This is a genomic window from Aquimarina algiphila, from assembly GCF_007489275.1.
Taxonomy (GTDB): Bacteria; Bacteroidota; Bacteroidia; order Flavobacteriales; family Flavobacteriaceae; genus Aquimarina; species Aquimarina algiphila.
Window position 1 is genome coordinate 57,672 of sequence record NZ_VLNR01000006.1, and the last position, 57,671, is coordinate 115,342.

The following is a 57,671-nucleotide window of genomic DNA, read 5'->3' on the forward strand; positions in this document are numbered from 1 at the left end:
ATTCAAAATCATCAGAATTCAGTTCTGAAAGTCCGTTACCATAATCTGTGGGAAGATCTGCTTGATCAGTAGAATTTCCTCCAACTCCAAAAATGCGATTGTTTACAGGTATCCCATCCAAAATAAACAAAGGTTCATTGCTATTTAGATTTAAAGAATTCTCTCCTCTTATCACCACCCTTGCAGAACTTCCTAAACCATTACTTGCTCCTGTCACCTGTAAACCCGGAACCTTACCAGACAGCGTATTGATAACATTAGTCGCTTTAACTCTATTAATATCTTCAGATTTCAATTCACTAACTGCATACCCTAAAGCCTTTTTTTCTTTTCGAATACCTAAAGAAGTTACTACGACTTCTTCTAATAAATCAGCCCCTTCTTGTAATGAAATATTGATGACCGTTTGATTCTTTATCATTATTGTTTGAGTCTCATATCCCAAAACAGAAAATTCTAAAATTTCTCCTTCGTTAACTTCTAAAGTATAATTTCCATCAAAATCTGTTGCAGTACCTCTTGTTGTATTTTGTATTATTACATTTACTCCCGGAACAGGTGTCCCCGCAGGATCTACTACAACACCCGTAATTTGTTTTTGAGCAAAAAGGGAAGTAGAAAAAATGAGGAATAAAATAATCAGGTTCTTGTTCATTTTCACAAGTTTTTAGTGTTATTTAATAATTGATTTAGATTGCCTATTTGGGTGTAACTTTTACCCAGGTATTAATAGTTTGATTTTTAGTTTTCAAAACAATTTTTATATACTTTGTACCGGTAGGAGGTTTTATTTTGGTAGTAAATTCTTTTTTTTGAATATCAACTTCTCCCAAAAGAGTGAAGTTATCTTTCTCTCCTTTTTTATAATTATCGGTATAGCTTATATATACTTTTCCTATTTCATTTCCCTTATGTTCTGTTAACCACTGCAGATGTAAAAATTCATTATGTATACACACTCCTTCTAACTTAGATACATCTACTTTTTTCATTAGAGAAATTCCATCTAACTCTAATGATGTCTCTTCTGGAACAGTAATACTCAGATAATCGCAGATAGTAGGGAATATATCTACGATAGCTACTTTATTATTTTTAAAGTAAGTATTATCAATAGGCTTACTAAGTGCTATCCAAGTACTTCGCTCTCTATAGGATTGTTGACCATGGTGTTTTCCATCAGTGGGCATTCTTCCATGATCAGTGGTGACTATGATAAGCCAATCTTCTCCAGTTTTTTGTTCTCTTAATTTGACTGCATCCCAAATAAGCCCAAGTAGCGAATCTTCAAAAGACACTGCATTAAAATATGTAGGGCTTTCTCCAAAAATATGTCCCATATCATCACTATGTTCCAGATATATCCAGGACAAATCTGGTCCTGTTTCAAATATGTGATTGGCTGCTTCTCTAGCAACCTCTGCATCTATTCGTTTTAGATATTTCTTTAATTTATCATGTGGAAATTTTTCTTCATTTAACTCTAAACCATCAAAAGAATAATCCATTTTTATTGCGCTTGTCTCCTTTAATCCTTCTCCTACAAGTTTGGTTCTGTTATCCAACCATGACGAATAAATAGCAATTTTCTTATCAGGATATGTATCTTTAAATACTCTAAATATCGATGGGTAATTATAATTGGGGTTTACAATAGAATTTCCATAAACATTATGTTTATTAACCCAGGTGCCTGTCAGTAAACTATTATAACCTACCGCGGATATTGTTGGTGTTTCTGAGTATTTTCCTTTTTCTCCTCCAACATATGCTTCAGAAAAAGCGCCTTCTTTAGACATTGTATCTATAAAGGGAGTATTAGATTTATAAAATAAATCTGTTGAAATACCATCAATAATAACGAATACTACTTTTTTAACACCTTCTGTACTAGTCTTTTTAGAAGCCTTATCCTGACCATTAACAGAACATCCAATCAGTATAATTACTGCGTATAAAAAAAATCTCATAAGAGTTATTAATTAGTTAAAACAAGATTAATCATCAGGGAGAAAGATTAAATTATTACTGTTTTCCCGTTGCAAATCTACAGCGAAGTAAAAATAGATTGAACAACCAGTCAATTAAAAAAAGTTTACTGTATGGTTAAACTAATGTTAGAGATTTTCTATTTAAGTTAATTAAATTGTTTTTAGCAATTTTAATAGATCAACACCTATACATAAGGCAAAACATCCTATTACTAAAGCATTTCCAGATGTTATAGTATCTAAACCTGTGTTGATTTTAATTCCTTTTAACAGCATAATTTTGTTAGTTTAAACGTATGTATGTTTTGAATTCTAAAACAAGTGGAGATTTAATAAATCAAGTTTAAAGCTATATTTTTGACAAAAATTAATAGTTTAATGGGTAGAAAAAACTTAAGTGAAATACGACAAAAAGAAATTATAATTGCTTTTTATACTGTAGCCAAAAAAATTGGCTTAGAAAATACTTCCATCGCAAAGGTTGCAGAGGAAATGGGAATTAGTAAAGGTTTAGTAATGCACTATTTTGCAACAAAAGAGAGTCTTCTAGTTGCTTTAAAAGATTATATTCTCGAAAAATACTTAAGTTTTATTGATTCAGAAAAACTTAAATCCATAGATAGTAAAGAAAAATTAGAAGAATTTATTATGCTATTATTTTCCAGAAAATGGAATGATTACGTGGATGACGGACTCTTTTATAGCTTTTATGCTCAAGTATATAGAAATAAAGATTTCAATAAAAGTTTTAAATCATTTTTAGAAACACTACATAACGTTTTAAAAAACAGACTACTGGATGCAAGAAACAACGGAATCATAGTGAATACAAATATAGATGAGCTTACAGAAATTATTTTTGCTCTAATTGATGGGGCTTATTATTATCTGGGAACTTTTACAGATAACAGAAAAGAGTATGAAAAGCAAGTCACGATATATATGAATCATGTAAAACAATTAATTGAATATAAAACATCTTAAATATCTTCATATTGAATTAATTGATTAATTTTCTTTTCAAAACAATTCTAATTATTGATATTATACCGATAAGACCCCAAACTACATTTACAACAATTGTAGGGTAATCCTCTACTGGCAATGCATTAATAACTAAACATAGAGCTCCAAAAGTATTTACACCGTGAAACACTTCTTTATCAGATTTTAAAATTTCTAAACTTAGCAACAAATAAGCTAGTACATAAGCAATAGCTCCTAGCCAACCAATAATTTGAGGTATAGTCATTCTTATACAATTTTACATCAAATTAACTGCTATTTTCAAGAAACCTATATACATGTCTGACATTATTTACCTTTTCATAACATTACATCTATACCTGGCATCTTTACACATAACATGATTAGATTTTACAATGCTATCAAAACTTGAACATCATAACTGATCAGTGATAGTACTAAAAACAAGTCCATTCTGGAGATACCTACATTTCATCCTCTAAAAATAACAACTCAGTATTTTACTTTATAAAAGACTCCTGGTTTTATAGACTTTTGAATCATCAAAAAACAATAACTATAAAACTTTAATCATATGAAAACTCTAGCTTTAATCGTAGCCCTTCTAATTTCCAATTTTTTCACAAACGCACAAGAAAACATCAATGGAATAACCATTACAGTAACTGTCCCTAATGCTACAAGCTCAGAAGGTGAAGTTCTTTTTGGACTATATGACGAAAATACCTTTATGAAAGCTGCCCCTATAAAAGGTGAAAAAAGTATAATCACTGATGGTGTAGCAAAAATCACTTTTACCAATGTTCCTGCAGGAGTATATGCCATCTCATGTTTTCATGATATAAATGGAAATAACAGAATGGATTTTGAACCTAATGGAATGCCAAAAGAAAATTATGGAGTATCCAACAATAGTATGAGTTACGGACCACCAATGTGGGGTGAAGCAAAATTTGAAGTGACTTCAGAAAACCTAGAACTTGAAATTAGAATGTAAATATATAAATACAAGTATTCATCAATCAAAAAAAGAATTGCACTAATGAAGTGCAATTCTTTTTTGTGATCAGCACATAGACAAAACAAATTTTTAGTAATTTTTTAATAAATAATATCGATAGCTTTCATATTTTTGTTGCCCAAAATATAACCTATGACCATTACACAATTGAAATATGTTTTAGCAGTTGCCGAAAACAAGAATTTTACCAAAGCTGCAGAAAAAACTTTTGTTACTCAGCCTACCTTAAGTATGCAAATTCAAAAGCTCGAAGAAGAACTCGATATTCTAATTTTTGATCGAAGTAAAAAACCTATTGAGCTTACAGAAGTTGGCAGCAAACTTGTACAGCAAGCTAGAAATATTGTAAATGAAAGTGAACGTATTCAGGATATTGTAGATCAACAAAAAGGGTTTATTGGAGGAGAATTTAAGATTGGGGTTATCCCGACAATAATGCCTACTCTATTACCAATGTTTTTAAATAATTTTATAAAAAAATACCCAAAAGTAAAGTTAAAAATTGAAGAGTTAAATACCGAAGCAATAGTTGAACGTCTTCTAGATGGTCATCTCGATGCTGCTATTGCTGCAACTCCGTTAGAAGACGAAAATATAAAAGAAAGGGTATTGTATTATGAACCTTTTGTTGGGTATATCCCTTCTAATCACAGGTTAAATCAGAAGAAAAAAATAGATACTGCAGATCTTGACATTGATGATATGCTACTGTTAGAAGATGGTCATTGTTTTAGAGATGGCATTATTAATCTGTGTAAAACCAAAAAGAGTTATGAAGAAGACCATTTTCAATTAGAAAGCGGAAGTTTTGAAACATTAATAAAACTTGCTAATGAAGGTTTAGGAATGACTTTATTACCTTATTTACATACTTTGGATATCAAAAATAATGAAAAGAGTAACTTGCATTACTTTAATGAACCTTCTCCTGCCAGAGAAGTAAGTCTGATTTTTAATAAAAGTGAATTAAAAATGCAAATCATTGAAGCCTTGCATTCTACTATAGCTGGTATTGTAAAAGGAGCCATTGCTTTCCAAAACGTGCAGATTATCAGCCCTCTGTCAAAAATAAAAAGCGACTAAAAGTCGCTTTTTATATTATGATTTTAAATAAATTAAACAAGATTGTAATTCTGGTTGCTTTACTGTTAGTGATTGAATCCAAATTTTTAATTCTTCAATCTCATGTGGAAGTAGTCTGTTTAGTGCTTTCAGGACTTCCTTTGTAAAAAGATTAACATCAAAACTTACTTTCTTAAGTACAGTCTTAGTGTAATCAAACATCGCTCTGGCCATAAATTAATAGGGGTTTAAATATTAGGTTTAAACAAGTAATTGTAGGAATAAGCTTACTGTTTTTAAAGTTGTTCATGCTAATATATGCAAATAAAACCAAAAAAATAGTCATTTAGCGCTTATTTAACATTGTTAAAAATTGTTATCGCCATCTAAAAGATCTCCTAATCCTCCCAATATACTTCCTTCTCCCTTACTTTTACCTCCTCCTCTAGGAGCTAAAGCCAATACTCTATTAGCTAGCCTACTAAAAGGTAGTGATTGGACATACACCACGCCAGGTCCTATTAGTGTAGCAAAGAAGAGCCCTTCTCCTCCAAAAATTGTGTTTTTAATTCCTCCTACAAACTCTATATCATAATTTACATTTTTAGAAAATCCAATAATACAACCTGTATCAATTTTTAATTTTTCTCCTGGTTGTAGTTCTTTTCGTGCTGTAGTTCCTCCTGCATGAACAAAAGCCATACCATCGCCTTCTAACTTTTGCATAATAAAACCTTCTCCTCCAAATAAACCTCTACCTAATTTTTTGGAAAACTCTATTCCAATAGAAACTCCTTTGGCTGCACATAGAAAAGCATCTTTTTGGCAAATAAATTTATTCCCGTATTTGGTTAGGTCTATCGGAATAATTTTTCCCGGATATGGCGAAGCAAAACTTACTTTCTTTTTTCCTCCAACCTGGTTATAAAAAGCAGTCATAAATAAACTTTCACCAGTTAACAATCGTTTACCCGCTCCAAAAATTTTACCAAAAACTCCTTTATCTTTCTCTGATCCATCTCCAAAGATGGTATCCATTTTTATACCATCATCCATCATCATAAAACTTCCTGCTTCTGCAATTACTCCTTCTTGTGGATCAAGTTCTATTTCTACATATTGCATTTCTTCACCTATGATTTCATAATCGATTTCGTGTGCTGTCATATTTTTAAATGTTTAAAATATTTTGATTAATGAATAACTACTTTATGAGTAAACATTTTTTTAAATATGTTACATCATATTATTCGTACAGAAACGTATTTAAAAAAATCACATTAATATTGATCAGAAAAACTGCCTTTACACTCCCTATAAATTATTTATCTTACTGATACGGTATCAATACTAAGATAATCGCTAACAGTTGGATCAATAAAAAATTTCTGACCTGTCTTTGCATTTTCGATAATTACAAAATCATGATCTTTAAAAAATGGAGATTCGATATAATTATGAATATTAATACCAAAAAAATACAATTCCCCAATTCTGGTCGTAGCTTTCCAGTCTTTTAAAAGAGGATTCTTTTTGATCATATAATTGCAAATAGTTTCAAAAAAGAGTGCATATCCAATACAATGAGTATATTCACTAGTGATCAACTTATTCGGATCAATATCACATTTAGATGAAGTAAAATGTAACTTTTCATTAGTAAGTACTCTCGATTTTTTTAGTATTGATTCAATATCTATAAGATCATCTTCTATTAATTCTTTTTCAATAAAATTGATTAAATTTTCATCTTTTACCTCATAGCCTTTTCTTGAACCAACAACTTCATACTTAATAATAGCTCTGTAAATAGAAGCTTTAAATATAAATAACAACACTATAAGGCTACTAAGAATATATATTTTTTTGAATTTCATCTTGTAAAACAGAAATCTGAAACACAATATACTTAAAAGGTGATCGGATAAATGTTATATTTCTTTCCTTATACCTTTTTAACTTTAACAGTCCACTCAAAATTAAATGTAGACACTTCTACTCCATCTGTATTGGTTCCAATAGATTTCATCCAAACCGTTTGCCCTTCTCCTGTTTCTATTGTTTTTTTAATTGCATCTTCTACCAGATTACCATCATTACATACAAAAGTAATTCTTCCTGTAGCCTTCTTTGTAAACGTAGCATTGTTGTTTGCAACCAACATAGAGATTTTTTTACCACTGTCTCTTATATATCCTGTTACCATAGCTCCTGTAGTAAGTTCAGCAGCCATTCCTTGTACAGCCCAGAACATAGAATTAAATGGATTTTGATTTATCCATCTGTGCTTTACACTTACCGTACAACTAGTTCTATCGATACTTTTTACCCGTACCCCACACAACCATGCAGAAGGTAATTTAAACAATAAGAAGGTATTAAGCTTACCCGGAGTAATATTCATGATTTTCATTTTTAGTATACACAATATAAGTAAAAAGAAACAGCATGCAAAAGACTTTAAAATATTAAATTTATGTTAAATTATGGTACTATGTTTTGCATAATACCTTTTTTTAACCATATATTTGCATAAGAAACTATTATATACTTTTAAAATGTCAATCAAAAATCACAAAAATATCGCAACGTTTATGCATCTCGGTGCATTCTCAAAATACTTTATTCCTTTTGGGAATTATATTGTTCCAATTCTATTATGGACAACGAACAAAGACAAATCAGAATTCATTGATGATCATGGTAAAGAAGCTATCAATTTTCAACTAAGTATATTATTATATACTATTATCCTTGGAATATTTTCATTTCCGTTTTTCATTTTTAATGTTTTTGGAGATGCTACAATATCAGATTTATTTCATTTTAATGACATATCCATCAATTTCTCTGATGCAGGAGGGTTTAGAACTCTTATTGGAGCTTCCTTTGTAGGTGTTATCGCTTTAATCGGTTTTTTTCTGGAAATAATCTTTACAATTAGCGCAGCAATGAAAGCAAATAAGGGTGAAAAATACAGATATCCATTATCTATACGATTTATAAAATAATGAAGGCAGTAATAAACATAAAATATATTCTAATAATGACTCTTGCAGTTGTACTGTCCTTTTTCTTTCATGAATTAGCACATTTACTTACAGGAAAGCTATTAGGATATCCCATGCAAATGACACTTAATTCTGCTTTCTTGGTAGAAGGAGAATATAAAACAGTATGGCATGAGCACATTGTAAGTGCTGCCGGACCGCTCTTTACAGTACTAACAGCATTTGTATTTTTTTATGTTATTAGAAAGACAAAAAATATGTATTGGTATCCTTTTTTGTTTTTTGCTTTTGCTTTTAGACTAATGGCAATGATTGTATCGATTTTTAATCCAAATGATGAAGCTCGAATTAGTCAATGGTTGGGATTAGGGTATTGGATACTTCCATTATTAGTATGCTTTACATTATTGTTCTTATTAATAAAAACATCAAAGGAACAGGAATACACTATAAAGTTTAACCTAATCAATTATCTTTTAACATCTGTTTTTATAGCTGGTGTAGTATTTACTGATCAATATTTTTTAAAGTAACCATCAATCAAACATCAATCAAACATCAATCAAAAAATGAACAGTTTAACATTTAAAAATTAGTTTTATGAAGATCGAAAACACAAAAGCGCAAATGCGCAAAGGTGTTCTGGAATATTGCATACTTTCTATCCTTAAGGACGATGATGCTTATGTTGCTGAAATTTTGGGAACCCTTAAAGACGCAAAAATGCTTGTGGTAGAAGGTACAATATATCCCCTGTTAACAAGACTCAAAAATGCAGGATTATTAAGCTATCGCTGGGAAGAGTCAACGTCAGGACCACCTCGTAAATATTATGGACTCACCGAAACAGGAAAACTGTTTCTCAAAGAATTAAATACCACTTGGGAAGAATTACAAAATGCTGTAAATCTGGTAACCAAACAAAAAAAGAAGTAAAATGAACAAGACAGTTAATATAAATTTAGCAGGCATATTTTTTCATATAGACGAAGACGCTTATCTAAAACTGCAACGTTATCTAAGTGCTATAAAACGCTCTTTCACTGATTCGCAAGGGAGAGATGAGATCATAGCAGATATCGAAGCTCGTATTGCAGAGTTGTTTAGTGAAAAAATAAAGGATGAACGACAGGTTATTGGAAATCAAGAGGTAGAAGAAGTAATCACTGTAATGGGACAACCCGAAGATTACAGATTAGACGAAGAAATCTTTGAAGATGAGCCTAAAACATCAAATCAAAAATCAAAAACATCAAGACACCTATTTAGAGATACAACAAATTCTTATGTAGGCGGAGTAAGCTCTGGATTAGGTCACTACCTAGGAATAGAAGCAATTTGGATTCGATTAGCATGGATATTATTTACAATTTTCTCTAGTGGAGCCTTTGTTCTTATCTATATAGCTTTCTGGATTTTTGTTCAGGAAGCTAAAACTACAGCCGATTTTCTTGCTATGAGAGGAGAAGCTGTAAATATCAGTAATATAGAAAAGAAAATTAAAGAAGGATTTGATGGTGTTGCTGACACCGTAAAAAATGTAGATTACCAAAAATACAGTAGTAAAGTAAAAAATAGTTCTACTACTTTCTTTGATGCTTTGGGAGATGTACTTTTATTCTTACTAAAGATTTTTGTAAAGTTTATAGGTGTTCTACTTATTATCATTGCCGGTGTAACTTTAATCAGTCTTTTTATAGGCCTGTTTACTTTGGGAACATTTGGATTTATGGATACCCCATGGGTTGAATACATAGAAGTTGGCAGTCATCCCGAAGTACCACTATGGTTAATTTCTTTATTATCCTTTTTTGCAGTAGGAATACCATTCTTCTTCTTATTCATTCTTGGATTGAAAATTATGATTAAAAACCTAAAATCTATAGGTACCCCGGCAAAACTTGGTTTATTAGGAGTTTGGATGCTTTCATTAATAGGGTTAGGAATTGTCGGTATCAGACAGGCAACTCTAGAAGCTTATGATGCGCAAGTAATCACAGAAAAAGAAATACTTCCTATAACCAGTAAGGACACACTAACTATAAAAATGGAAGGTAACAATAGATACGTTAGACATTTAAGACATAGACACGATTATAAGATCAAACGTGACGAACAAGGCAACAGAGTAATTGTTATTCAGGATGTTGAAGTATACCTTAAGGCTTCAAAGAAAGATTCTACTTTAGGAATTTCTATCGAAAAGAAAGCTCAGGGAAGATCTTATGAAGAAGCTTCAAAAAGAGCCGAAGAGCTTAAATATGCATACGAACTTGATGGTGATACTTTACTATTAAACGGTTATGCCATTACTGAATATACTAACAAATACAGAGATCAAGAAATAAAAGTGATCTTAACACTACCCGAGGGAATTACAATATTTGCTGATGATAATACATCAGGGTATAATAATTCCTGGAAATATGATGACTATATCACCGTAGATGGAAAAGAAGGAAACTATGTAAAGTTAGTAAATGGAAAATTTGAATGCGATACATGTATCGAAGATCAAGATGAATGGGAATACCAAGAATCTCAAAATGATGATGACAGTATTAAGATCAATATTAACACTGATGATGAAGATTTTAAATTAAAAATTGATGAAGATGGAGTAGAACTAAATAATGAACCCGTAAAATTAAAAATCGACGAGAACGGAATAGAAATTAAAACCGAAAATTAAATCAAATCAAAAAACGAACAGTTTAAATTCATTAAAACATAAAATTATGACAGCACTAGCCAAATTTTTAGTAATTCTTTCATTATCATTAGCCTGTTGCTCATGCAATGTAGCTTTCAATGGAGTTAGAGGAAAAGGAGAAGTAGTAGAAAAAGAAAGAACCATTAACTCTGATTTTGATGCTATTAAAGCCAGTAGAGGCTTAGATGTAATCCTTGTTAATAGTCCCAACAAAAAAGTAATAGTCGAAGCCAATAAAAATCTACATGATCACATTGAAATCTATGTCGAAGGTAATACACTACGTGTAACCTCTGATGAGAATATATATTCTGCAGACGAAAAAAAAGTATATGTTTCTTATACCAAATTAAACAAGGTACATGTTAATAGTGGCGCGAGTGTTTCATCAGATCAAGAAGTGGTTCAAAAAGATCTTGACCTAAGTGCAACAAGTGGTGCAGATATAAATTTAGAAATAAAGGCAGAAACCGTTACTACTTCCGTAACAAGCGGTGCTATGATGAATCTCTCAGGAAAAGTAAATCATCATCAAGCAAGAGCCACTAGTGGAGCCGATATACGTGCTCAAGACCTTTTGAGTTTATCGACTGAAGCAAAAGCTACGAGTGGAGCATCTATAAGAATTCATGCCAAAAATGAATTTACAGGAAAAGCAACAAGTGGTGCAGATGTAGTCTACTATGGAAAACCAGAAAAAGTATCAGAAACAGATAATTCTGGAGGAAATGTTAGAAGACATTAAACCTTATAAATCCTAAATAACAACCTAACTAATTATTTAATCAACCAAAATAAGCTGTCTGAGAAGCAAAACTAACCAACCATTAGCTTTTCGGGCAGTTTTTTAAATCCATAAATTTAAAGTTATTCATTTAAATCGTTAATTTTATCCTTAATAGTACCGCGCTCTCCTAGCCTAACAATCATCAATACTATTTGAACAATAAAACCCGGCTTAATTACGATTCTTGCCTTTTCTGCCACTTTAACATCTCGTTCTCTTATGAGCTCTGTAATCATATTACCAGGAGAACTTGAAAGCTCTTTTGCAAATTCCCATGCTCCATCCCTAGCAAGTTTCATACTAAAGTCGACTAAAAAATCGTCTACTTTTCGAGTCCATTTCAAGATTTTTTTTAATGTGGGCCAAATCTCAGCCAGATCATTCTCTACCTCTTTGACCAAAGATGATAAAACTTCATTTATCTTATCAAAATCTCCTTTAAGATTTTCAATATCCTCACCTTTTGCAACTTCTGCAGCCGCAATACCCAAATCCAGATTAATATGAGCATTTATACCAATCAACAGATGTTGTAATACAATAGGCCAATATTTATTAGATAAATTAAATGCTTTTTCCCAGGATTTGGTAACAGTTTTATTTTCCTGAAATGTGAAATAAGCATCAAGATATCTATTCGCAAATATCACATCTAGTTTTTCCATTCTTGGGCCATCATCAAAAAAATCATTATCAACCCCCTCTTTTACTTTAATAGTTACCTTTCTATATAAAGTTGCAAAATATCCTAATGGATTATTATTGGTCTTTGATTCGAGTATGATATTTCCCAAAGTGATAATAACATCATCTATAGTATGTACAGGTTTCAAGGTTCTGGTTTGTTTTTAGGTTCTAAAAGATATGAAATATACGTTCTTAAATTCTATTTTTTTAGTTTACTCATGTAACTCTTATTTAATCTATGAGTCTATTTATATTTGTAAATAAGTTTTATATAGAATGCTATACTTAAACTTAAAAAAAACTGTTTTATTAGCATATAAATTTCACACAAATATGAGAACTCCACTGCTATTACTATTTGCTCTTCTAGTATTTGCAAATACATTTGGACAAAAAGAAAAGGTAAAAGGAAACAAAATTGTTAGTACCGAGGAATTCAATACAGAAGCATTTCATACTATAGAAATATATGAAAGCTTTGAGGTCACGCTAGATGAAAGTAGTGACAATCAAGTTAAAATTGAAGCTGATAGTAATCTTCAGGAATTAATACAAGTCACTGTTCAGGATAGTGTTTTGATTATTAAATCTGATAAAGACTTAAGGCGCGCAAAAGCTTTAAACCTTAGTATTTCTTATGCTACCGAATTAAAAAAAATTAAGGTTTATGATAAAGTCAACGCAAAATCATTATCACCTATAACTTCTGGAGAGTTATCGGTAGAAGTAAATGATAATGCAGAAATGTTTTTAACTATAGATGCTGGTAAAATAAATTATGTAGGAAGCGGAAAGTCCAATACAGAATTGCATGCTACAGCCAGAGAAATTGTATATCAGATTAATGATAATTCTGAGTTAAAAGGCATCGCGACTACAGACAGTCTTACAGTAGATTTATATCAAAAGGGGGTTGCTAAACTTGAAGGAGAAGTCAAATCGATGCTAGTTAGAGTAGATAACGATACCGATTTTTATGGTGAAAAGTTAAGTGCTACAAAAACTACTTTGATAGCAGAAGGGACAAGTGATTGTTTCCTATTGACTAATGAAGAACTTCATATTGACGCCAAGGACAAAACTGAAATATACCTGCTCGGTGAGCCCAAAATTAGTATAAAAACATTTGCAAATGAAGCAACTTTATATAAGAAAAATATAGACTACGTTCCTAGTAAATTTAGACTGAAATAAAATAAACGTTTAACATATTTTAAGTAAAAAACCCGTCAAATAGCGGGTTTTTTAATGCTTTATCTTATCAAACAATTATGATGCAGAAACTTCTTCATTAGTTTCAACCGTCGCCAAGTATCGTTCTGCATCTAATGCTGCCATACATCCAGTTCCGGCAGCGGTAACTGCTTGTCTATATTCTTTATCCTGTACATCTCCTGAAGCAAATACTCCTGGGATATTCGTTTTTGTGGATTTACCTTCGGTAATAAGATATCCTGTATCATCCATATCTAACTGTCCTTTAAATATATCAGTATTAGGTTTATGACCAATAGCAATAAATAAACCGGTGATTGAAATATCTTCTTTCTCTCCAGTTTGGTTATTCACCATTCGTAATCCTTCTACTACCTGATCCCCTAATACTTCATCTACCTCTGTATTATATAATACTTTAAGGTTTGGTGTATTATTAACTCTATGTTGCATCGCTTTAGAAGCTCTCATATAATCCTTACGAACTAACATGGTTACACTAGAGCAGATATTCGCCAGATACGTAGCTTCTTCTGCAGCGGTATCCCCTGCTCCAACAATAGCAACATCCTGTCCTTTATAGAAAAAACCATCACAAACTGCACATGCAGATACTCCACCACCTCTAAGCTTTTGCTCACTTGGTAGTCCAAGATATTTTGCAGTAGCTCCAGTAGAAATAATTACTGTTTCTGCTTCTATTTGAGTAGAATTATCAACAGTAACCTTATGAATTCCTCCTTGTTCCTTACTAAATTCTACAGAAGTAACCATTCCAATACGTACTTCTGTACCAAAACGTTCTGCTTGTTGTTGTAGCTGTACCATCATGGTTGGTCCATCTATTCCTTCAGGATATCCGGGGAAATTATCTACTTCTGTAGTGGTAGTTAATTGTCCTCCTGGTTCCATACCAGTATACATAATTGGTTTAAGATCAGCTCTTGCTGCGTATATCGCTGCTGTATATCCCGCAGGTCCAGAACCTATAATAAGACATTTTATTCTTTCTATTGTATCAGACATATTCTTTTCATTTTGTTATGATGTAAAAGTAGCAATTTGATCAGAAACCTTACATTAAAGTTATTAAGAATTGTTATTAACCTATAAAGTTCAATTATTGAATTTTTTCTTCATACTCAATACTATTACATTTACATTCTATAAAATTCCCTGATAAGATTATGACTTTTTTTGATGTATTAGATATTTTAGGAACTGTTGCATTTGCAATATCTGGAGCGCTAAGTGCTATGAATCGAAGATTTGACCTTTTTGGTATTTTTATTATTGCCTTTGTAACGGCAATTGGAGGAGGTACAATTCGTGATATACTTATCGGAAATACACCAGTTTCATGGATGCAAAATATTACCACTATGTATTTGATAAGTGGAATAACCATATTTTCTATTATTTTTAGAAATAAACTGGATTATCTTAAAGGATCACTTTTTTTATTCGATACTATTGGATTAGGAATTTTTACCATTACAGGAGTAGAAACAGGAATCAACGCAGGATTAGAACCAATTGTATCTATTGCTCTAGGAGCCACAACCGGCTGTTTTGGAGGGGTAATTCGTGATATTTTATGTAATGAAATCCCTGTGATTTTCAGAAAAGAAATATATGCAACAGCATCTATAGCAGGTGGGATATGTTTTATGGTTCTATATTCATTAGATTTGGATCAAAACATAACATATATTTCTACCGCCCTTTTAATCATTATAATTAGATTACTGGTAGTAAAATATAGAGTATCCTTACCTTTATTTACTATTGCAGACAGAAATACTATTGAATGAATTTATAGTACCTTTTATATATTAATTTTATAACACATCTTATCTGTTAATAATGAAATTCGAACCTAAATCAGATCATTATCATAAAAAAGTAAGAGAGAGTTTTGAGCGTCAGAAATTTATGAAGCTAATAAATGCAAAATTAATAGATGTTCAACCTGGATATTGTGAAATCCATGTCCCATATGATTCTAATCTCACACAACAACATGGTTTTTTTCATGCAGGAGTAATTAGTACGATAGCAGATAATACTGCTGGTTATGCAGGTTTTTCATTAATGGAGAAAGATTCTTCTGTATTAACTGTAGAATTTAAGATCAATTTAATGGCTCCAGGAGATGGCGAATTGCTTATTGGGAAATCAACCGTTTTAAAAAATGGTAGAACATTAACGATATGTAGATCTGAAATATTTATTGTTAAAAATGGGAAAGAAAAACTATGTGCTGCCGCGCAAATAACATTAATTGAACTCAAAAACAGCACCGATGGCAGTACTTAAGATCAATTTAAAAATAAAAAAGCGTCGTTTATAACGACGCTTTTAACAGAAAAACCAAATTAATACCTTACTTAGGCATTACCACATCACTAATAATATGGATTACTCCATTATTAGCCATCACATCTGTTTTTACGATCTGACTGTATTTTCCATTTTGATCTTTCAACCAAATCTTACCATCCTTTTTTATAACATTAATTTTGGCACCACTTAAAGTAGTTAGTTCTACTTTTCCTTTTCCCTTTTTCAGGGCATTTACAACATCCTCTGCTGCAAGTTTTCCACTTACTACATGATAGGTAAGAATCGAAGTTAATTTTTGTTTGTTTGCAGGCTCTAACAGAGAATTCAATGTTTTTGCATCTATTTTAGCAAAAGCATCATTAGTTGGAGCAAAAACGGTAAAAGGACCATCTCCTTTTAATGCTTTCACTAGATCTGCAGCTTTTAAGGCAGTAACTAATGTAGAAAAATCATCTACAGATACCGCTACATCAACAATATCCTTGTTTGATTGTTGTGCAGATAGAGATTGTACGAATAAAAATAAAATAAGTGTTGAAATAACAAAAGCTAATTTTTTCATGATTTTTGTTTTAATAGTTAAACTTTTTTTGTGCTTTACATTATCATATACACATGTTTTATAGTTTTGGATGAGGTTGGGTTGTTTTTTTATTAAATTTGAATAATCTCACTCCACATGCAAGATGATTTAGAGCTTATAAAACGATTACAGAAAAAAGATCCGAAAGCGTTGTCTACAATATATGACAGGTATTCTGGCGCTTTGTACGGTGTAATTCTTCGTATCTGTAAAGATGAAACTCAAGCTCAGGACTTATTACAAGAAACATTTTTGAAAATTTGGGAAAAATCAAATTCTTACGACTTTAAAAAGGGAAAATTCTTTACATGGTCATATCGAATTGCAAAAAACAGTACTTTAAATGCATTACGAAATCCTTCTAGACTCATCCAAAATGAGGATTTGAGTGTATATAAAAATAAAGAAACTTTTGAGCCCGAATTAGATACAATGCAATTGAATGGTTCATTGAAGAAACTTGAGCCTCATCATCAAAGGGCAATAGAATTAGTTTACTTTAATGGACTTACACATCGAGAAGCTCATGAAGAAATGAATGTACCATTAGGAACTTTTAAGTCTTATATTAGACAAGCATTAAAAAAATTAAGAGAAGAATATGAGAAGGGATTGATTATAGTATGGATGATTATAGAAAAGATGATATGATGGATAGAAATTCTATAAAAAATACAGGGATATTAGAACAATATTTGTTGGGAGAACTCTCGGAAGATCAATGTATCAAAATCGAGAACATGCTTAATGAAGATGAAGAGTTACGTGAATATTTTAATAAAATAGAAGATGACTTTGAAAAATTAGCTTTCGAAAATGCTATTGCACCTCCACCTGAGATAAAAGTATCTTTAATGGATACTATTGAAAATGCAAATGCTTTAGAAGATAAAAAAACAATCCCGATCAATAACAAAAATAAAACTCGTATTTATCTTAATATAGCGGCAAGCATAGCTGTTCTTTGTATGTTAGGTTCTGGTTGGCTGTATATGCAATGGCAGGATTCCAAAAAAAATCTAGAAATTGTAGAAAATGAGACTTCCAATTTACAAAATCGCATAACAATTCTAGAAGAGAACCTAAATGAAATTAGTACCTGGTATGGTGCAATTAATAACCCGAATACAATACAATTGGTATTAAAAGGAAATGAGATTTCTCCAAGTTCTAATGCGATCACATATGTCAATCACAATGAAAAAATTGTGATTCTAAATCCCGAAGGACTAGCTAAACTAAAGGATAATGAAACATACCAAATGTGGGCAGATGTAGACGGCGAAATGATTGATATGGGTATCATCCCTAGAGATAAAAAAATGATTGCTATGAAATATATAGATGATGCTTCATCTATTAATATTACTATAGAACCAGCAGGAGGAAATGACCATCCAACCGTAGAGCGTTTAATTTCTAATGTATTATTATAAGTGATAAAATTTAGAGAAGCAACTCAAGAAGATCTTTCGACAATCATACACATGATTGCAAATGACGATCTCGGCAAAACCAGAGAAAACTTTCAAACCCCATTACCCAAAGAATATGTCGATGCTTTTGTTGCTATACATCGTGATCCCAATCAGGAATTAATAGTGGTAGAAAATGTTAATTCTCAAATTGTAGGAACACTTCAGCTCACTTTTATTCAATATCTCACGTATCAAGGTGGAATACGAGCTCAAATTGAAGCCGTTAGAATTCGAGATGATCAAAGAGGCAAAGGAATAGGTCAAGAAATGTTTGCATGGGCTATAGAGCGCGCCAAACAAAGAGGTGCTCACGTATTACAACTTACAACAGATAAAAAAAGACCCGAAGCAATCAAGTTTTATAAAAAACTTGGATTTAAAGATTCTCATGAAGGTATGAAACTTCATTTTTCTGTTTAACATATTAGATTAAGTAGTCAAAAAATGGATACTAAAACAATAGGTATTTTAGGCATAGGAGCAATTGGATCTGTAATTGCATCTTTGATAAATCCTCAATACCTGCCAAATACATATCACTATAACAGGTCACCAAGAGAAACGATTAAAATAAAAAGAAATAATATAAAAATTGAGTTCTCAATACGTTGTGATATTTACATTGATAAAAAACAACATTTAGATTGGTTGATTATTTGTCTAAAAGAATATCAATTCGAGAATGCAAAAGAATGGTTATCCAAACTCATTGGTCCTTCAACAAAAATTGTGGTAATTCGTAATGGTTTGCAACTAAAAGAACCTATCCTAGAATTTACTTCAGAAAATTATATTATAGAATGTATGATCGATTGTCCTGTGCAACCGGGCTCTGATGGATTTTATGAACAGTTAAGAAAACCAACTATTACAATTTCTAAAAAAGAAGCACTAAAAGAGTTCTCTGATTTATTTAATAAAAAAGAACTTTGTATCAAAACTACTTCTGACTTTAAAACCGAAAGCTGGAAAAAAGTATGTGAAAGCTCAACTTTAGGAGCCATTCTATGCTTAACAGGAGAAACATGCTGGGTTTTCAAAGATCCAAAAATGCAAGAGCTCTATAAGAGCTTGCTTATCGAAGGTATTAATGTTGCAAAAGCTGATGGAGCCAATATTAATGATTCTTTTATTGATGAAATGTTTGACAAACTCATCAAATACCCGGACACAAAAGGAAGTTCTATGCTAACCGATAGACGCAATGGTAATCCAATTGAATTAGGAGCCAAAAATGGTGTAATCAAAAAAAAAGGAGCTTTCTATCATATTAACACTCCTTTTACTAATTTGATTTGCAATATCCTAAGTAAAATAAATCGCTCTCCAAAATAGCGTTATATAATAATTACTGCAGTGTTATTTTTTACCAAAATCTTACGTTTTTTTAAGATATAATAATAATTCTAATTTGTACTTTTGCAGCAAATTTAACGTGTATTGATGAGAATATTTTTCTCCATACTTTTATTTGCTTCTTTTGCCATACGGCCCATGATACAAATCAGTACCGTTCTATATTATCAGCTTAACATTGATACTATAGTAGAAAAGTATTGTGTCAATAAAGAACGGCCAAGGCTAAATTGTAACGGAAAATGTTATTTAATGAGTCAGATGAAAGCCAAAACGCAACCATCTTCAGAGGATTCTTCTGGCACCATTGTAATTACCGAAGCTTTTATTCCGCTTTTTTTTCAGGATCATACAGTACAGATAAAAAATACAAATCCTTTCATTTCTGAGTATACTCAAAACTGGAAAGTAAAATATTTACATACAAAAGCAATTTCCAAAGATATCGACCACCCTCCTGAGCATATCCTTTCATAATTATTCTAACATACTTTTGAATTTACTTTTGAATACGAATCAATTCCTATTCAGCATGTATTAATGCAAAAAATTCAAACCTTTTAAATATCATAACAATGATGACTCCTCTGTATACCTAAAAGTAAACAGTTGGAGAGCATCGTAATAATTCATTCTATAAGATGAAAAAACACATCTATGCCCTACTCTTAGCGGCTACTCAAATAATATTTGCTCAAGAAGAAAATAAATGGTCAGGGGCACGTCCAGATGGCCATGCCCCCATCTCTGTAATGGGAGATCATACCCATGGAAAGGGAGAAGTAATGTTCTCCTACCGATATATGTATATGAACATGGATGAACTTAATAGAGGAAGCGAAAATGTCCCCTTCTCTAATGCATTACGTCCCAATGACATTTATATGGTTACTCCAACTAGTATGCCTATGAATATGCATATGCTGGGGGCTATGTATGCACCAAGTGATAAAATCACTTTAGTAGGAATGGTTAATTATCTATCAAGTGAAATGGATCATGTGACCGCTATGGGAGGATCATTTACTACTCAGTCTTCTGGTTTTGGTGACACAAAAGTTTCTGCACTTTATAAGTTTTTTAACAAAAACACTCAACAATTACATGCACAAGTTGGTCTATCAATTCCTACTGGTAGTATTGATGAAGAAGATGTTACTCCTGCATCTTCTCCTAATGAAGTAATCCTCCCCTATCCTATGCAAATAGGAAGTGGAACATGGGATGCCGAGCTAGCTTTAACCTATCTAAAACAATGGGGAACTCTTTCTTTTGGATCACAAGCCAGAACTACACTACGTACAGGAAAAAATGACAATAACTATCGTCTGGGAAACAAATACAGCATCAATAATTGGGTAGCAGTGAAAGCTCTGGATTGGTTAAGTTTTTCGGGAAGAATAGAATTAGGTGCAATTGATAAAATCGAAGGTATTAATCCTGTGCTTAATCCAATGATGGTTATTACAGCCGATACTGCTAATTCAGGAATGACATATGCAAATGCTGGTCTTGGCTTTAATTTGTATGCTTTTAAAGGAAACCTGAAAGATCTTCGATTAGGTTTTGAAGCTGCATTACCGGTATTTCAAAACATGAACGGAGTACAGCTTAGGACCAAAGAAACATTGACATTAGGGTTGCAATACGCTTTATAGAACATAAAAATCATAAAAAATTAAACATGGTTTATTGATTTCAAAAAAGCATGTTAAGAGAATATAAAAAATGAAAAACACATTAGTTTTTATAATTACCCTATGTTTAGGGATACATAGTTATGCCCAACAATCATACGAAGGAAAAATAGTTGATCAATCTAACAACCCTTTACTTGGCGCTACTATCATAGCATCAGAGAATAATGCCAACGGAGTGATGAGTAATGAAGAGGGAGTATTTAAAATTACTCTTGAAAATTCTGCTGATGTTACTGTTAGCTTTTTAGGATACAATACTAAAAAAGTATCCTTAACAAGTACTTTTAATGTGATTAGATTAACTACAGACAATGTAACTTTAGAGGAAGTTCTAGTAACTTCGGCAAGTAGAGAAATTCAAAAACGTTCTGAGGTTCCGGGATCCATTGCTACCATCAACGCAAGAGTAATGAAAGAAACCAAAGCATTTGGTATCGATCAATTGGTCAATCAAATTCCTGGAGTGTTCATGTCCACATCAAGAGCAGCTAGTAATGAACAGCATTTTATGGCCGTTCGCTCTCCCATCTCAACCAAAGCATTGTTTTTATATCTTGAAGACGGTCTGCAAATTCGTCCAACTTCAGTCTTTAATCACAATGCATTATTAGAAATGAATGATATTGCTTTTGGTCGAGTTGAAGTTCTAAAAGGACCAGCATCCAGTATTTATGGTAGCGAAGCTATAGGAGGAAGTTTTAATTTTATTACTAAAAACCCAACCGAAGATCTAAGCGGTAGTGTTGGTTTTCAGACTAACGATTTGGGATTAACCCGATATGATTTTGAAGTATCGGATCAAGCAAGTAAAAAATTTGGTTTTTATCTTGGAGGACAATATGTACAACGTGAAGACGGTCCAATAGAGCATAGTAATTATGAAAAAACGGCAGTTACCTTTAAAACAGTGTATGATATTAATCAGACAACAAAATGGACTACCGTTTTTGATATTGTAGATTATAGATCCGATATGACAGGCTCTTTAAGTGAAGCTGATTATAATGGAGGAAACTATGAAAGTGATCAAACGTTTACCGAACGGGAAGCTCTTTCTTTTAGAGTTAGAACTACATTAGACAAACACTGGAATGATAATAATAAAACCTCATTCAATACTATAGTGCGAAACAATCGAATGGATCAAAATCCATCATATAGAGTTCGACAATTTAGAAACCAAGGACAATTGACTGGTTCTGGATCTGGAGAAATTAATTCTAATCAATTTAAAAGTTATGTAGGGTTGATTCAACATAAAATTGATTTTAGTTTTGCCAATTCATCTTTAATTTTAGGAGGTACAGTAGACTACTCGCCACAAGATTATATAGCAGAAACTATTAACGTAACTGTAGATCCTGAAACAGGAAGAAATTTGGATTTCAGCATTAATTCAGGAGATTTTATCCTTAATTATGAAGCTAATATTTTTAATTATGCTGGGTTTTTCCAATATGAAATTTCGCCTATCAAGGCGTTAAAGGTTACCGCTGCTCTTCGGTATGATGGCTTTGAGTATGATTATGATAATCTGGCTGATGGAATTGTTGGAGTAGATGATGCTGTAGATAATTTTAATAACCTAACTCCAAAACTTGGTTTTAATTATAATGTAAATTCAAAAACCGGACTATATGCAAACTATTCTCAAGGGTTTGCGCCACCACAAGTATCTACCTTATATCGAAACAGGAATGAACTTCGAGGAATAAAGCCCAGTCGTTATAATAACTATGAGGTTGGGGGTTATTTCACCATACCTGCAAAACTAAAATTAGATGCAGCTATTTACCTTCTTGAAGGTAATAATACTCTAATTACTCTTAGAGATGAAAACGATCAGTTTTTTAACACCAATGCAGGAAAAACAAGATCATATGGTATTGAGTATGGCATCACATGGTTTCCCATAAAAGAATTATCTATATCTCATAATGGTAGTTATGCACAGCACAGATATGTCGAATTTTTTGACGGAGGTATCGATTATTCTGACACAGATAGAGAAACTGCTCCTAACCTATTAGGATCTTCCTTAATTACCTATAGAAAAAATCTCGAAAACAACCTCGGATTTAGTATTAGTGCAGAATACGAATTAGTCGGTGAATATAACACTAGTTTTGAAGGACAAGTGAATAATCAGGATGGCACTTTTGGCACCGAAACATACAAGGGACATTCTGTTTTTAATCTTAGAGCTACTATCAACTATAAAGGTTTTGAAGTTTGGGGTCATGCACTTAATGTCTTTGATGAACTCTATGCTGCAAGAGCATCTTTTAATAGGTTTAGAGGAGAAAATAGCTTTACAATTGGAAACCCGAGAGCTTTTCATCTTGGTGCACGATATAATTTCTAACAACCAATCCAACCAGCCTTCCTGGATTATTTATATCTGGGAGGGCTAATCTTAATTGAGAAATGAAAAAAAATGAAAAACTAAATACATGGCTCTGGAAATGGCATTTTATCGCCGGATTAATCTCCCTTCCATTTATTCTTATACTTTCTATAACAGGAGGAATATATCTTTTTAAAGCAGATTATGAAAAGCCAAGGCAAAAGAATATCAAAGAAGTAGCTGTAGCAATAGATCGTATTTCATTAGATCAACAATGGCAAATTGCCAATAAAAATGCTGTGAAAAAACCAAACGCTTTACTATTACCAACTTCAAAACATCATGCTACCGAATTTATCTCTGGTCGTTTTAGTGGACAAAGTAGCGTGTTTGTAAACCCATATACAGGAGAAATCTCTGGGGAGATTGTGACAAAAGAAACCGACATGTATACCATTAGAAAATTACATGGCGAATTACTCATGGGCAAATTTGGCACCAAAATAGTAGAACTTATTGCTAGTTGGATGCTGGTTCTAATCCTTACAGGTTTATACGTTTGGTGGCCAGGAAGAGGCTGGAAACTCAAAGGTTTTTTCATTCCGAGAATTGGCGAAGGCAAAAGAACATTTTTCAGGGATATGCATTCGATATCTGGGTTTTGGATTTCTGGTTTATTAATCCTCATTTTGGCTGGAGCTTTCCCATGGACCGATGTTGTTGGAGGGAACTTTAAAAAATTACAGGAAATGACAAATACCGGTTACCCCGATAGTTGGAAAGGTCACCAATTACAATCTCAACACAAAGCAGAGCCTATAACATTAGATCAAATTGCTATCAAAGCTGAAGCACTCCATCTTACAGGAACGGTAAAAATCCATTTTCCAAAAGGTCCTCAAGGAGTTTTTAGCGTATCTAACAATAACCCATCTGATTTGAACTCTCAAAAAAAGATTCATTTTGATCAATACTCTGGAAAACAGATTTTATCTAATGATTGGCAAGATGTAGGAGTATTAATGCGAGGGCGAATGTGGGTGATGGCTTTTCATCAAGGAGAATTTGGAGTTTGGAATTGGTGGTTAATGTTTTTTACGGCAATAGCCTTGACTATAATGAGTGGCTCGGCTCTGATTTCTTACATACTTAGAAAACGTAAAGGATCATGGGGAATACCAAAAGTACCCATCACTTTTAAAATTGGATATGGAATTATAATAATTATAGGAATTCTAGGTTTAGTATTCCCATTATTTGGCGCAAGTATAATCATTCTTTTAATTGTTGAGTATATCAGAACCATAAAGAAAAAGAGAAAGACAATACTTTCTGCTTAATAAAAAATTATAGAGAATGAAGAAAAGTAAAGTAGTACGTTTAACTCGTAAATGGCATCGTTACCTTGGTATCATCCTTGGAATTCAATTTTTACTTTGGACCGTAGGCGGACTCTATTTTAGTTAGACGAATATTGATGAAATAAGAGGGGATCATTTAAAAAAGAACGCTCCAATATTGCCAAAGGATATCAATTACGTTTCTCCAAAAGATTTTTTAGATCAACATCTTGTAAAGAATGATAGTGTAGTATCATTAGAACTTACAACGATACTGATGGACCCAATATATCGTATTGAGATCACTAATAAAGGGGAGAGAAAAGTAGTATTAATAAATGCTGAAAATGGAAATCTGAGAAAACCACTTCAGGAAAACGAAGCTATCCAACTTTCTAAAAATAAGTTGAATATAAAAGCTCCAGTAACAGAAGTTGAATATCTCACCTCAACAGGAAATCATCACGAATACCGTAATCGGCCATTACCGGCCTATGCTATTTCATTTAGTGAACCAGCAAATACTACGATATATGTATCGGTAACATACGGAAATGTTCAAACGTTTAGAAACAATAAATGGCGAATCTTTGATTTTTTATGGATGTTGCATACCATGGACTATCAGGAACGTGATGACTTTAATAACCTCTTACTTAGAGCATTTTCTTTTTTTGGCATCTTCACCATTCTTTCTGGATTCACACTTTATATTTTGACTTCAAAGACATTCAATCGTAAAAAAACTAATAAACTTTAAAATTTAATATATGCTAACTTATATTTTAATTACAGTAATTTCATTTTGTGTTTTTCAAATTATTCTTCAATTACGTAAAATGAATGATATAGGAAACCAATACTATGAAGCAAAACTTAAACGTGAAGAGGAAAAATAATATCTTTGAAAAAAACAAACATCCTTTATTAAGGTTGCCTTTTAATACAAAATGAAATAAAAATCACATAAAAAAATTATACTTATGAAATCATCGTTTATATACTCAGCCTTACTACTATTATTAGTATGCACATCCTGTAATCAACTTTCTAAAGAAGAACAAGAATTTGATATTCTGATGCAAAAAATAATTGATGTGCATGATGAAGTCATGCCCAAAATGGGGGAAATGAGTAGTCTAATTAAAGAATTAGAAACCAAAGTAGATACCACAGCACAAGGACAATCCTATGCAAAAGCACAACAAGATGTAAAAGATGCATATGATTTTATGATGAGTTGGATGAGTGAATTTAGTGATACTTTTCCGCATCAAGAAGAAGATCAAAAAGTAGATAAAGAAAAGATGTCTTCTCAGATGAAATTACTGCAAGAAGAAGAGGTTAAAGTAAATAAACTTAAAGACCAAATTAACGCTAGTATTGAAAATGCAAAACAAATCTTGAAAAAGTCATAAAGGTCACTTGCTTTGTTATTTATAAAAATGTTTTACTTTAGCAGTTGCAACAAATCATATTAAAACCAATGAGAAAAATTATTGTATTTGCATCTGTACTGTTTATTTCAGTTTCATCCATGCAAGCTCAGAAAAAAAAGGATCTTCTTGATGAAATAACCAAATTAAGGAATGAGCTAAAAACCACAAAAGGTGAGTTGAATGATTCTCGCAACAAAGAGAAAGCGACCTTAACTCAGGTTGCTACTATGGAAGCTCAGGTAAAAGATCTTAAAGACACCAATGCTTCTCTTTTGAGCAACATGAGTAATTTTACACAGTTATCAAATCAAAAAGCTAAAAACTTAGAAACATCTCTTAAAAGTCTTCAGGAAAAAGATAGACAACTTAAGTTAATAAATGATGCTATTGGGAAAAACGATTCTCTTAAGCTAGCTACATTAACAGTGTTTAAAAATGCTTTAGGAGGAGAAGGAAATATCGGAGTACAAAATGGCATGGTATTAATTGTATTGTCTAATGCCACATTATTTGGGAATGATGATAGTCATAAAGTAGACGATAAAGGTAAAGGTGTTTTAGGAAAGATTGCTAATGCATTAAAAGCTAAACCAGGTTTAAAAATAATCGTTGAAGGAAATAGTAATGCTATTAGTTTCAAAGATAAAAGCATCAGTGACAACTGGGATCTTAGTGCAAAACAAGCAGCTGCCATTGTCAGAGCTTTGCAAATTGACCATAAAGTAGATCCTAAAAGAATGGAAGTGCTTGCAAAAAGTGAATACGGATCTGAAAGTATAGAGACCGCTACAAGAATTATAATTGATCCTAAGTTTGATGAGTTTTATAGCCTTGTAAAAGAAAATATGAAAAACGGTCCAAAAGAATAAATTATTCTAATGATATATATAAAAATCCGGTCCTTTTGACCGGATTTTTTATATATGTACTTAAGAGTTGTATCCTAATTATATACATTCATCAATACCAATTTCATTTTCTTAAAATAATGTCTATTCGAGTTTTAATTTTGAAAAAATAAAATATATCCATATTTTTACGTAATCAGTTACGTAAATAGTTATGAAAACAGATTTTTTTAATAATGTTGGTATTATGGCAATTGGCACCAGGCTAAGAATGCTAAGTGAACAAATGGCAAAAGACGCTGATAAAATTTATGAACTGTATCATGTAGATTTAAAACCAAAATGGTTTCCTGTATTTTATGTAGTATCTGAAAACGGAGAAAAATCAATTACAGAAATAGCAATAGAGATCGGTCACTCACACCCTTCTGTAAGCAAAACTGTTCGTGAGATGGTAAAAGAAAAGATTCTATTAGAAAAGAAAGATAAAAACGACGCAAGAAAAAATAATGTAGCATTAGGTCCTAAAGGGAAACAAATGGCAAATCAAATTCGAGATCAATACATTGATGTAAGAAAAGCTGTAGAGGAAACACTAGACCAAAGTACCTACAATATGTGGCATGCTATTGAAGAATTTGAACTTTTATTGGATCAAAAATCAATGTTTCAAAGAGTTAAGGAAGAGAAAAAACATCGAGAAGCAGCAAATATTAAGATTATATCCTATGAACCTAAATATAGAATACCATTTAAAGAACTTAATGAAGAATGGATTACTAATTTTTTCACTATGGAGGAAGCCGACCATAGAGCTTTGGATAATCCAGAAGAATATATATTAGATCGTGGGGGTGAGATTTTAATTGCGCTGTATAAAGATGAACCTGTTGGTGTGTGTGCTTTGATAAAAATGGATCATCCAAATTATGATTTTGAATTGGCAAAAATGGCAGTTTCTCCAAAGGCAAAAGGCAAAGGTATTGGATTTCTTTTAGGTGAAGCTATACTTAAAAAAGCAAAATCTTTGGGAGCTCAAAATATATATTTAGAAAGCAATACTGTACTAAAACCGGCTATTAATTTATACTACAAACTAGGATTTAAAAAAGTAATTGGTATACCTACCCCATACCAACGATGTAATATTCAAATGGAATTTAAACTACACTAAGATGTAGCTATAATTTCGGCGCTAAAAAAGAGTTGAATTATAAAATCCTTCATAATGGATTTGTTTACATGTTTTACCTCAACTCTCTGCGCCGAATTATAGCTTACTAATATAAAAAAGTTTTTTAAGTCTAATTAGAATATATGTTCTATGGATTGAAAAAAAACAGAAGAACGTTCGAAACATGATGTACAAAAGATTCTAATATTAGCTCTTAAAAACACATGGTATTACCGTATTCTTTTTAAGGTTTTTGTATTGTATTTTCTTAATTATTTTTATTTTAGTAATTCTAGAGACCCATTCACACAGGATACACTAACTTTATGAGGCTAAATTACAGAATTTTAACACTGCTGATTGCAGTAAGTTCCTTTCTCTTCGGGGTAAAGGCACAAAATGATCTTGCACAATTAGAACTAAAAGGATCAGTAAAATCTTTAAAAGAAATAACTTCTCACGCTACTCTAGACCAAAAAAATAATATCATACAAAAAGATAGTTTTAATCAGGCGGTTGAATTGGTCTTTATTCAAAGTGGGCGTTTATTAAAAAAAAGCCACTGGTTTGATACCAAAAAAAATATGGGTTCAAAACATACCTATACATATGATACTTTGGGGTTTCTAAACAAGATATATAATTACTCTCTTGATGATCATCAAGAATCTGAAACAGTTTACACTTATAACTCACAAGGAGAAAAGATACGAACTCAAGAATTTATCGATGGTAAATTAAGTCAGGATTTCTCATATAAATACAATTCTAAAGGTCAGGTTATAGAATTCATCGAACATAGTATCAATGGAAAGTTTATCATTGAGAAAACTATATTTATCTATAGTGGCCCTAACGTTTTTGAAAAAAAGATTTATAATCTTGCCAACCAGTTAGAGTCTGTGCAGACTTGTACATATGATAGTAATGGAAATAATTTTATCGATGAACATAGAAATGGTGTTGGTGAAGTAGATTTACGAGTACATTATACGTATGAGAATAATAAATTGCATGAAACCAATGAATATTGGTTTAATAAATCAAAAACCACACATTATAAAATGACTTATAATGAGCATGGTGACCAAATTGAAAGTCATATGTACTACTCTGATGCAACACCTACCGAGTACAACAGTACGACATATGAATATGACAACAATAACAATTGGATTAAAAAAATAGTGTATAAAAATGAAATTCCAATGCTCGTATGTGAACGAGAGATTGCTTATTATGAATAATCAAGTAATTAACTTAGAGTCTGGCTTCATACTTTTCTAATGTTTTCCAGATGTCTATAAATTCATTTATCCCTTCCTTTTTTAGATCTGTATTTACGATAAGAATTTTCCCTATTTTGGTTTTAGTATTAAAAAACATGTATGATGCTACTCCAGGATCTCCCCCTGTATGTCCCATTTGCCCCTGAGCAGAAATCCCCATAAATATCCCCATATTATATTCATCATTGTAAGGGCCTTCATTTCGCTCTTCAAAATTTTCGTCCGTTAGTTGTGCTTTGAACAACTCTTTATAACTCTCTTTCTTTAGTATATTTCCCTCTCCATTATAACCTGCAATCAATTCTATGAGGTATTTCCCTAAATTCTCAGAAGAAGTAATTAAGCTCCCATCGGGGTAATTTATCAATTGGTAAAATGCCAATTCTTTTTCTGTAGTCGAATATAATTTAGAATGTTTTGAGAAATCCACTTCACTAGAAAACCATCCCGTTTCAGACATCTGTAAAGGCTTAAAAATATGAGTCTTTGTAAATTCATTAAATGGTTCGTTTGTTGCTTTTTCGATAATAAAAGCAGCTAATCCTGCAGCAACATTCGAGTATTTAAATTTTTCTCCAGGTTTATTCTTTAAAAAATTATTCTTCTTGTACCAGTCCCCTTTTTTACTTAAAATTTTTCTCAAAAATGCTTCTTGAGTCATCATTTCATCAGGAGACCGAAAATTGGTATTTACTGTAGCTCCACCATTTTCCTTTTCTTTTAGAATGTATCCATTCTTCTCATATCGCGGAGAATCTTTTATAGTAGATGTATGTGTTGCTAACTGTCGTATCGTTATAGATGTATTTGGAAAATAAGGATTCGTCACTTCAAATGGTAGGTACTCATTTATTGGGTCATCCAACTTAAGTTTACCTAATTCCTGAGCCTTAAGTAAAGCTATACCAATAAATGTCTTAGAAACTGAAGCAATACTCTGAATAGAGTTTTTTGAGTATTCCTGATGTTCTTTCTTATTAGAATATCCATATCCTTTTGTAAATAGAATATCATTTTGATTCACAATTGCAACAGAAAATCCAGTTATATAACCACGTGAATAAATTTGTTCTAATTCTTCAATAAGCTTATTCTGTATTGAATCATTCACTTGACTATATGCTGAATACATCAAAATGGTCACGACTAGAATACTAATTCTTTTTTTCATTTAGCTTTACGGTATATTTTGCTCTAATTTAGAAATAGGTTTTATAATTTGATGATAACGAATCTAATCCTCTAATTCTTATATCTTTAAAATGAATCTCGGCTGCTTCACTTTGTAACTGAATCTTTCCTGCTGTTAAAGGAACCATTTCTCCTTGTGAATTTAGATATCTGGAATTCTTAAGAATCATCACTACATTTCCATTAACAATATGAAGACTTTTATCTTTATAACAAATCAAATCTAGAGTATTCCATTCTCCATGAAGCTTCTCATAATCATTACTCCTAAGACAATAGTTTTTATAAGGTCCTCCTTCACCAATATGTAAATAGTCCTGATGCTCATTAGCCATTGGATTCATTATATATTCTGGGGTATATGCTCGTATATCGATTGCCGACGTAGCCTGATTCCAATAATCTCCTGTATGTCCCTGCATGATTTGAAATTCCTGAGACAGCATCCACGTTCTCCAATGCTCAGCTCCAACTGGTCCAATAGAATGATATAATATTCCTGAATCTTTAAGTAATGATTCTCGTGGAGTCCATTTTTTATCTCCCCATTTGAACTTCAACTGTAAATGATAATCCTTATATTCTTCTTTAGAAATCAAACATCCATAATATTCTCCACTTACTTTAATGATTTCATCCTCTCCTTCCTTAACAGTAGTAAATACTTTATATTCTGACTTGTTCATTCCTATCGGATCTATCAAAGTTCCATCTTCATTTTTTGGTGCAGAACCATCATAACCCTTTTGATGTTTAAAACTTAAGTAGGTATCCCAATTCGATAATTCCTCATCTATTAAATATTTCCATTGTACTTCTTTGGTAATATTCTGTTGCTCATCTTTAGGAAAGTCAGAACAAGAAATGATAATCGATAGAATACATACACACAATACTCGTATTTGAATGTTATTCATTATTGCAAGTGTTATATTAATTCATATTTTTTTCTATTTAGTCTTGCTACACGTTAAATATATAGTAAGTATGATAGAAAACAAACGATTATTATGGATAGAATCTCAAAATCAATCTTTTCTGTAGGTTAATTCGGAAACTGTTTTTAATTCAATACATACCAGAATTAGGATTACCATAATTTCAAACAAAAAATACATTAAGCCCAAATTTGTTAGTTTTTGATAATAACAAATCACTAAACCAGTGGTCAAACAACAATATATCAGATTTGCACTAATTATACCTATCAGGTATGGTCTCCAGTTTTTGGTAAGTTGTAAATGACAGTAAAATGAATACAAGGCAAACATGCAAGCAATAAAAGACAGACCATACAGCACTTTTGGAGGCATTCCAAAAATAGGTTCCAATCTTGCTAATACCAAGCCTAAGAATATAGCAGTTATCAATGCTCCTATACTATCCATAAAAAAAATCTTTTTTGGTTTCAAAGTTATTTTATTTAAGAAATTCGTAAGAATCATCAGTATGTTTTTCAGTTCCTTAATGTTTTATTTCTATTCATTAATTTAAGCTTAAATGGGTTTTAATTTACAATAATCACCTTTTAGTAACTAGGTTTGTTTTCTTTTCTTCAATAATCAAAACATTCATAATGTCAATGTAGGTCAAAATTTGAATAAAAAACGACTATTTTAATTTTCTTGCCCATTCTTTCCAGTTAGATAATTCCCCTTTCCTGGTTTGACCACCCTGTGAAAAAAATTTATCTACTCTATCATCAAATTCAGTTGTTTTTACAAGTTCAGCAAACCATTGATTTGAGATAATAAACTCTTGTTCCCTATCTTTTTCAAATAAATTTACGGTAGCTTTGTTATAAGCAATTGCCTTTGCTGGGTACGTAGCGATTCTATACGCTAGGTCTTCTACAAAAGAATCGATCTCATCATCTGGGATCGCTCTATTAATATATCCATATTTTTCGGCCTCCAATGCATCAAAATCTCCTCCTCCCAAACAGATTTCCATGGCTCTGGATCTTCCTACTTTTCTGGCAAGATATTGTGCTGCTCCACCTCCAGGAAGAATCCCTATTATAATTTCCATCTGAGATAATAACGCAGAATTCATAGCTCCAAAACTCATATCCATAGCCATAATAAATTCTGCACCACCACCACGAGCACGGCCTTGTATTTTTGCAATTGTAGCTTTTGGCATGATCCTAAATTTTTCTAGTAAACCCGAATACAATGGCATTTCATCACTATCATATACTCCTTGATCTCTAAAATTCTGAAGTAATTTAAAATCTGCATGTGAAAGAAAATAATCCGGATTAGCACTTTGAAAGACAATTACCTTTATCGATTCATCAACCTCAAGCATTTTAGCTAGTTTATCTAACTCTGTAACCAAGGTTATATCCAGAATATTAGTCTCTCCATAGTCAAAAGTAACAAACGCCACTCCTTTGTCTATTACAACGGTAAAACTCTGAAAGACATAATTCATAAGATTTGTTGTATTTTGATTCTGTATTGAATCACTATGCTCTAGTTCCATCTATTTTATATTTAGAATTTATAGAAACAAAAATCAAGAACTTGTCTTCAGAAAACATTGACTCTAGTCAACGTTTTTTCAACCTACTCAATGTTTCGGGATTCATTCTTAAGTATGATGCAATATATTTATTAGGAATTTCCTGAAAAACATGAGGACTTCTTTTTAATAAACGGTCGTATCGTTCTATAGGTGTACGAATAGATATGTCTAATTCTCGTTCTAGTTGTTGAATTGCAAACTCTTCAAGCATTTTTGTCCAAAGTGCTTGATTTTCTTTTGTTGAAGCTATAAAATCAAAAAAATCATCTCTATCAATTTGAAGTAAATGACATTCTTTTATAGCTTGTATATTATATAAGGAGGGAGTTCTACTCAAAAAAGAAGGAAAAGAAGTCATCCAGGAACCACGATAACCAAACCTTAATGTAATTTCCTCGGATTCTCTATTTACAAATATTCTTAAAGAACCCCGCTCAACGATGTACATGCTATTTTCGATACGACCTTCTCTAATAAGGTATTCTTTCCTTTTTAAAACAATGGGTGAATTGCCTTTTTCTTGTATATGTGCTATTATTTTCTTTTTTAAAACATCAGAAGAACTTACTTTTTCATTTATCATGATCTTGTCGTATCGTTTAATTGAATACTATAACTTGACAATGTTTCTTATAAAACATACCTTTCAAAAAGATCTTCTAATTCTTTTTCTGGGTCACTACATAAACCAGGATGTGTTTTTGAACTTTGAATAACAGTACTTCTTGAGGCTGCCAACCAACGAAATCTATCGGCTAGTTCAAATTCTCCAATAGCTCCTCCAGAGGGTTGACCTTTGCAGATTAACTTCCAGGATTTTAAATATTCCTCTAGCAGCTTTAATTCAAAGTCATTTGAAAAAGCTTCAAACTTGCTTTTATTAACGTGATATTTTACACCAAGAAATTTTTTGCGCTTACAGAACAATATTACACCAATATTAAAGAACTCTTCTCGTTCAACCTTTGGAACAAATCGAATAACAGCAAATTCAAATGTAACCTTATCTTGCATCTTCTGCTTCTTTAACTAGTGAATCTATCTTAGAAAGTTTAGTACATATAAATTCAATATATGCCGCTCTCATTTGATCAGGCGTTAAAAACTCTGATTCATCCTCTAACCAATCTTTAGGTATTTTTGATACAATTTCTATGATTTTATCCTTATTAATCAATCGTTGGATTTCTTTTGAAGCATCATTTAAATGATTCGCTCGCTCCAAAAGAACATGATCTTTTATTGCAGGAAATGTTCTAGTAAGATGATTTTTCCATCTTTCCCAATTATGATGAAAATAAAAACTGGCTCCATGATCGATCAACCATAATTCGTTATTCCAGTTTAATAGATTTGTGTTTTTAAAAGTTCTATCAATATTACTAATCATACTATCCAGTAATACCACCTTGGATGCTGTCATACTATCAGCAATAGAAACCAAAGGATCGTATGTAATTGCTCCGGATAAAAAATGTAAGCCCAGGTTAAGACCTACACTAAATTTAAGTAAGTCTTGGATTTCTTCGTCAGGTTCGGTTTTGCTAAAAGAGTCATCAAGATTCATGAATACCAATTCGGGCACATGTAATCCAATCGCCCTTGCCAGTTCTCCACCAATAAGTTCTGAAATAAGTACTTTTTTCCCTTGGCCAGCTCCCCGAAATTTTAAAACATAAAGAAAATCATCATCAGCTTTAACTATTGCAGGAAGAGATCCTCCTTCTCGTAAAGGTTTTATATATTGAACAACATCTACAGTCCGAATTTCAATTGTATTCATAGCTTCGAATATAGTAAAAAGTTCATTGTTTTTTTATGAACGGATTACAAATCCATGAGATTTCAGGGATTTCATGGTTTTCTAATATTAGGTGAAATTTTGCTTATAAAATGTGACGCTACATAGGTTATCGTTATAATTATTCAGTAATCAAAACTCCTGTAACCAAACTTATATCAAATCCTATATTAACTTCTTTATCCTCTTCATTTACCCATGGATTATAATAATCAAAATCAGATCCTAAGCTAAGTTCTTCTTCATCATTGTCATCATTTATATTATTAAGAAGCAGAATATGTCCAAAATCGTAGAGTAAATGAACTTTCTTTTCATCATAATATGATGTACTAGAAGCTCCATGTAATGCTTTTTGTCGGTTATCTTTGAGATTTATTTTTTTATTGGTCTCAAACTCTGAGATCGGCATTGTTTTATCAACTTTAAATGAATTTGCATTACATGAAGAAAAGTTATATTCATTTTTAAGAACCTCTTTATTAAGTTCATTTAATTGTTCCTCATTGATCTCTGACTTAAATATGTCGTCCCAATACTTCAATTGTTCATAATATGCTTCATTATCCTCAAGGACTTTACCTCTAAATTGAATAATGGTATCTTTAGAAAGAATACAAAACCCATATTCGACTCTCATGGGACTATACCCACCCATTTGATTTTTTGTGAAACGAGTTTTACACAATATCTCTCCATTTTCATTAATCGAAATGGGATTAATTTCTGATGCAATTGAAGAAGGTCCTGTTAGATTCATCATAGAACTAAACAGAAATACTGTCATTATTAAAAGGATATTGATTTCTATAAATTTTCGCATTCGAATAGTTTTTCCCTAGGAGTATCAAACAACATGAAGTTAATTTTTTGCGTTGTGACATAGCTAATTCCTGTATACTAACTATGCGCTATATTCCTTATTACATACTAGTTTTTCTTTTTCTATTAATTCACAAATTGCATCCCATAATGAAATTCTTTTTTCTAAAGATTGTTTTGCTATGGTAAGTGATTCAGACCATTTTACCTCATCGGTTCCACATAATTCTGATATCATTTGAAGAGAGAGAGGACCATGTTCGTCCCCATCAAGTTCTATATGTCTTTCGAGATAATACGTGAGTTTGTCATAACGTCTATTTTCAGAATCTGCACTTTTTAAAATTTCGATAAACATATCTGGTATAACGTCTTCTCTACCAAATGTAAATGCCGAGGCAATCAAATGAGACTTATTGGTGTCAATAATAGCAAATGAAAAGTTCACAAAATCAGCCACTCTTTTATCAATACTAATTTCATTCAATGCCGAATTAACAGAATGTCCAGAGTCAATACATCCAATTAAAGTATTGATTTCTTTAGTATTTGCTCCAATTTGCGCCATTGCATCTAAGTACATTTCAAAATGACTTTTGGGTTCTCCTAATTCATTAATATCACTTTCTTCTCCATGGACAATTTCATTGATAAATCTTGAAAGCGTTGCATTTTTTCTTGGGGTCCAGGGTATTTCTACTTTTGTAAGTTGTAATTGTAGCGCTTTCAAAAGAGACATAAAATCCCATACGGCATATATGTGATTCTCCATAAAAACTTTAATGTCTGACACATCACTTAATACTTTGTAAAGCTTATGGTCTCTTAGTTGATTTCTTAACTCAGAAATTTCATTTTCTATATGTTCTATTCTATTCATATTGCAACTTGCGTATAACAATTGTACATATCCAATAGGTTAATGTTTTCTTATATTTTGTAAAGCGAATCTACCGTAAGATTTATTATAATCCTAATCAAAAACTACAATCCAATTATCTTGTTTTTTAATTAAAATCTTATTAAAGATAATTATTCTTTAACTATGATATAAGTAGTTGGATGATCATAATCATATATTTCTGGTTTAACATCGAGTAAATAAATATTTGTATTTGGGATGTTTCTTGATGTTATTTTTTGAGCAAGTACATGTTCTGCAAAAATTTTGAATTGAGTAGTCGTATCATTTATATTGAATTCATAATATTGATATCCTTTGGGATAGAAAGTTCCAGGCACAAAATGGTTACCTCCTGAACTGCCATTTGCTGTTACAGCTTTATCTTTGATCGATAAGCTTTTGTTATCAACTTTTATGAATTTATCTCTCCGCTGACATTGATCAAATTCATTGAGTTGTTCATAAGGCTCTTTCCTATTTCCAATATTTTCTTTCCAAAGCAGAGTAGGCATTTCTTTTATTATAAATTCATTTTGAGGGTATGTTAGCAAATACCAGTCTCCGATATCTCTAACACACTCCAGATTTGTTAAAACTTGTTTATTAAATTCGTCTACTGATTTATGATAACTTATAGAATCTATTTTGCGACTTATATCATAATGCAGACTATCAGGAAACTTATTTAATGCATAAGATCCTTTTTCCTTAAGTTTTTTCTCTATATCATCCTTATATAACTGACCATGAAATGGATGAATGGGTACTTTTTGTGGTTTAGATTTTAGATCATGATACTTAATTACATTTCCATTTTTATCATTAACATAAAAATTTTCGTTTTTTGCAATAAAATAAGAGCCATGTCTGGGAATAGAATCGATACTATTTAATTCGTTATCCATCTCCATAATATACTGTCCTGTAGACCCATCATCGTAAAAAAAGTTAACAGCAGCGTATAGTGTAGCGTTATTAGAGCTATACATATCATAAATTTTCATTTTGAGAGGTTGAATCGCTATTTCAGTGTTTGAATTTTCTGGAAACACCTCCATATCAGGAAACTTATCATCCTCTGTTTTTGTATATCCACAACTAATTACAATAGTTGTAATTATAAAAAAAACAATCCCTTTTACTATTAGATTCATTTTATAAATATCCTTTATCTCAATGAATCTGAAAACACTAAAACGATTTTCGCAGAGAGATAGTGATTATTTTACGGTACAGATTACAAATTCGTTTAATCTCTAAGAATAATTTCAATCATCGTTTTTATACAAAACAGTATCAAGCAAATTCCCTTGTTCATCATAGATTTTCCATTCCCCGCTTTTTTTAAAATTTACCTTCTTCCCTGTTTTGTAAATTTTACCATTTTTAAAATACTCTACATATTTTCCATCATCGACACCATCTTTAAATTCTCTTTCACACTTTAAATTTCCATTATCAAAATAATATTTCCATAATCCATTTTGTTTACCATTTACTTTTTCACCGGTTGTATGTATTTTACCATTTTTAAAATATTCAGTTTGTTTCCCATTAGCTTTACCATTTAAATAGTTTTCTATACTTGCTATTTCTCCAGAATCATAATAATTTTTCCATTCTCCATTTGCTAATCCTTTATCATCATATTGCTTTAAATATTTTAAAGTCTTTGTTTCTTTGAAATAGCTTTTCCATACTCCTGTTTTTATATCTTCTTTATACCAACCTTCCATATAAAGTTCACCAGAATAATCAGTTTTATAATATCCGTCACGTTTTCCATTTTTGAAATTTTCTATAGATTGTATTTCTCCATCTTCATAATATAAAGTCCATTTTCCTGTTTTTCTTTCTTCAATAAATTGACCAATTTCTTTGACATTACCAGATGGGTAATAATCTTTAAAGTCTTTTACATTATTAACAATAGTTGATTTTGTATTACCAACTTCATTACTATTACTCTCTGCTTTATTAATATTGCATTGTGATAGAAGTGTTGAAGTTAAAACACCAAGAAACCCCAAACTAATCTTATTTTTTAAATTATACATTTTATAAAATTTACTGATGAAAATTGTATTAACTGATACTATATTTGATCTTATTTCAACTACGATTAATATTTCCTATTCATTTTTCAAATCATCATTAATGGTAATCTAAATGATCTTTTTAATGCCTTTTATACTCTAATATTATTTTGCATTCTTTTTCCAAAAATACAAAAGCGATGGAGTATCATTATTTTGTCTATCATATTTATCTAAAATTCCCAAAGCTTTGTTACACAATCAAAGTTGACCGCTTTGCATGTTTCAGAATCTAATACGTCTTTACAGATAAAGAAGTAAACTGAAACATAAAACATGCCTAAAAGTAGTATTACCATACTTTCTGAAACATCATTTCGTTTACCATTAGTTGATTCTGATTGTTTAAGCAAACTTATAGGGTTAATTGATATAATAAGCCAAATAAATAACAGAAGAAGGAGTAAAAATCGTCCAACAATTATTTGATTTTCAGTATCATTAGCTTTACTAAAAAAGATTTCTTCAAAAAATATAAATCTTGCAAAGAAGAATAAAATCAATAAGATACTGACTATATAAACAAAATACTTTAAAAAAGTTTTAATTTTTGATATAGTAATCATTACCAAAGATAAAAGCATTAATAATAAAGTAAAATACCATACTGTATTAATGAATTCTGAAATTACAGTTCCGTCCTGAGAACGTCTTAATATAGTTATAGCTACCAAAACTGCTACTAAAGGTATGGTAACAAGAATGGTAAAATATCCGCCAACACTCTTATGCTTGGATAGTGTTAGTATAACAATAACAGACAAAATAATGATCCACCATACTTTTAAACGGCTTAAAGAAGACGTAACCTCAACAATTTTTTCAATTAAAAAGGCATTATTTAAAATGATTCGTAATAAAACTAAAGTTGAAAAAACACCAATAAATGCTATGAATACGGTTTTGAAACGAAGGAAAAGTTCGTTAGAGTAGCGCATAAATTTGAATTTTTACTAAGGTATAAAAAAGAAGGTGATGACATTGTTTTTCTTATGGGTTTTAAAACTCTCCTCTTTTATTAGAGCAATTCTAGTGACATAAACCTTAAATATATTACTATATATCTATAAGTCAAGAATATAAAAATCACATCGTCATCCTGATAGAATAAAATAATACAAAAACATTATTGCGAAAACAATTATGATATAAGAGGGGTGGATAAAAAACAGAATATCATAAAAGTGAATTTTCAACAAGCTCAGAATACTTTTAGAGTGTTCTTGTACCGAGTTTATTAGGGTTCATAAATGACATCTGCTTTGACCCAAAACATGTAGGTCTATCTATTCTGTAGGGATGAAAAAACCATTTCCAAATTACTTCTTTGGTTTGTATTTGGATTTAATATTGTAAATAAATATTAAAACTTTTATGAAGCAAATCAATCTCATAAAATTTTCGTAACTTATTGAGGAATAGCTTTTAAATCTCTGCAGTCATGAAAACCTTAATTTTAATTTTGTGCGGGATGTGTTCTTTTTTCGCTATTACACAAGAAAATAAAACTACCGCAATTGAGCCTTATAACCTAGAGGGTGTTTGGGAACTTAAACATCAATTCTTATATGATGATCACAACCAAATAATTGATACTGTTCTTAATCAGAATGGATATCGCCAGGTAAAGATGTACAGCAAAGGAAAAGTGATGTGGACTCGTTATGACCCAAAAGATAATAACGAATGGTTCGGTTATGGTACGTATACTATCAAAGACGGCATGCTCGAAGAACGTTTAGAATATGCTTCTGGTCCTATGATGAAAATTGTCGATACCACACAAGTTTTTGTATTCGAACTTGTGATGGGCACCAATTCGTATCAACAAATCGATGTAGATAAAGAGGGACATTATTCACAGTCTGAAAACTATGATAAAGTTCAATGATTTTTTTTATAAAACCATTTGATCTACCCTAAATCTTATTCTTCAAGCAGTAAAACTAAAAAATCCCGACCTTATAACGGGCCGGGATTTTTAAAACACACTAAACTTAGTATCAAACTAGCTTATATAATACCAGGTAGTACCTCTTAATTCTACCCGTCTCCATCTATTTTGATTAGTATCCCAATACCACCAAACATCGCTGTATCTGTAGACTCTTACTCCATGAATTGTATAATAGTTTCCATTTTCATATACTTCTCCTCCACCATTACCAGGATACATTTGATTAATACCTGTCTTATCTCCAGAAGATAAGGCATTACGTTGCGTACTGTAAGTACTACCATCTTTTTTGGTAATGGTAGGATTTCCATTCTTCGAAAATGCATATGAACTGTATAGCATAATCGATCCAAAATCTAAACGATTTGTATATTCATCTCCATCTCTACCTCGTTGCACATAAGTCTGAAAATTATGCTCCTTACCGCTTTGTATATTTTGAAAATTAATCGTAATATCCTGATTTCTATCAGCTCTACTTTGCTCGTGCCATAATCCTACAGCATGACCAATTTCATGAATGGTATTTCCTGTAGAACAACCATCTGCCAAGGTGATGTTCTGGCGTCCACCTACCATCCCCACACTAGAGGAGCAACCGGATCCCTTTCTAAAGCGTATATAGTTAGACTGATTTGTTCGTTGTACAAATCGTAAGGATGTATTGGCTTCCCAATGTGCAATGGCATCAGATACGCGATATTGTTTGGGTAATCCGCTCTCGACCGTATAGTATACTGTGTTATCGGGCCACCGTCCCCCGGTTCTACCGACACTCTTTTGTTCAGGAATTTGTTCTCCTTCTTCAAAAACCAACTTGGTCGGTGCTATAGACAACATGTTTTTTGAAAATACAATATCACCTTCATAGATGTATTCTCCATTAATTTCTTCAACCTGGATTTTTTCTCCCGCATAATACATCTCAGTTACTTTCCCTACGTTCTCAGGATAGGCTATTTCTACCAAACTGGCTTTTGTTACTTCTTCTGAAGCTGTGGTGACTTCATCAAATTGTTCTGCTGTACAAGCTGTCAATAACAAACTTAGTATTGACAATCTTGTGATCTGAGTTTTAATCATAATAATTGAATTTGTGTTAGATATTAATAGTTAGTAATTATGTTTATGACTATTGTTTTATGACCCTTCCAGAATGAGTTTGACTAGCTCCTTTTACTTTATAAACATATATACCAGATGCCAATGAACTCATATCAGATTTGATTATGTTTCCGCCATTTGGTTGTACTTCTAAAAGTTTTTTTCCGTTTAAATCATAGAGTTCGAATGCACCAAAATCAAGTCCTGCGATATACATAAAATCATCTACAGGATTAGGGTATATCATAAGCGGAGATATCTTTTCTTCAATTGTTTTAGTATTTCCTATTAAAGCTTCATCAAAAGATCGTGCATCAGACTGCTTCGTTATTTTAATCCAGTTGATATTCCAACCGCCAGATGCTGCATATAAACCAAAAGAATAGGTTCCCGCATTTATAGTAACAGTATGAGATACTGTAGTCCAGTTTTGCCATCCTCCCGTATTTGGTATATTCACTTGACCCAGAACTATTGCTCCTGCGTTTATATCAGCAGATAATGTACCACCACCAACTGCACTGGCAACACGGTATTCTATATGATAATTTCCAGAAGAAGGAAAATTAATATTTGCATATGCCATCCAATCTCCAGTATCGATATACCCAACATTTTGTCCTCCTTCTGAGCAGTTTTCGTTTTGAACACCCAACATAGAAGTATGGTTTTCTGCTTCAATTGTTTGACTAGATTCACCACCATTTATTTTTGAAATAATAATAGAGGTAACCTGATCGTTAAATCCATCGTTAACTAGACAACTAGTATCTCCTGTTTTTATAATTGAAGTTCCTGTAAAGTTATCATCAAAGTAAAGTGTAGCTTGATATCCTGATTGTACTTTTACTGAAGAAATATCATCATCTCCAATACCTAATCCAATTAATTGACCTCGTGTATATGTACCTTCTTCTAAACCTATTGCATATCCACCATAGGAACAATGTTGATACATAGTAGCTACTTCTGTAGTTGGAGGATTAGGGTTTGAATTTCCTTCGAGACCTCCAAGTGTGATTTTTACATTTCTAGGGTTTGGAGTATGGATTGTTGCTGATTGATCATACACATCATCATATGCAAACGTATAGGTTTGGCTTTCGAAGCTAATATCTGTCTGATGGAAGAATTTAGAGTACCAGTTATACGGCCAGGTTTGATAATATTTAGAAGTATCTCCAAAATTTTGTAACACTCCTGAAGGTACGTTTAAATCTATAGCGTGTCTTGTAATTGCTGCAACCATTTGAGATTGTACTACCAAATCCCATCGCTGTCCTGATGCCATGACTCCACTCCCTTCCATTGCTTCTATTGTAGTTGGTTTTCCCGGGATTGTTGCAACCTGTCCGTCACTATCTCTATTAAATACAAATTGATTCCCACCTTGTACTTTTCCTCTCCAAATACCGGCATCTGATGTAAATACAAGCTCCTGATTAGCATACTTAGACCAAATATCATTTATATACCCATCCATAAAGTTTTTAGGAAATGCTTCGACTTTGGTAGGAAAATGAATCGTTCCTTCATCTGTATTGAGTAAGCTTCTAAATTCATTAGGAACCGTTGCTTGCCACTGGGCCAAAATATCATCATGTTTTTTTAACTCACCTACTTTTTTGTAAAAGTCATCTCCCCAGACCTCGAGACCCATAGGGTATTGATACGAATCAACTCTTGATGTATTACACCAAAGGCCAATATCATTGAAAGTTAATTCAATCAATTCAAATTTTATACCCTGATTGGGATCTGTTGGGTTTGTCAGATTTGGAGCAGAATACCCACTTGGAGCACCTGAATGGCCAAAAAAGTAGAGATACAGTTGACTTTTAAAAGAAACCATAATTCTACATCCTGCTATTTTAGGAATCTGAACCGTTTTATTAGGAATATCGCTGAGTCTACGAAAACAATTGGCATATTTACCATTCTCTCCTGGTCCCTGATTACCATCAATTACAGGGCCTTGAACTGTATTATAAGTACTGTCCATTCGATTCACTGCACCTGTCACGGGATCTATCCAAACATGCCCATCGGTAATTCCCACTATAGCAACAAATATCTCATTATCCGGATATATTGAATTATTGGTGATTTCATATGGTAATGTTTGTGCTTGAGCTACTATCCCTAATAAGAATAATAGTCCAAGACAAAATATATGAGTAGCTCTATTTTTAACTTTCATACTATTGTTATATCTAAAATTCATGATATTATTCTTTAATTACACGTTTTGTTTCTGTGCTTCCATTTTTTTCTATACTAACTAAGTATAGTCCTTTCTTAAGATGAGAAAGATCAATAGATCTTCCTGGCTCTACTGTTATAGAATGTAGTATTCTATGGCCAAAAGCATCGAACACAGTAACCCTGACATTTTCTCCTTCAAACTTAAATTGAAGTGAGTTTTTAAAAGGGTTTGGATATAATGTCATGGTATCTGTATTCCTTACTTCACCATTGTTTTCTTTATTCTCAACCAACGTCGAATCAGCAAATTTCACATCGGATAGTCCTATTATTTTTATCCAGTTAATATTCCAACCCCCAGAGGCCGCATATAAACCAAAAGGGTAAGTTCCTGCGTTTATAGTAACGTTATGAGATATTGTCGTCCAGTTTTGCCATCCTCCTGTATTTGGTATATTCACTTGTCCAAGAACCGTAGCTCCAGCATTTATATCAGCAGATAATGTACCGCCTCCAACCGCACTTGCAACTCGGTATTCTATACGATAATTCCCAGAAGAAGGAAAATTAATATTTGCATATGCCATCCAATCTCCGGTATCGATATATCCAACATTTTGCCCTCCTTCAGAACAGTTTTCATTCTGAATACCTGACATAGAAGTGTGATTTTCTGCTTCAATTGTTTGACTAGATCCATTATTCCCTGTTTTGGAAATTATGATAGAGGTAACTTGGTCATTAAATCCATCGTTAACCAAACAACTGGTATCTCCTGTTTTTATAATTGAAGTTCCTGTAAAGTTATCATCAAAATAAAGTGTAGCCTGATATCCTGATTGTACTTTTACTGAAGAGATATCATCATCTCCAATACCTAATCCAATTAATTGACCTCTTGTATATGTACCTTCTCCTAAATCAATACCATATCCACCATAAGAACAATGTTGGTACATAGTAGCTACTCCTGTAGTTGGAGGATTACTACCAGCTTGATATACTCTTACATAATCTACAGCCATACGTGCCGGTATTTTACTATCATCAACAGAAAACCCTGGCCAGTTACCTCCTACTGCCATATTGAGTAATAAAAAATACTCATTATGAAACTCACTGGTCCCGTTTACGCCATTAGTAATATCAACTTCATGATATTGATTTCCATCAACAAACCATTTGATATTATTCTCATTCCATTCTACTGAATACAAATGATAATTTGTAACATTAACTGCTGTATGTCCTCCGTAATAGGCATAATTACCATTACCATCCTGCCAGTGAATAGTTCCATGAATATCTGGTGAGTTATTAATATGCTCAAGAACATCAATTTCTCCACATGCCGGCCAACCTACTGAAGAAATATTACTTCCCAACATCCAGAATGCAGGCCAGAGCCCTTGTCCCATCGGCAAAGCTATTCTTGCTTCTATTTTACCATATTTAAAATTTCTTCTACCTTGAGTTTTCATACGTGCAGAAGTATAATTAGCTCCGCCAAAATTTTCTTTTTTAGCCGTAATAATTAACTGTCCATTTTCTACACTGGCATTCTCGCGACGGTAATACTGTAATTCGTTATTTCCCCATCCAGAGGATCCTCTTCCGGTTTCAAAAACCCAGTCAGGGCTTATTCCGTTAGTAAACTCATCCTGCCAGACCAAGTTCCAGTTTTGAGCAACTACCACAGAAGTTGCCATTACAAAAAAGGTTAAAAAGAGTAATGTTTTGATTGTTTTCATTTTAAAATTTTAGTTAGGTTAATATTTAGTGATTTGTGTTTGATAAAACTGGACAATAATTATATCCTTCTTATCATAAAAATATAGTTATGGTTATTCTTTTATGATTCTTCCAGAATAGTTTTGATCAGCTACTTTGATCTTATAGATATACACTCCAGGTTCTAATACATTTACTCCTGGTATTGGAGATGAAGCCTTCTTATTGGGTTGCAATCCTGTATATTCAAATACTTTTATCCCTATATGGTTATACAATTCTAGGGTATATCCAACAGAGGTTTCTGTATCTAATTGCATTTGTAGTCGATCCTGTAATGGGTTTGGATATAAAAGAACTTTAGATTGTACAGATGTAGTTATTTCACGTGATCCTAATCCATCTAAATAAGTTCGTACAGGGTTTGAAAAGGCAAACCCTCCAAATTGATCCCAGTTAATCGACCAACTCATTACTCCTCTAAGACCTGGATAGTTTTGTGATAATGAATATTGACCACCAAAAGAATTACCATTGATCAGATAGTCCAGTGCATCAATGACTCCTTGAGACCCTGTAAACCCTCCTCCTGCATTAACTGTAGCCGGTACTCCTATTAAAATTTGGTCTGGGCGAAGTGCTGGGAAAAATTTACTTGAATCTTTTGTTATCGGAAATCCTTTTAATAACATATCTACGAGAGCAACATAAAAATCTGCATTACCCATACTATAAAAACTATCATCTAATGCTGTTATTGACCCTGAATTGTAATACTGGACTTGTAAAAAGGTTAATTTATCTCGTAATGCATGGATTAAAGGTAAATATGCTCCAGCGCGACGATCAGCTCCTTGCGAAATTCCACCATAAAATGAATACCCCAGTTGAACAAAAAATGTTTCAGGAGCCATAGTGAGTATAAAATCATTCCCAAAATGATTATATACACTTTCTACTGCATTGATAGTATTTACTAAGACAGGAGTTGTAGGGTTTTTAAAATCGGTATCACCAAGGTCAAGAGATAGTGATTGTCCTTCAAAATCAATATCCATACCATCAAAGTCATACTCTTCGATAATAGAGATCATAGAAGTTATAAATTTATCTCTGGCAGAAATAGTATTTAATCTCACTTGCCCCTCTGCTCCTCCAATAGAAATAATTACTTTTTTACCTATTCCTTTTAAGTATTGGATATCTGATTTAAAATCACTCTCAGTATAATTGATCGTGCTAAATTCTGGAGCTAGTTCAAAGCCTAATTCACCGTCTGTTGAGGATATTTTTGGTTCTGCGAAAGAAACATTAATAATATCCCAATTAGAGGAAACATCACGTAATTTTATCAACCCCGAACCATTCTGAAAATTATGCCAATATCCATTTAATACTCTTTCTGGTAGTGGCCCACCTCCACCACCTGAAGTGATAACACGTATATTAACAGCACTTGATGTAGTTGACAAATTATCATTATCTGTAGCTATTGTTGTTAATGAGTAATTTCCTATCGAAAGGCCACTCCAATCAAAATTATATGGGCTAGTAGTATCTTCTCCTAATTTGATTCCATTACTAAAGAATTCTACCTTGGTTATTGTTCCGTTATCATCTGAAGCATTAGCACTAATCGTAATCGAGTTACCTTCTATAAATGATTGTCCTGTAGATGGCGAAGTAATTGATACAGTAGGCTCTCCATCCCCTCCACCAGAACCACATTCTCCAACCAATACCCAAGCATCTTCCCAATTGGTTCCACTGCCGGGAGCGTATGCCGAAGCTCCACCATTACACCATCCTGTAAATGGCCAAGGTTTACACTCATAGATATTACCATCATTTTGCACCTTGCTTCCAGCCACATATCCTCCATCTTCAACATATTGTGCTTCATTGCAGCTTCCTCCTCCGGTATCTGATTGTACGGTTATATTTATTTCCGAAGATGTACTACTAGCGCCTTCATTATCGGTTGCTATAGCTACCAAACTATGGGTACCTTCGGTTGCTGTCCAATTTATTGTATATGGAGATGATGTATCTTCGTTAATCATATTTCCATCAACATAAAATACTATTTTACTGACACTACCATCTGCATCACTTGCATCTGCTGTAATACCTACATTTTCTCCTGTGGTAAATGATGAATTATTTGCTGGACTTACAATAGCAACTATAGGCATTTGATTCCCTGTCTCTATACTTACTGTAATAACAATATCAGATGAAACCGTTACTGCATTATCATTATCTGTTGCACGTGCAGTGAGCGTATGGTTTCCTGATGTTGCAATCCAATCTGTTATATACGGTACAGAGGTATCTTCTGATAATACGATGCCATCAACTAAAAATTCAACCTTAGTAATTGTACCATCAGTATCTAAAGCATCAGCGCTAATGGTTATGCTATTTCCTGTTGTAAATGTAGCTCCAGATAAAGGAGAAGATATAGACACCGTTGGGACAATATTACTTCCATCACAAGGTCCTACTTCTACCCATGGCCCCCATTGTGAGTTATTACTCGCTGGATTTTGATTCTGAGTCCAATGAAACGCCTCATACTCTGTCCCTTGATAAGTAACTTTATCTCCTTTGATGTATACATTATCTGCTACCCATGCTGGAGAACTACAGGCAATGATCTTTGTATCCATTGTATTATTATATGTAGTATCCGAAGCCGACATATATTTGGCTACTCCCAATGAAAAAAATATAGTAATTATAAGGTGTACTCTAATTCTATGTTGGGTGAGGATGTTATTTAAAATTTTCATGACGTTATTTTTTAGTGATCTATAGTTTTATGTTAGTTCTTAGAATTTAATCATCTTAAACACCTTTGTATCCTTACCCATGGTTACTGAATAGAAGTATATTCCTTTAGCGTAATTTGAAGTATCCCAGGAAAAAGTATATGTTCCTTTTTGTAAAGGTTTATTCTTTATTTCTTTATCTAATCGTTTTCCATTAAGACTAGAAACATGAATAGAAACATTCTGTCTTTGATATAATTCAAAACTAAAAGAGACAGTATCCAAAAATGGATTAGGATAGATATTCATTTTGGTTAGTGCTAAAGTTTGGGTAGTAGCAGTTCTCGATTCTGGTTCGAGAGTAGTATAAGGTGTCATTTGTGCGCAACCACATTCTGAACAATCATTGGTAGTATCCAGGTCATTATTTACTCCAACAATCCCTGTAAAACGATTATAGTGACCAATTCTATGAGTTACTTTAATGAATTCTGTTCCTGATCCACACTCTATACCGCCGTTAATAATGTTAATTGTCATCCCTAAACCTGGTTTTCTATTACGTTCCTGATCATATACTGTAGGAGTCCAATTACCGACCATTACATCATGTGCAGAAGGTTTTGGATATTGTGGCGTCATCCAGAACCATATCGCTGTCTGAAAAGCTAATGCTCCATCTTGCACAACTTGTTCTGGATTATTTATAAGTATATTTTTATCTCCAAACAAGAATTCACTTACTTGTCCATAATTATAATTGTAACTAAGTTGGATTGGTCCTCTTCCATGATAGGATTTGCCAGGTGCGGGAGGATAGTTAATATTATTTTCGTCTCTATACCCTATCCTATCAGTCCCTTCATATCCTTGTTCTTCTCTAAAATACAATCCCCAGGAATATCTTCCTCCAGGAGCAGTATCCCAACCTCCTGTAGTTTCTTGAGCTATATTAGCCAGAAAAGCTGCCAGCTCACGTTTACGGATCGTTTCGTTTCCTTCATTAGCAAAAGTTCCATAATCAACCACTTGGGTTATTATAGGTTTGGATTGATTCCAATCAGCATTAAAATCCTGATCAATACGAATCACTGATGATTGATTGGTTTGCTTATCTTTTCTAGTAAGACGGTATAAATTTGTTCCTTTACGTCTTTCGAAAGTTATTTCAATATTTGACATTCTGGCAATTGCATCTATAAACGCTTGATATGTATAGAAATCTTTAGCAGGATCTAGTTCAAATGTATCTAAATCCGTTCCAAATCGATATGGGAAGAACTCATTGTATTGTGCTTCTGAAAGTATAGCATCTCCTCCACTTATATGTTCTTTTATGGTAATTTCAATCGAAAAATTTGTTACACCCTCTCTATTATCTCTAGCATATCCCGTGAATGTATATGTTTTATAATCTGAAAAAGACCAATCTCTTTCATAAATATCATCATCTTTTGGGTCTAAAGGGAATGATCCCTCTGGTACATTTACAATAACAGGTAGCTCAATACCATCAGCATCTATTGCGCGAACTCGAAAGGGTACTGTTACTGGTAAAGCCCCTGTATAGACAATAGAAGGTGTTAGCACTGTAACTTCTGGTGGTGTATTACCTCCTGTACAAGGACCTAACTCTTCCCATGCCAATGGCCATGCCCATTCTGCAGAACCACCAGGAGTATATGCGCCTCCTGCAGAACACCAACCTCCAACTTTACAACGATACCTCTTTCCAAAATTCTGAACCTCATCACCAGTCACATAGGATGTTCCATTTACATATGGTGAACTACTACAGTCTCCTCCTGATGGTGGAGTTACCTTAATATCAACCTCTTTAGATTGTGTGGTTGCTCCTAGATTATCTTTTGCCACTGCCGTAATAATATGATTTCCATCCATCGGAGAAAACCTAAACTCGAATGGTGCACTGGTATCCACACCAATTTCAACTCCATTCATAAAAAAAGTAACGCTTATCACATTCCCATCCTGATCTGTAGCCTCTGCTTCAATAATTACTACCTCTCCAGATTGAAACTGATCTTCACTGACTGGCGAATTAATTTTCACCATAGGGGATTGATTACTATTTCCTCCATCACATGTACCTAATACCTCCCAAGCACTTGGCCACGCCCATTCTGCAGTCCCTCCTGGGGCATATGGTCCTCCGAGAGAACACCATCCTCCTACTTTACAACGGTATTGCTTACCAAAATTTTGTACTTCGTCTCCAGTTTGATATGCTGTTCCGTCTTGATACTGGGGACTGACACAACTCCCAGTCTGTGCCTGTATTTGAAACGAAAAGAAGCATAGCACTACTAAAAACATTAATCTTATAAAAGTATGTTTTTTCATTATCGTGTGTTTTAATGTGTTTTAGGATGAATTACATAACAACTCTTTTATATCACATAAAACAGAGTCAAGAAATCAACATTGAATTATAATGTATCTCGACCCTGTTCTATGTAACAAGAGTGAGTATTTTGAAATACCAAGATTGTATTACAATTAATTAAGCTATTCTTTTATCACTTTGTGGATCATTTCTTTTCCATCTATTAAAATTTTACAGAAATACATTCCTTCTTTAAGGCCCGAAAAGTTTATTGGTATATCGTGTATTCCTGCTTTCATTTTTATTCCCGATTGGGTCTTTACTACATTTCCTATATGACTATATATAGTAAACGCTACAGTGCTTGATTTTGTTAATTCTAATCGAAAATTCGTTACCTCATCAAAAGGGTTTGGATAGTTTCTTGTCAACGTAAAATAAGTTTCTTGTTGTGCCGTCCTGGCGGTACAGTCACCTATGATTATCCAGGCATCTTCCCAATGGGTTCCTGTACCTGGAGCATATGCACTTGAATTTCCACTACACCATCCAGAAAATGGCCAGGGTTTACATTCATAGATGCTCCCATTGTTTTGCACCTGATTTCCTGCAGCATAATTTCCGTTTTGTGAATATATATCCACATCACAGCTTCCTCCACCTGTATTCGTTTGTACTATAACATCCACTGTTGAAGAAGTTATAGCATCATCGTTATCAATGGCAACGGCTCGAATTGTATGGTTACCTGTTATAGCAGTCCAATCTGTTGTGTATGGTGAAGATATATCTTCAGAAATTTTAGTATTATCCACAAAAAACTCTACTTTGGTAACATTTCCATCTATGTCATTTGCATTGGCTGATATGTTTAATGTCTGCCCGGCAGTATAAGAAGTTCCCTGTTGTGGAGATGTAATTACTACTGTTGGAGATTGATTCGACGGATTTTCTTCATTTTTAAATATCAAATAATTCAGATTAAAATCATCACTATCCATAACGACTCGAATTACTTGTACTCCTTTATTTAATGTTACAGAAGTTGTTACAGTTTGCCAATTTTGCCATCCACCAGTATTAGGGACATCAATCTGACCGCTGCTATTTTGTTCATCAACTTCTATATGAAATTTTCTTCCAGAAGAAATTGCTGCAACTCTGGATTCTAATGTATATGTTTTTGCGGTTTCTACATTTACAGTATATTCAAGCCATTCTCCAGTTTTTATCCAACCAATATTATATCCTCCTTCAGAACAAACTTCAATATCTACAGCATCATTACGATACTCACCTCCTTCATTACTGTCAGAAAGTTCATTAAATGCTATATTTTGCCCCCCAAGATCATAGTTTTCGGCTTCGATCTTACCAGGAATATTTCTTGGAGTACCAGCATAAGGGGATTGTGTATCATTTCCTCCATTTCCAGGAAAATTATCTGCTGGAAATTTAATTTTATCTCGGATCCAGCTTCCTGCTGATTTAAGCCTATCAGTAGTCCAAGGTCCACCAGAACAAGTTCCGGATTGCCAAACTGCGCCAGTTCTAAAATCATCAGAATAATTCCAACTTGTCCAACTAATCTTTTTTTGTTGCATCAGATCGATAAATCGTTGCGTCATTACAAAATCATTTGGTCCATCACCACTAGCCTCCTGACTACCAAACTCAGTTACAAAAACAGGCAATTGACTAGACGCTTCATCTAATCTGTTTAAATACACTTCTCCATGACTCTTAGCATAAAAATGAAAAGTATACATCACATTATCAAACTGTAATGGATTATTAATAACATCTTGCAAATTCCCCTGTCCCGATACACCAAAAGTTGACCACCCATGAGTACCCACAAGGACTACGGCATCATTATCAATCGATTGAATAACAGGTATAATCTGGTCTGCATAGGTTTTTATACGATTCCAGGTAACTCCAGAACCATTGGGTTCATTACAAACGTCATAAATGATATTATTTTTATTTTTATGTTGATTAGCGATATCGGTAAAAAAACGTTTCGCATTTTCTAAGTTATAATTTGGATCTCCCGGATTTAATTGATGCCAATCTACTAACGCATACATTCCTCTTGCTGTAGCTTCTTCAATTAATCGATTTACCTGATTGGTAAATCCTACGGGATCAGTTTCATATCCTCCTTCTTGTACATATAAGGAGATTCGAAGGATATCAGCATCCCAATCATAGGCTAGGGCATCTAGTGAAGATTCTGTTAAACAATTTCCCCACCCATACCATTGTATGCCATGAGTACTCATTCCTCTAAGTTGAATTGGTTTATTATATTGATTACAAAGTTGTGTTCCGCATACTTTGAGCTGACCATTTTGAGCAACAGGAGTTTCTTGCGCTATAGTTGTAAAACTAATAAGTGTCCAGAAAAAAGATAGAATTAAAACGAAATACCTTGTTCGTATATATTGTGTTTTCATACATTAGGTTTTAAGAAAGTAGTATAGATTTCTATATCATAAAAGATATTAGAATAGGGTATCTAAAATAAAAACCATCCGATGCCATAGTAGTTTCTATAACATCGGATGGTAAGAAATCGGGGTTAGCGTTTTATCATTACTTTACCATTGATCTTTTCTTTTGGTAAAGAAATAATATAAAAATATAAGCCTTCCTGAAGTGTACTCACATCAAAAGATTTAAGATTATCGCCTTTTTGTGTAAGTGTACTCTTGAAATCTAACATTTTGATTCCGCTGGTATTAAATATTCCCAAATTGAAATCAGAATTTGCTCTGGAAGCTTTGATATTTACATTCATTAAATCTCCAGCAATTGGATTAGGATATACTTCTACAGCATTGATCGTTTTGCTTGCTCTACCCTCTAAGGCATCCAAATATGTTCTATAAGGAGTAGAGAATCCAAATCCAGCTACAATATCCCAATTAATGGACCAAGTCATTAATCCTCTGAAATCAGCATAACCTGAAGGGTTTTGAAGGGTATATTGTCCACCAAAAGATTGTCCTTTGATAATATAATCCAATGCTTTATGAACCTCGGATGCGCTTGTATATCCACTTCCAGCTGCGGATGGACTAGCTGGTAATCCTATTGCAACCTGATTTGGTCGTAAAGCAGGAAACTGTTCTCCCGTACTTAATGTGAATCCTTGTAATAATACTTCTGCCATCGCTACATGAAAATCTGCATTTCCAGCAGAATATGATCTACCATCTAATCCTAACATGCTACCAGTATTATAGTGTTGAACATGGATGTAATCCATTTCTGTACGTAATGCATGAATTAAAGGAAGATATGCTCCCCAAATACCACCGTACTGCCCAATACCACCCTGAACATAAGCCGTTTCAGGAGCCATCGATAGAATAAATTTAGACATATCGTATTGAGAAAGGATAGATCTGAAAGCAGAAATAAGATTTACTACTTTTGGAGAAGTCGGATTTGATAAACTGGTATCTCCCGGGGCCAAAGAAATTGAAGTACCTTCAAAATCAATATCCATTCCATCAAATCCGTATTCATTAATAATATTAGTCATTGAACTACTAAAAATCTGAGCATCCGAAGGGTTATCTACATCAACTGCTCCAGTAGCACCACCCATAGAAATTAGGACCTTTTGACCTCTACCTTGTAAGACTCTTACATCATCCTTAAACTCTTGTATAGAAGAATATATACTATTATCCGGAATAAATTCCATGTCTGCACCTAGTTGAACTTTAGGAATTGCAAAAGAGACATTAACTACATCCCATTTATCAGATACATCTCTTAGTTTTGGAGTTGAAGAACCATTATCAAAATTATGCCAATATCCTACTAATATTCGCTTAGGAAGATCTCCTCCTGGCGGTGGTGGATTTATTGATCCTACAGTTATAGTAACTGGTGCTGAATCTACTGTTGTATTATCATTATCGGTCGCACGTGCCATAAGTGTATGATTTCCTTGAGTAGCAGTCCAATTTGTACTGTATGGCGATGACATGTCTTCTCCAACTTCTACTCCATCCACAAAGAACTCAACTTTAGTAACATTTCCATCTGTATCGTTTGCTGTTGCTGTTATATTTATAGATTGTCCAATTGTAAAACTTGCACCATCATTTGGTTGTGTAATGGACACAGTAAGTGCTCCACCACCGCCGGTACAATCTCCAATTTCTTTCCATGCATTTGGCCAAGCCCAACCATTTGGATCACCAGGAGCATAAGGACCTCCTATACTACACCATCCACCAACAATACATTCATATTTTTTATCAAAATTCTGTACAACATCACCCGTATTATATGCTGATCCGTCAACATAAGGTGCGGCATCGCAATCACTTCCGGCATCTGTATTTACCGTAATTGCTACTGCAATAGAGGTACTTGTTGCGGCATCATCATCTGTTGCCATTGCTGTAATACTATGACTTCCTAATGTTGATGTCCAGTTTGCTGTAAATGGAGCTGAAAAATCTTCACTTATCATGATTCCATCTACATAAAATGCCACTTTACTTATACTACCATCTGTATCATTTGCATTAGCTGCTATGCTCACACTTTGTCCTACAGTATACGTTGCTCCTTGAGAAGGGTTTGTAATAGTTACTGTTGGCGACTCATTACCTGTACCTCCCGTTACGCTTATTTCAATTGAAGAAGATGTAGTCATAGCTCCATCATCATCTGTGGCTTTTGCTGTCAACGTATGGTTTCCTTCAATTGCAGTCCAACTCGCAGAATATGGTGATAATGTATCTTCGCTTACCATAGCTCCATCTACATAGAATGTTACTTTAGTAATACTTCCGTCACTATCTGAAGCATCTGCATTAATCGTTACGTTCGTTCCGGTGGTAAAAGATGCTCCAGATGCAGGAGATGTTACTGATACCGTTGGTGGAGTATTATTTCCACCGCAAGGATCACCGGTTACCTGATGAATTGCTGCCAGTAGTGATGTTGCTTGGTCATTAGTATCATGTGATAGTTCCCACATCATAATTCCTCCACCTCTTTCTAAAGCCATTTCTGTTTTAGCTTTTATTGTAGCTATTCCATTATAATTCATTCCTTGATAAGAATCACTATTAGGATTTGCTCCCATAGCTAATAATTCAGTATAGCTTTTTACTTGTGGCCTACTATAGAAGGGCACTCCTAATACGGCTTTAGATTTTGGCAACCCACGACTTAACCAATAATTTAATCCTCCTTCGGCTTGTGCCATTGAAGAATGATCTGGACCATCATATGCCATGATATTTAAGAAATCTACATCATCAAAAACACCACTTAATATTCCGTCGGCATTCCATCCGGAAACTACTACTGCTGCAGTCAATAATTTCCCTCTGCTATGCATCGCTTGTCCTAGCTCCTGCATTAATAATTCATAATTCTGAGGCTCATTTCCTTCTCGAGGATATTCCCAATCCATATCAACACCATCCAGATTATACTGATTCACAAAATTTACCAGGTTATTTATAAATGTAGTTCTTGTTGATGGATTAGCTGCAAGGGTTGTAAATGCTGAATCATTTCCATCCATCCATCCTCCTACGGCGATTAATACTTTTACACCTTGAGCATGACCTTGAGTAATAATTTGTTGCATTTTTGCAGTACCATCCAAAGGACGAAGGCTACCATCACTATTTGGTAACAGAAATGAGTAATTTATATGTGTTAATTTATCATATTGAATATTCGAAGGGGTGCCTTGCCAGCTTGGCATATACCCTACCACTTTAAAATCACTACTACCTGTACATCCACCATCATTTCCAACGGTTATCGATACAACAGAAGAAGTACTTTGATTATTCTCATTATCAGTAGCTTTTGCTGTTAACGAAAAACTACCTATAGTAGCATTATTCCAAGTATAGCTATAAGGACTCGTTACATCTTCACCTAACTTTGTTGTTCCGTTATAAAATTCTACTTTAGAAACAGATCCGTCACTATCTGATGCATTAACATTGATAGTAATACTATTTCCAACGGTAAAGTTAGTTCCCGAAGTTGGTGATGTTATTGATACCTGTGGCGAAGATCCTCCTCCACTGCAAGGCCCTATTAATTCCCAAACATTTTCTCTATTGGTAACCGGATCATTATTTTGTGTCCACCATTTGGCTCTATATTCATTTCCTTGATAAGAAACCATATCGCCTCCCGCGTATACCTGTCCTGGCACATACGCGGGTGAGGTACATGAACCACCAGTATCACTTACTGTAATAGCAACAGAAGAGGACCCTTCACCATTTTCGTTATCATAAGCCTTGACCATAATTGTATAGTTCCCTTCTGAAACGTTATTCCAGCTATAGGTATATGGAGTAGTTGTTTTTTCTCCTAAAAGTGTAGTTCCATTATAGAATGCTACTTTAGTAATTGTACCATCACTATCACTTGCATTTACGGAAATACTAACATTAGCTCCAACTGTAAATGTATCTCCAGCCTGAGGAGAAGTAATAGATACTGTTGGCAACTGATTACCTCCACTTCCCGTTACTGTAATTGATATCGACGAAGTTGCAGTTCCTCCTTTATCATCGGTTGCTTTTGCTTTAATCGTATAATTTCCTGCAGACACATCATTCCAGTCAAATGTATACGGGGAGGAAGTGTCTTCTCCTATTTTAGTATTTCCGTTATAAAATTCTACTTTGGTCACTGTACCATCACTATCACTGGCATTTGCGGCTATAGTAATATTTGAACCTGCAGTAAATGTTGCTCCAGAATCAGGAGAAGTGATGGCAACTGTAGGCATTACATTACCCACTACGCCACTTGCAAAA

General features: G+C 33.0%; 55 protein-coding genes (2 of these 55 cut by a window edge). 26 read left to right on the top strand and 29 right to left on the bottom strand.

Going from position 1 to position 57,671, the window contains the following annotated elements:
• Positions 1 to 655 carry the 5' end (the start) of a SusC/RagA family TonB-linked outer membrane protein gene (locus tag FOF46_RS04240; protein WP_143915567.1) on the bottom strand. 2,390 nt of this gene lie to the left of the window's left edge, so 655 of the gene's 3,045 nt are visible here — the first part of the coding sequence; the start codon lies at positions 653 to 655; the stop codon falls past the left edge of the window.
• 43 nt (positions 656 to 698) lie between these two features.
• Positions 699 to 1,970, bottom strand: coding sequence for an alkaline phosphatase family protein (locus FOF46_RS04245; RefSeq protein WP_143915568.1), 1,272 nt, complete (start codon positions 1,968 to 1,970; stop codon positions 699 to 701).
• Between the two features lie 399 nt (positions 1,971 to 2,369).
• On the opposite strand from FOF46_RS04245, the gene FOF46_RS04250 reads away from it, so the two are divergent.
• Positions 2,370 to 2,975, top strand: a complete 606-nt coding sequence (locus tag FOF46_RS04250) for a TetR family transcriptional regulator (RefSeq protein ID WP_143915569.1) — start codon at positions 2,370 to 2,372, stop codon at positions 2,973 to 2,975.
• Between the two features lie 16 nt (positions 2,976 to 2,991).
• On the opposite strand, the gene FOF46_RS04255 is transcribed toward FOF46_RS04250, so the two are convergent.
• Entirely contained in the window at positions 2,992 to 3,243 is a 252-nt protein-coding gene (locus FOF46_RS04255) for a CBU_0592 family membrane protein (RefSeq protein ID WP_109434561.1), read from the bottom strand.
• A 309-nt stretch (positions 3,244 to 3,552) separates the two neighbouring features.
• Between FOF46_RS04255 and FOF46_RS04260 the strand changes: the two genes are divergently transcribed.
• Together FOF46_RS04260 and FOF46_RS04265 are read left to right on the top strand one after the other, a co-directional pair.
• Positions 3,553 to 3,975, top strand: a complete 423-nt coding sequence (locus tag FOF46_RS04260; protein WP_143915570.1) for a DUF2141 domain-containing protein — start codon at positions 3,553 to 3,555, stop codon at positions 3,973 to 3,975.
• Positions 3,976 to 4,131: 156 nt separating this feature from the next.
• Positions 4,132 to 5,082 carry a LysR family transcriptional regulator gene (locus tag FOF46_RS04265; protein ID WP_109434559.1) on the top strand — a complete coding sequence of 317 codons (951 nt, stop codon included), beginning with the start codon at positions 4,132 to 4,134 and terminating at the stop codon, positions 5,080 to 5,082.
• A 15-nt stretch (positions 5,083 to 5,097) separates the two neighbouring features.
• Here FOF46_RS04265 and FOF46_RS04270 read toward each other — a convergent pair whose 3' ends face one another.
• The 4 genes from FOF46_RS04270 to FOF46_RS04285 all read right to left on the bottom strand — a co-directional run bounded on the left by FOF46_RS04270 (position 5,098) and on the right by FOF46_RS04285 (position 7,465).
• A complete protein-coding gene (locus FOF46_RS04270; RefSeq protein ID WP_025664664.1) occupies positions 5,098 to 5,295 on the bottom strand; it encodes a hypothetical protein in 198 nt (65 codons plus the stop codon).
• A gap of 132 nt (positions 5,296 to 5,427) precedes the next feature.
• Positions 5,428 to 6,228, bottom strand: a complete 801-nt coding sequence (locus FOF46_RS04275; protein ID WP_143915571.1) for a TIGR00266 family protein — start codon at positions 6,226 to 6,228, stop codon at positions 5,428 to 5,430.
• Between the two features lie 158 nt (positions 6,229 to 6,386).
• Positions 6,387 to 6,938, bottom strand: coding sequence for a hypothetical protein (locus tag FOF46_RS04280; RefSeq protein ID WP_143915572.1), 552 nt, complete (start codon positions 6,936 to 6,938; stop codon positions 6,387 to 6,389).
• Positions 6,939 to 7,006: 68 nt separating this feature from the next.
• Positions 7,007 to 7,465 (bottom strand): DUF4442 domain-containing protein, encoded by a 459-nt coding sequence (locus tag FOF46_RS04285; protein WP_143915573.1) that lies wholly within the window; start codon positions 7,463 to 7,465, stop codon positions 7,007 to 7,009.
• Positions 7,466 to 7,619: 154 nt separating this feature from the next.
• Here FOF46_RS04285 and FOF46_RS04290 point away from each other — a divergent pair, with 154 nt between their 5' ends.
• The 5 genes from FOF46_RS04290 to FOF46_RS04310 all read left to right on the top strand — a co-directional run bounded on the left by FOF46_RS04290 (position 7,620) and on the right by FOF46_RS04310 (position 11,530).
• Complete coding sequence (locus FOF46_RS04290; RefSeq protein ID WP_109434555.1) at positions 7,620 to 8,072, top strand: DUF4870 domain-containing protein; 453 nt, start codon at positions 7,620 to 7,622, stop codon at positions 8,070 to 8,072.
• On the top strand, positions 8,072 to 8,605 hold the full coding sequence (locus FOF46_RS04295; protein ID WP_109434554.1) for a zinc metalloprotease: 534 nt from the start codon (positions 8,072 to 8,074) through the stop codon (positions 8,603 to 8,605). Before FOF46_RS04290 ends, FOF46_RS04295 begins: the two co-directional genes overlap by 1 nt.
• 67 nt (positions 8,606 to 8,672) lie before the next feature.
• Complete coding sequence (locus FOF46_RS04300) at positions 8,673 to 9,008, top strand: PadR family transcriptional regulator (RefSeq protein ID WP_109434553.1); 336 nt, start codon at positions 8,673 to 8,675, stop codon at positions 9,006 to 9,008.
• A 1-nt stretch (position 9,009) separates the two neighbouring features.
• Complete coding sequence (locus FOF46_RS04305; protein ID WP_109434552.1) at positions 9,010 to 10,764, top strand: PspC domain-containing protein; 1,755 nt, start codon at positions 9,010 to 9,012, stop codon at positions 10,762 to 10,764.
• A gap of 46 nt (positions 10,765 to 10,810) precedes the next feature.
• Complete coding sequence (locus FOF46_RS04310) at positions 10,811 to 11,530, top strand: head GIN domain-containing protein (RefSeq protein ID WP_109434551.1); 720 nt, start codon at positions 10,811 to 10,813, stop codon at positions 11,528 to 11,530.
• Between the two features lie 122 nt (positions 11,531 to 11,652).
• Here FOF46_RS04310 and FOF46_RS04315 read toward each other — a convergent pair whose 3' ends face one another.
• On the bottom strand, positions 11,653 to 12,405 hold the full coding sequence (locus tag FOF46_RS04315) for a DUF5995 family protein (RefSeq protein WP_143915574.1): 753 nt from the start codon (positions 12,403 to 12,405) through the stop codon (positions 11,653 to 11,655).
• 187 nt (positions 12,406 to 12,592) lie between these two features.
• On the opposite strand from FOF46_RS04315, the gene FOF46_RS04320 reads away from it, so the two are divergent.
• On the top strand, positions 12,593 to 13,453 hold the full coding sequence (locus tag FOF46_RS04320; RefSeq protein WP_167571744.1) for a GIN domain-containing protein: 861 nt from the start codon (positions 12,593 to 12,595) through the stop codon (positions 13,451 to 13,453).
• 75 nt (positions 13,454 to 13,528) lie between these two features.
• Here the strand turns inward: FOF46_RS04320 and trxB are convergent, their stop codons facing one another.
• Positions 13,529 to 14,500, bottom strand: a complete 972-nt coding sequence (gene trxB, locus FOF46_RS04325) for a thioredoxin-disulfide reductase (protein WP_109434545.1) — start codon at positions 14,498 to 14,500, stop codon at positions 13,529 to 13,531.
• A 161-nt stretch (positions 14,501 to 14,661) separates the two neighbouring features.
• Between trxB and FOF46_RS04330 the strand changes: the two genes are divergently transcribed.
• Both FOF46_RS04330 and FOF46_RS04335 read left to right on the top strand, forming a co-directional pair.
• Positions 14,662 to 15,288 carry a trimeric intracellular cation channel family protein gene (locus FOF46_RS04330; protein ID WP_143915576.1) on the top strand — a complete coding sequence of 209 codons (627 nt, stop codon included), beginning with the start codon at positions 14,662 to 14,664 and terminating at the stop codon, positions 15,286 to 15,288.
• 52 nt (positions 15,289 to 15,340) lie between these two features.
• A complete protein-coding gene (locus tag FOF46_RS04335; protein WP_143915577.1) occupies positions 15,341 to 15,793 on the top strand; it encodes a PaaI family thioesterase in 453 nt (150 codons plus the stop codon).
• A 67-nt stretch (positions 15,794 to 15,860) separates the two neighbouring features.
• Here the strand turns inward: FOF46_RS04335 and FOF46_RS04340 are convergent, their stop codons facing one another.
• Positions 15,861 to 16,382 carry a fasciclin domain-containing protein gene (locus FOF46_RS04340; protein WP_109434542.1) on the bottom strand — a complete coding sequence of 174 codons (522 nt, stop codon included), beginning with the start codon at positions 16,380 to 16,382 and terminating at the stop codon, positions 15,861 to 15,863.
• A gap of 117 nt (positions 16,383 to 16,499) precedes the next feature.
• Here FOF46_RS04340 and FOF46_RS04345 point away from each other — a divergent pair, with 117 nt between their 5' ends.
• The 14 genes from FOF46_RS04345 to FOF46_RS04405 all read left to right on the top strand — a co-directional run bounded on the left by FOF46_RS04345 (position 16,500) and on the right by FOF46_RS04405 (position 29,332).
• On the top strand, positions 16,500 to 17,054 hold the full coding sequence (locus FOF46_RS04345) for an RNA polymerase sigma factor (protein WP_109434541.1): 555 nt from the start codon (positions 16,500 to 16,502) through the stop codon (positions 17,052 to 17,054).
• Positions 17,027 to 17,839 carry an anti-sigma factor gene (locus FOF46_RS04350; RefSeq protein WP_109434540.1) on the top strand — a complete coding sequence of 271 codons (813 nt, stop codon included), beginning with the start codon at positions 17,027 to 17,029 and terminating at the stop codon, positions 17,837 to 17,839. The genes FOF46_RS04345 and FOF46_RS04350 overlap by 28 nt, the downstream gene beginning before the upstream one ends.
• Complete coding sequence (locus tag FOF46_RS04355) at positions 17,840 to 18,301, top strand: GNAT family N-acetyltransferase (protein ID WP_244299566.1); 462 nt, start codon at positions 17,840 to 17,842, stop codon at positions 18,299 to 18,301.
• Positions 18,302 to 18,325: 24 nt separating this feature from the next.
• Positions 18,326 to 19,216 carry a ketopantoate reductase C-terminal domain-containing protein gene (locus tag FOF46_RS04360; RefSeq protein WP_143915578.1) on the top strand — a complete coding sequence of 297 codons (891 nt, stop codon included), beginning with the start codon at positions 18,326 to 18,328 and terminating at the stop codon, positions 19,214 to 19,216.
• A gap of 108 nt (positions 19,217 to 19,324) precedes the next feature.
• On the top strand, positions 19,325 to 19,714 hold the full coding sequence (locus tag FOF46_RS04365; RefSeq protein ID WP_143915579.1) for a hypothetical protein: 390 nt from the start codon (positions 19,325 to 19,327) through the stop codon (positions 19,712 to 19,714).
• Between the two features lie 164 nt (positions 19,715 to 19,878).
• Complete coding sequence (locus FOF46_RS04370) at positions 19,879 to 20,895, top strand: transporter (protein ID WP_143915580.1); 1,017 nt, start codon at positions 19,879 to 19,881, stop codon at positions 20,893 to 20,895.
• Positions 20,896 to 20,965: 70 nt separating this feature from the next.
• Positions 20,966 to 23,302, top strand: coding sequence for a TonB-dependent receptor domain-containing protein (locus tag FOF46_RS04375; protein WP_143915581.1), 2,337 nt, complete (start codon positions 20,966 to 20,968; stop codon positions 23,300 to 23,302).
• 62 nt (positions 23,303 to 23,364) lie between these two features.
• Positions 23,365 to 24,624 carry a PepSY-associated TM helix domain-containing protein gene (locus FOF46_RS04380; RefSeq protein ID WP_143915582.1) on the top strand — a complete coding sequence of 420 codons (1,260 nt, stop codon included), beginning with the start codon at positions 23,365 to 23,367 and terminating at the stop codon, positions 24,622 to 24,624.
• A gap of 178 nt (positions 24,625 to 24,802) precedes the next feature.
• The gene (locus FOF46_RS04385) at positions 24,803 to 25,384 is read left to right on the top strand and encodes a hypothetical protein (protein ID WP_208746746.1); all 582 of its coding nucleotides are present in this window, start codon (positions 24,803 to 24,805) and stop codon (positions 25,382 to 25,384) included.
• Between the two features lie 10 nt (positions 25,385 to 25,394).
• The gene (locus tag FOF46_RS32920; protein ID WP_262713245.1) at positions 25,395 to 25,523 is read left to right on the top strand and encodes a hypothetical protein; all 129 of its coding nucleotides are present in this window, start codon (positions 25,395 to 25,397) and stop codon (positions 25,521 to 25,523) included.
• A gap of 84 nt (positions 25,524 to 25,607) precedes the next feature.
• Complete coding sequence (locus tag FOF46_RS04390) at positions 25,608 to 26,042, top strand: hypothetical protein (protein WP_143915583.1); 435 nt, start codon at positions 25,608 to 25,610, stop codon at positions 26,040 to 26,042.
• A 68-nt stretch (positions 26,043 to 26,110) separates the two neighbouring features.
• Complete coding sequence (locus tag FOF46_RS04395) at positions 26,111 to 26,932, top strand: OmpA/MotB family protein (protein WP_143915584.1); 822 nt, start codon at positions 26,111 to 26,113, stop codon at positions 26,930 to 26,932.
• A gap of 193 nt (positions 26,933 to 27,125) precedes the next feature.
• Entirely contained in the window at positions 27,126 to 28,085 is a 960-nt protein-coding gene (locus tag FOF46_RS04400) for a bifunctional helix-turn-helix transcriptional regulator/GNAT family N-acetyltransferase (protein ID WP_244299567.1), read from the top strand.
• A 326-nt stretch (positions 28,086 to 28,411) separates the two neighbouring features.
• Entirely contained in the window at positions 28,412 to 29,332 is a 921-nt protein-coding gene (locus FOF46_RS04405; RefSeq protein WP_143915585.1) for a hypothetical protein, read from the top strand.
• 13 nt (positions 29,333 to 29,345) lie between these two features.
• Here FOF46_RS04405 and FOF46_RS04410 read toward each other — a convergent pair whose 3' ends face one another.
• The 12 genes from FOF46_RS04410 to FOF46_RS04465 all read right to left on the bottom strand — a co-directional run bounded on the left by FOF46_RS04410 (position 29,346) and on the right by FOF46_RS04465 (position 39,658).
• Positions 29,346 to 30,545, bottom strand: a complete 1,200-nt coding sequence (locus FOF46_RS04410) for a serine hydrolase domain-containing protein (RefSeq protein ID WP_143915586.1) — start codon at positions 30,543 to 30,545, stop codon at positions 29,346 to 29,348.
• 28 nt (positions 30,546 to 30,573) lie between these two features.
• Entirely contained in the window at positions 30,574 to 31,482 is a 909-nt protein-coding gene (locus tag FOF46_RS04415) for a 3-keto-disaccharide hydrolase (protein WP_143915587.1), read from the bottom strand.
• Between the two features lie 111 nt (positions 31,483 to 31,593).
• A complete protein-coding gene (locus FOF46_RS04420) occupies positions 31,594 to 31,953 on the bottom strand; it encodes a hypothetical protein (protein WP_143915588.1) in 360 nt (119 codons plus the stop codon).
• 223 nt (positions 31,954 to 32,176) lie between these two features.
• Positions 32,177 to 33,055, bottom strand: coding sequence for an enoyl-CoA hydratase/isomerase family protein (locus FOF46_RS04425; RefSeq protein ID WP_143915589.1), 879 nt, complete (start codon positions 33,053 to 33,055; stop codon positions 32,177 to 32,179).
• A 67-nt stretch (positions 33,056 to 33,122) separates the two neighbouring features.
• Positions 33,123 to 33,680, bottom strand: coding sequence for a Crp/Fnr family transcriptional regulator (locus FOF46_RS04430; protein ID WP_143915590.1), 558 nt, complete (start codon positions 33,678 to 33,680; stop codon positions 33,123 to 33,125).
• 47 nt (positions 33,681 to 33,727) lie between these two features.
• The gene (locus tag FOF46_RS04435) at positions 33,728 to 34,111 is read right to left on the bottom strand and encodes a DUF3037 domain-containing protein (protein WP_109434524.1); all 384 of its coding nucleotides are present in this window, start codon (positions 34,109 to 34,111) and stop codon (positions 33,728 to 33,730) included.
• The gene (locus tag FOF46_RS04440; protein ID WP_143915591.1) at positions 34,101 to 34,880 is read right to left on the bottom strand and encodes a HipA family kinase; all 780 of its coding nucleotides are present in this window, start codon (positions 34,878 to 34,880) and stop codon (positions 34,101 to 34,103) included. Before FOF46_RS04440 ends, FOF46_RS04435 begins: the two co-directional genes overlap by 11 nt.
• A 139-nt stretch (positions 34,881 to 35,019) precedes the next feature.
• Positions 35,020 to 35,721, bottom strand: a complete 702-nt coding sequence (locus tag FOF46_RS04445; RefSeq protein ID WP_143915592.1) for a hypothetical protein — start codon at positions 35,719 to 35,721, stop codon at positions 35,020 to 35,022.
• An 81-nt stretch (positions 35,722 to 35,802) separates the two neighbouring features.
• A complete protein-coding gene (locus FOF46_RS04450) occupies positions 35,803 to 36,600 on the bottom strand; it encodes a DUF3050 domain-containing protein (protein WP_109434521.1) in 798 nt (265 codons plus the stop codon).
• Between the two features lie 152 nt (positions 36,601 to 36,752).
• Positions 36,753 to 37,778 carry a hypothetical protein gene (locus tag FOF46_RS04455; protein ID WP_143915593.1) on the bottom strand — a complete coding sequence of 342 codons (1,026 nt, stop codon included), beginning with the start codon at positions 37,776 to 37,778 and terminating at the stop codon, positions 36,753 to 36,755.
• 114 nt (positions 37,779 to 37,892) lie between these two features.
• Positions 37,893 to 38,681 carry a toxin-antitoxin system YwqK family antitoxin gene (locus FOF46_RS04460; RefSeq protein WP_109434519.1) on the bottom strand — a complete coding sequence of 263 codons (789 nt, stop codon included), beginning with the start codon at positions 38,679 to 38,681 and terminating at the stop codon, positions 37,893 to 37,895.
• 212 nt (positions 38,682 to 38,893) lie between these two features.
• Positions 38,894 to 39,658: a hypothetical protein gene (locus FOF46_RS04465; protein ID WP_143915594.1), complete on the bottom strand. Its 765-nt coding sequence runs from the start codon at positions 39,656 to 39,658 to the stop codon at positions 38,894 to 38,896.
• A gap of 503 nt (positions 39,659 to 40,161) precedes the next feature.
• Between FOF46_RS04465 and FOF46_RS04470 the strand changes: the two genes are divergently transcribed.
• On the top strand, positions 40,162 to 40,611 hold the full coding sequence (locus FOF46_RS04470) for a hypothetical protein (RefSeq protein WP_143915595.1): 450 nt from the start codon (positions 40,162 to 40,164) through the stop codon (positions 40,609 to 40,611).
• A 117-nt stretch (positions 40,612 to 40,728) separates the two neighbouring features.
• Here FOF46_RS04470 and FOF46_RS04475 read toward each other — a convergent pair whose 3' ends face one another.
• From FOF46_RS04475 to FOF46_RS32305, 7 genes are all read right to left on the bottom strand, one after another.
• Positions 40,729 to 41,760: a M12 family metallopeptidase gene (locus FOF46_RS04475; protein ID WP_143915596.1), complete on the bottom strand. Its 1,032-nt coding sequence runs from the start codon at positions 41,758 to 41,760 to the stop codon at positions 40,729 to 40,731.
• A 49-nt stretch (positions 41,761 to 41,809) separates the two neighbouring features.
• Entirely contained in the window at positions 41,810 to 44,005 is a 2,196-nt protein-coding gene (locus tag FOF46_RS04480; RefSeq protein WP_143915597.1) for a beta-1,3-glucanase family protein, read from the bottom strand.
• Between the two features lie 4 nt (positions 44,006 to 44,009).
• On the bottom strand, positions 44,010 to 45,737 hold the full coding sequence (locus tag FOF46_RS04485) for a carbohydrate-binding protein (RefSeq protein ID WP_143915598.1): 1,728 nt from the start codon (positions 45,735 to 45,737) through the stop codon (positions 44,010 to 44,012).
• Between the two features lie 93 nt (positions 45,738 to 45,830).
• The gene (locus FOF46_RS04490) at positions 45,831 to 48,512 is read right to left on the bottom strand and encodes an Ig-like domain-containing protein (RefSeq protein ID WP_143915599.1); all 2,682 of its coding nucleotides are present in this window, start codon (positions 48,510 to 48,512) and stop codon (positions 45,831 to 45,833) included.
• Positions 48,513 to 48,551: 39 nt separating this feature from the next.
• The gene (locus tag FOF46_RS04495) at positions 48,552 to 50,855 is read right to left on the bottom strand and encodes a glycoside hydrolase family 19 protein (protein ID WP_143915600.1); all 2,304 of its coding nucleotides are present in this window, start codon (positions 50,853 to 50,855) and stop codon (positions 48,552 to 48,554) included.
• A 165-nt stretch (positions 50,856 to 51,020) separates the two neighbouring features.
• Entirely contained in the window at positions 51,021 to 53,300 is a 2,280-nt protein-coding gene (locus FOF46_RS04500) for a cellulase family glycosylhydrolase (RefSeq protein ID WP_109434511.1), read from the bottom strand.
• A 125-nt stretch (positions 53,301 to 53,425) separates the two neighbouring features.
• A protein-coding gene (locus tag FOF46_RS32305) for a glycosyl hydrolase family 18 protein (RefSeq protein WP_208746747.1) crosses the window boundary here: on the bottom strand, positions 53,426 to 57,671 show its 3' portion. The gene runs 1,547 nt beyond the window's last position; the window shows 4,246 of its 5,793 coding nt (coding positions 1,548-5,793); its start codon lies off the right edge, out of view — the gene reads right to left on this strand; its stop codon occupies positions 53,426 to 53,428.

Coding starts and splice junctions, on each gene's coding strand:
- FOF46_RS04295 (WP_109434554.1), top strand. CDS start 8,072: ATGAAGGCAGTAATAAACATAAAATATATTCTAATAATGACTCTTGCA.
- FOF46_RS04445 (WP_143915592.1), bottom strand. CDS start 35,721: ATGCGAAAATTTATAGAAATCAATATCCTTTTAATAATGACAGTATTT.
- FOF46_RS04280 (WP_143915572.1), bottom strand. CDS start 6,938: ATGAAATTCAAAAAAATATATATTCTTAGTAGCCTTATAGTGTTGTTA.
- FOF46_RS04480 (WP_143915597.1), bottom strand. CDS start 44,005: ATGAATTTTAGATATAACAATAGTATGAAAGTTAAAAATAGAGCTACT.
- FOF46_RS04425 (WP_143915589.1), bottom strand. CDS start 33,055: ATGGAACTAGAGCATAGTGATTCAATACAGAATCAAAATACAACAAAT.
- FOF46_RS04460 (WP_109434519.1), bottom strand. CDS start 38,681: ATGTATAATTTAAAAAATAAGATTAGTTTGGGGTTTCTTGGTGTTTTA.
- FOF46_RS04485 (WP_143915598.1), bottom strand. CDS start 45,737: ATGAAAACAATCAAAACATTACTCTTTTTAACCTTTTTTGTAATGGCA.
- FOF46_RS04320 (WP_167571744.1), top strand. CDS start 12,593: ATGAGAACTCCACTGCTATTACTATTTGCTCTTCTAGTATTTGCAAAT.
- FOF46_RS04255 (WP_109434561.1), bottom strand. CDS start 3,243: ATGACTATACCTCAAATTATTGGTTGGCTAGGAGCTATTGCTTATGTA.
- FOF46_RS04270 (WP_025664664.1), bottom strand. CDS start 5,295: ATGGCCAGAGCGATGTTTGATTACACTAAGACTGTACTTAAGAAAGTA.
- FOF46_RS04370 (WP_143915580.1), top strand. CDS start 19,879: ATGAAAAAACACATCTATGCCCTACTCTTAGCGGCTACTCAAATAATA.
- FOF46_RS04245 (WP_143915568.1), bottom strand. CDS start 1,970: ATGAGATTTTTTTTATACGCAGTAATTATACTGATTGGATGTTCTGTT.
- FOF46_RS04470 (WP_143915595.1), top strand. CDS start 40,162: ATGAAAACCTTAATTTTAATTTTGTGCGGGATGTGTTCTTTTTTCGCT.
- FOF46_RS04415 (WP_143915587.1), bottom strand. CDS start 31,482: ATGAATAACATTCAAATACGAGTATTGTGTGTATGTATTCTATCGATT.
- FOF46_RS04365 (WP_143915579.1), top strand. CDS start 19,325: ATGAGAATATTTTTCTCCATACTTTTATTTGCTTCTTTTGCCATACGG.
- FOF46_RS04305 (WP_109434552.1), top strand. CDS start 9,010: ATGAACAAGACAGTTAATATAAATTTAGCAGGCATATTTTTTCATATA.
- FOF46_RS04490 (WP_143915599.1), bottom strand. CDS start 48,512: ATGAAAATTTTAAATAACATCCTCACCCAACATAGAATTAGAGTACAC.
- FOF46_RS04380 (WP_143915582.1), top strand. CDS start 23,365: ATGAAAAAAAATGAAAAACTAAATACATGGCTCTGGAAATGGCATTTT.
- FOF46_RS04400 (WP_244299567.1), top strand. CDS start 27,126: ATGAAAACAGATTTTTTTAATAATGTTGGTATTATGGCAATTGGCACC.
- FOF46_RS04345 (WP_109434541.1), top strand. CDS start 16,500: ATGCAAGATGATTTAGAGCTTATAAAACGATTACAGAAAAAAGATCCG.
- FOF46_RS04475 (WP_143915596.1), bottom strand. CDS start 41,760: ATGATTAAAACTCAGATCACAAGATTGTCAATACTAAGTTTGTTATTG.
- FOF46_RS04310 (WP_109434551.1), top strand. CDS start 10,811: ATGACAGCACTAGCCAAATTTTTAGTAATTCTTTCATTATCATTAGCC.
- FOF46_RS32920 (WP_262713245.1), top strand. CDS start 25,395: ATGCTAACTTATATTTTAATTACAGTAATTTCATTTTGTGTTTTTCAA.
- trxB (WP_109434545.1), bottom strand. CDS start 14,500: ATGTCTGATACAATAGAAAGAATAAAATGTCTTATTATAGGTTCTGGA.
- FOF46_RS04420 (WP_143915588.1), bottom strand. CDS start 31,953: ATGGATAGTATAGGAGCATTGATAACTGCTATATTCTTAGGCTTGGTA.
- FOF46_RS04290 (WP_109434555.1), top strand. CDS start 7,620: ATGTCAATCAAAAATCACAAAAATATCGCAACGTTTATGCATCTCGGT.
- FOF46_RS04360 (WP_143915578.1), top strand. CDS start 18,326: ATGGATACTAAAACAATAGGTATTTTAGGCATAGGAGCAATTGGATCT.
- FOF46_RS04340 (WP_109434542.1), bottom strand. CDS start 16,382: ATGAAAAAATTAGCTTTTGTTATTTCAACACTTATTTTATTTTTATTC.
- FOF46_RS04500 (WP_109434511.1), bottom strand. CDS start 53,300: ATGAAAACACAATATATACGAACAAGGTATTTCGTTTTAATTCTATCT.
- FOF46_RS04375 (WP_143915581.1), top strand. CDS start 20,966: ATGAAAAACACATTAGTTTTTATAATTACCCTATGTTTAGGGATACAT.
- FOF46_RS04260 (WP_143915570.1), top strand. CDS start 3,553: ATGAAAACTCTAGCTTTAATCGTAGCCCTTCTAATTTCCAATTTTTTC.
- FOF46_RS04350 (WP_109434540.1), top strand. CDS start 17,027: ATGGATGATTATAGAAAAGATGATATGATGGATAGAAATTCTATAAAA.
- FOF46_RS04455 (WP_143915593.1), bottom strand. CDS start 37,778: ATGAATCTAATAGTAAAAGGGATTGTTTTTTTTATAATTACAACTATT.
- FOF46_RS04330 (WP_143915576.1), top strand. CDS start 14,662: ATGACTTTTTTTGATGTATTAGATATTTTAGGAACTGTTGCATTTGCA.
- FOF46_RS04285 (WP_143915573.1), bottom strand. CDS start 7,465: ATGAATATTACTCCGGGTAAGCTTAATACCTTCTTATTGTTTAAATTA.
- FOF46_RS04335 (WP_143915577.1), top strand. CDS start 15,341: ATGAAATTCGAACCTAAATCAGATCATTATCATAAAAAAGTAAGAGAG.
- FOF46_RS04395 (WP_143915584.1), top strand. CDS start 26,111: ATGAGAAAAATTATTGTATTTGCATCTGTACTGTTTATTTCAGTTTCA.
- FOF46_RS04265 (WP_109434559.1), top strand. CDS start 4,132: ATGACCATTACACAATTGAAATATGTTTTAGCAGTTGCCGAAAACAAG.
- FOF46_RS04250 (WP_143915569.1), top strand. CDS start 2,370: ATGGGTAGAAAAAACTTAAGTGAAATACGACAAAAAGAAATTATAATT.
- FOF46_RS04450 (WP_109434521.1), bottom strand. CDS start 36,600: ATGAATAGAATAGAACATATAGAAAATGAAATTTCTGAGTTAAGAAAT.
- FOF46_RS04410 (WP_143915586.1), bottom strand. CDS start 30,545: ATGAAAAAAAGAATTAGTATTCTAGTCGTGACCATTTTGATGTATTCA.
- FOF46_RS04440 (WP_143915591.1), bottom strand. CDS start 34,880: ATGAATACAATTGAAATTCGGACTGTAGATGTTGTTCAATATATAAAA.
- FOF46_RS04405 (WP_143915585.1), top strand. CDS start 28,412: ATGAGGCTAAATTACAGAATTTTAACACTGCTGATTGCAGTAAGTTCC.
- FOF46_RS04465 (WP_143915594.1), bottom strand. CDS start 39,658: ATGCGCTACTCTAACGAACTTTTCCTTCGTTTCAAAACCGTATTCATA.
- FOF46_RS04390 (WP_143915583.1), top strand. CDS start 25,608: ATGAAATCATCGTTTATATACTCAGCCTTACTACTATTATTAGTATGC.
- FOF46_RS04435 (WP_109434524.1), bottom strand. CDS start 34,111: ATGCAAGATAAGGTTACATTTGAATTTGCTGTTATTCGATTTGTTCCA.
- FOF46_RS04275 (WP_143915571.1), bottom strand. CDS start 6,228: ATGACAGCACACGAAATCGATTATGAAATCATAGGTGAAGAAATGCAA.
- FOF46_RS04300 (WP_109434553.1), top strand. CDS start 8,673: ATGAAGATCGAAAACACAAAAGCGCAAATGCGCAAAGGTGTTCTGGAA.
- FOF46_RS04430 (WP_143915590.1), bottom strand. CDS start 33,680: ATGATAAATGAAAAAGTAAGTTCTTCTGATGTTTTAAAAAAGAAAATA.
- FOF46_RS04495 (WP_143915600.1), bottom strand. CDS start 50,855: ATGAAAAAACATACTTTTATAAGATTAATGTTTTTAGTAGTGCTATGC.